Origin of the sequence: Clostridium sp. K04, assembly GCF_019734375.1 — a bacterium.
Lineage (GTDB): Bacteria > Bacillota > Clostridia > Clostridiales > Clostridiaceae > Clostridium > Clostridium saudiense.
Genome location: NZ_JAASHD010000009.1, coordinates 1 through 52,090 on the forward strand (window position 1 = coordinate 1; position 52,090 = coordinate 52,090).

Below are 52,090 nucleotides of genomic sequence, written 5' to 3' on the forward strand. Positions count from 1 at the left end.
ACAGGAAAGTTAAGCTCTACAGCGTCGATGGTACTGCACGGGGGACTGTGTGGAAGAGTAGAACGTTGCCAGGTAATTCAAGGTACTTAGTATAAAACTAAGTACCTTTTTGTTATATTAAATTATAGTTAATATTAAAAAAGATACTTAATTTAAATTAAGTACCTCTTATATAAAAATATAGTTAATCAATTGATTATATTTAGAAATAAGGATTTAATTATTTTTAACATATTAATTTATATATTAAGAATTTTTGCCTTTTATCAATAATACTTAAATTTGGAATATTAATTTCTTGGGATAATATAAAACCAGTATAATTTTCTAAGTAATATATATACTCTTCAGAAGGATAATATAAAATTAAATCTATTTCTCTTGGAAAGCTTTCAACAGATAAAAGAATATTTTTAATTACTTTCATAAATAATTGAACAGAAAATGGGTTGAAAAAGTAAAACTTATTATCACTATTAGATATTTGATATTCTTCTGCAAATGTATTTATAAATTCAATTTTATCTCTAGATTTATTATGATGTTTAAGATAACTTTTTTTATTATTAATACAAATTTCAAAGTAATTATTGTTCATTTCGATACCTGTTACTTTTGAATTATAATAATAATTTATATAAAAAGGTAAGCGGCCTTTACCACAACCAAAATCAACAACAGAATCTTTATCATTAACACAATATTCTTTAAATAATGTTTCTAAGGCTAGATAGGAAGTAGCCTCATATCGATTATAATGATGGGATTCATAAAATCCTTGTTGCTCTCCAGTAGTTTTAATATTAAATAATTTTTCATAGTACAAATCTTCCATAAGGTGTCCTTCCTTTTAATAAAAAATATAGAGCGTTTCCGTAAATATAATAAAGTACAAATATTATAAAATATTTGTAATAAATACGTATAGAAATACTAAATTCAATTAATTATAATAAATATAAAAGAAAAAGTCCAAAAAAAGAGAATAATTTAATATAAGTGTTTATTAATGTTCGTTATTAGTATATACTATTAATGATTGGAATTTTATAAATATTTGATGGAAGACATATCAAATTATGTATATTATTAAATTTGAATCTTTGAAATAAAAATGTAAAGGGGAAAGTTTGATGACAGAATTAAGACATGAATTAGGATTAATTGCACTAGAAAGTTGCAAAGAACTTGGAAAAGCTGTTGATAAATTTATTCAAGAAAAGAGAAATACTAGTGAGTCATTCCTAATACCAATCAATGAGATAAGATTTTCTAACGGAGAAGGAAAAGTAAAGATTTCAGAAAGTGTTAGAGGAAAGGATATATATATATTATGTGATATTGGCAATTACAGTTGTACATATAAAATGTTTGGATTTATTAACCATAAAGGTCCAGATGAACATTTCCAAGACATAAAAAGAACAGTTTCTGCAATAAGAGGTAAGGCTGCAAAGATTACAGTAATAATGCCACTTTTATATGAATCAAGACAACATAGACGCAAGGGAAGAGAGTCTCTAGACTGTGCTTTAGCGCTTCAAGAATTAGAAAGATTAGGAGTACATGAAGTATTAACATTTGATGTACATGATCCTAACGTACAAAATGCAATTCCACTTTTATCTTTTGAAAACTTTTATCCAACATACGATATAGTTAAATCACTTATTAAAAATGAAGAAACTTTAGAACTGAATAAAGACAAGCTTATAGTTATAAGTCCAGATACAGGTGCAATGGATAGAGCAATTTATTATTCAAGTGTTTTAGGTGTAGATGTAGGTTTATTCTATAAGAGAAGAGATCATTCAACAATAGTAAACGGTAAGAATCCTATTGTTCAACATGAGTATATGGGAAGAGATGTTGAAGGAAAAGATGTATTAATAGTAGATGATATGATAGCATCTGGAGAATCTGTTCTTGATATAGCTATGGAATTAAAAGAAAGAAAAGCAAGAAATGTTTATGTAGCTACTACATTTGCTTTCTTTACAGAAGGACTAGAAAAGTTTAATAGATTCTATGAAGATGGAATTATTTCAAGAGTTTATTCAACTAATTTAACATATATTTCTGATGAATTAAAGTCTGCAAAATGGTATAAGCCTGTTGATATGTCAGAATTAGTAGCAAAAATAATTAATAAGTTGAATTATGATAAATCTATTGCTTCTTATATGGACGCAACAAGAGTTATACGTGACTTATTAGAAGAATAAAAGTATAATATATTATAGCACCTGTGAATTTGTAGAAGTTTGCGGTGCTATAATATTTTTTTGAGAGGAGAATATATGGGAAAAAAAAATATTGATGATTTAAAGCCAGAAGATAGGCTTAAAAAAAATACTATCCCAAATAATAATATTAATAATGTTACTTTAATTAATAGAGTGATATTTGGTACTACAAGTAAAATTGATATTTCTTCTAATTTAGTTAGCTCAGGGGTTGGAGGATATGGATTAAATATTATATAAATATTTTTAAAGGTGGAGAGATAATGATAAAGGCATTTCATTCTAATTGGACTACCCCTTTCTTTAAAATGAATCCAAATAAAGAATATTATATAGAAGATTTTGAAATTTTAACTACTATAATATCAGCATTAAAGTGGAGAGAAAAGAATGGTAGTATAAAGATGGTTACAGATGAAATTGGTGCTAATTATTATAGAAGGTTAGGCATTGATAGTATATGGGACTTAGGAATTGATATATCATTAGAAGGAATAAACAATAATATTGATAGCAATTTATTTTGGGCAGCAGGGAAAATATATGCATTAAAAAATCAAGAAGCTCCTTGTGTAATGATTGATACTGATTTTATTGTGTGGAATAAAGTTGAGGACTTACTATTAAAATCGGAGATAAGTGTAATTCATAAGGAAGAAATTAATCCATGTGTTTATCCTAGTAAAGAACACTTTATTATGAAAAAAGGTTATTTATTTGATAAGAAGTGGAGTTGGACTGTATTACCAAGCAATACGGCATTTGTTTATATTGGTGATAATAAATTTAAAGAATATTATACAACTGAATCAATTAAATTTATGGAAAATTTATTGGATAGTGATGATAGAATAGTTAATATGGTCTTTGCAGAACAAAGGTTAATATCTATGTGTGCAGAAAGAAAAAATATAAAAATTAATGAAATAATGGCTTTAGAAAATTTATTTAGTGAAAATCAAAAACTTTTTACACATACATGGGGATATAAAAAAGAAATGAAGAGTGACTTTAATAAACGACGAGACTTCTGTATAAGATGTATTAATAGAATTCTTAGCGACTATCCACAGTATAAGGATATGTTAATGAATATTAAGTCTTTAGAAATTTATTTTAACGAAATCAATAAATAGAAATTAATTGTAATATAATTTGAAAAATTGCATAAAAATATAAATGAGGGATATATTTATGATTTAGAGTATATGCCTTTTTTTTAATATAAAAAGTTTTCAGATAAAAAAGAATAATTAAACTTTTAGGTTATTTAGGATTTTTAGTGGTATTATATTTATATACAGAAGCAATATAAAAGGAGCGTGGGAATAATGAAAACATTAGTAATTAATTGCGGTAGTTCATCTTTAAAATATCAATTAATAGATATGGCGACAGAAGATTGCATGGTTCAAGGATTAGTAGAAAGAATAGGGATTGAAGGATCTATATTAACTCAAAAAGTTGAGGGAAAAGATAAATATGTAATAAATTCAGATATTAAAGATCATAAAGAAGCAATAAGACTAGTTTTAGAAGCTTTAGTTGATCCAGTTCATGGTGTTATTAAATCTATGGATGAAATATCAGCAGTAGGACATAGAGTTGTTCATGGAGGAGAAAAGTATTCTGATTCAGTACTAATTAATGATGAAGTATTACAATCAATAAAGGATTGCATAGTATTAGCACCTTTACATAATCCACCAAATGTAATTGGAATAGAAGCTTGTAAAGAGTTAATGCCAAATACACCAATGGTAGCAGTATTTGATACAGCATTCCATCAAACAATGCCAAAGCATGCATATATTTGTCCTTTACCATATGAATTATATGAAAAGTATGGTGTAAGAAAATATGGATTCCATGGAACATCACATAAATATGTTTCTAATAAGGTTGCAGAAGCAATGGGTAAGGATATTAAGGACTTAAAAATAATTACTTGTCACTTAGGAAATGGATGTTCTTTAGCAGCTGTTAAAAATGGAAAATCTATTGATACATCTATGGGCTTTACACCACTTGCTGGAGTAATGATGGGAACAAGATCAGGAAGTATCGATCCTTCTGTTATCAGTTTCTTAATTGAACAACATGGATATACTATTGAAGAAATTGATGAATTATTAAATAAAAAATCAGGAGTTTTAGGTATTTCAGGAGTATCTTCTGATTTTAGAGATGTTTTAGCAGCAGGGGAAGCTGGAAATGAAAGAGCAAAACTTGCTTTAGAAATATTCTACTATAAAGTTAGAACTCAAATAGCAGCATATGCTGGTGCTATGGGAGGAGTAGATGTAATAGTATTTACAGCAGGTATAGGAGAAAACTCTTCTATTACTAGAAGAGAGATATTAAGAGGATTAGAATTCTTTGGATTTACAATTAATGATGAGAAAAATGAACTTAGGGGTCATATCCAAGAAATATCTAATGAAGATTCTAAAGTTAAGGTATATGTAGTACCAACTAACGAAGAGTTAATGATTGCAAGAGATACAGCAAAACTAGTTAAATAATATATTATGGTGTGCTATAAAAATTATTAAATAATTTTTAGCACACTATTTTTATAATAGAAAATAAAGTTTATTTTTATAATAATAAATATGATATAATAATTTTTATCTAAGAGCTAGTTGGTGTAACACTCTCAAGTTTTTATATGGGAGATAACAGCAGACACGCCACTAGACTAGGTGCCCTTGGGGTATAACAAATATAACCTTAAGATGGAGTTAAAACTTAATCTTAAGTTAAGAATTTAGTTTATTATAGAGATGAAAAGAAAAGGAGTCTATTATGGGAAATAAAATAACATTAACATATGAAAATGGAGAATTTAATGTAGCTTTAAATGAAAATGTTGTATATACAGACAAAGAAATGGAAGGAGCATTACTTAAATTTAATGCAGTAGTAAAAAATAATGCTATTGAACAAAGTAATTCTTGGTGTGATATTGAAGATTCTATTAAAGCTTTCAATATGTCTAATATAGAAGTAAATTCACAATTTAAAACTATATCTTATGGAAAAATGAAATATTTTTATAATACTGATAAAGTTTTTTATATTGAAAACAGCAGTATGATATCTTTAGGTGGAGGTTTTTCATTATTTAATTTTGTAATTGATAAAATTAATTCTGGAGAATTAGAAAATGAAGAAAGCTTTTTAGAATTATGTAAAATAGCAATGGTTAATAAGGGGATTTTTAGTGCACATGAAGATAAAATTATGATATCAAGTCCTAAGTTTAGTTATGGAACTGTTGAGTATAACTTTGCAACTAAGAAAATTAATAAGGGTACTAGTAGTGAAAAAGGAAGCTTTGAAGAATTTAAAGCTTATGTTTTAGATATACTTAAATAATTATAATATTATATAAAGTAAAGGATAAATGCAAATGATGAAAGAATTATTATTAGAAGCAGATAGATGTTTATTATGTAAAAATGCAAGATGTAAGGCAAACTGTCCTATTAATACTGAGATACCTGAAGTAGTTAAGCTATTTAAGGAAGGAAAACTAGATGAAGCTGGAGCGATGTTATTTGAAAATAACCCATTATCAGCAGTATGTGCGGTAGTTTGTCCTCATGAAGATCAATGTAAGGGAAATTGTATTAGAGGAATAAAAGGTGAGCCGGTAAGTTTCTGTGAAATCGAAGAACTAATATCTAATGAATATTTAAAAAAGATAAAATTAGAAAAGACGGCAGAGAGAAATGAGAGAATAGCAATTATAGGTGCTGGTCCAGCTGGGATTACATTATCTATTATTTTAGCTAAAAAAGGCTTTAAGGTTACTTTATTTGATGCTCATGAAAAAATTGGTGGAGTATTGAGATATGGTATTCCAGAATATAGATTACCTAACTCAGTTATGGATAGGTATGAAGAAATTCTTCTAGCATTAGGAGTAAAAATTAGACCTAATACTTTAATAGGTCCTGTAATTACTTTAGATAAATTATTCTTTGATGGATATAAGGCTGTATTTATTGGAACAGGAGTATGGAATCCTAAGACTTTAGACATTAAAGGAGAATCTTTAGGAAATGTTCATTATGCAATAGATTATTTAAAATCACCGGATGTTTACAATTTGGGTAAAAAGGTTGCAGTAATTGGAGCAGGAAATGTTGCTATGGATGCAGCAAGAGTTGCTAAAAGAAGTGGAGCAGAAGAGGTATATATACTTTATAGAAAAGGCTTTGAAAATATGCCTTGTACTAAGGTTGAATTACAAGAAGCTAAAGATGACGATATTAAGTTTGAGTTATTTAAAGCACCAATTGAATTAACTGAAGACGGTGTTAAATACATAGAAACAAAAAATGAAGTCAAAGAAGATGGAAAAGTTGTAACAGTTACTATAGATGGAACTGAAGGAATGTTTGAGTGTGATTCTGTAATAATTGCAGTAAGTCAATCACCTAGAAAAAATATAGTAGCTAATACAACAGGAATTGAAACTAACAAATGGGGATTAGTACTTACTGATGACAAAGGGCATACAACAAGAGAAGGTGTATTTGCATCAGGTGATGTTGTAACAGGTGCTAACACTGTAGTTCATGCAGCTGCTTATGCAAAGGTAGTTGCAGAATCTATTGAAGAGTATTGTAAAAAAGACTAGAGAGGCTAAGAGTTAAGAGTTAGGGATGAAACTCCTTAGGAGTTTCTAAAATATCCTATAAATTCAGTCTAAGCTGAATTTATTCCTTAACTAAAAACTAATAACTCAAAACTCTTAACTAAAAAAAGAGGGGTGTTTAAATGAATAATGCAATGGTAAAAAGTGAGTGTGAAAACATCCCAGAGCAATATTTTTATTTTATAAATTGTTCTGATATGGAAAAAGACTTATGTGATATGGAAATGAAAAGTATTTTTGGTAAAGTTCCCAAAGATAAAATTTTATTTTCAAACAAAGACTTTGATCCATCAAGAAGTCCATTTATAAAATTTAAAATTAATATTAGATATGTGGAAGATTCAGTTGAAGAAATTATTAATAAAATCAGAGATGAAGAAATTAAATATGATGATTTTAAAGTAAATTATATGAAGAGCGAAGATGGCGATGTTAGCTATGAAGAACGTCTTAAAGCAATTAGAGGAATAGGATTTGTTGTAACAGGCTTTCCAGATATGCACAATCCCAAGGTAGAGCTTGCAGTTACAAAATTTAAAGATAAGTGGATATTTGGAGAACTTATAAAAAATGATTTTAAGTGGCAAAAACACAATGATAAACCATATTCATATTCAAATGCGATTCCATTAAGAATGGCAAGAGCATTAGTTAATATTGCTACTTGTGATGATAGAAGTTTAAATATAATAGATCCATGCTGTGGTGTTGGAACTGTTGTCATAGAGGCTTTAGATTTAGGGTTTGATGTAAAAGGATATGAAATTAGTAAATCTATTGCTTGCAATGCGAGGAATAATATCGAGTATTTAGGGTATAATAGAGAAATAATAACTAGTGGAGATATGCATGATATAAAAGAAAAATATGATGTTGCCATAGTTGATATTCCTTATGGATTATATTCACCTATTACTGTACAAGAACAAGTGGATATAATCAATACTTCAAGAAGGATAGCTCGTAGACTAGTTATAATTACTTTTGAAGATATGGATAATATAATAATTTCAGCTGGTTTTAGAATACTTGATAAGTGCTATATGACAAAGGGAAATATGAAAAGAGAAATTAGCATATGTGAATAGAATCTAAATTTTTCTAGAATAACCATTAACAAAAAAATTGACAATGAGTTATTCTAATGATATAATAAATTTCGTCAAGAAGAAACTGCCGTTTCTCGCCTTACGGCATAGCTTAGTAAGGTAATGAGTTTATTGGATTTTCATCTAGAAGTATGTCTAGATTTTCTAAATAATACGAGGGCGGCATTATATGTCGCCCTTTTATTTATATATTTTTCTTGATAGATTTTATCGGAGGTGAATGTTATCAGTAAAAACTTTACTTGTAATGAAAGTATTAGAGAAAAGGAAATTAGAGTAATTGATTCAGAAGGTAATCAATTAGGAGTAATTTCCACAAAAGAAGCTTTACAAATGGCTGAGGAGAAAGATTTAGATTTAGTAATGATATCTCCAACAGCAGTGCCACCAGTATGTAAGATAATGGATTTAGGCAAATACATTTACGAGCAATCTAAAAAGGAAAAAGAAGCTAAGAAAAAGCAAAAGGTAACTGTCATTAAAGAAATCAGATGTAGTTTAACTATTGAAGAAAATGACATAGCTATCAAAGCTAAAAATGCTAGAAAGTTCTTATTAGACGGGGATAAAGTTAAAGTCACTGTTAGATTCAAAGGTAGAGAAGCAACATTAGGTCACCTAGGATTAAAAATCTTAGAAAACTTTGTTTCAAAACTTGAAGATGTTTGTACTGTTGAAAAGGCAGCAAAACAAGAGGGAAGAAACATGACAATGGTATTAGCCCCTAAAAAAGCATAACCAGAGAGGAGAATATAATCATGCCAAAAATGAAAACGCACAGAGGTGCAGCTAAAAGATTTAAGAAGACTGGTACTGGAAAGATAAAAAGAGCAAAAGCTTTCAAGAGCCATATCTTAACAAAGAAGAGCGCTAAGAGAAAGAGAAACTTAAGAAAAGCTGCTTATGTTTCAACTACTCAAGAAAAAGCAATGAAGAAATTATTACCATACCTATAATATAGAGGACTTAGGAGGAATACAAAATGGCAAGAGTTAAGAGAGCGGTAAATTCTCGTAAAAATCATAAAAAAGTATTAAAGCTTGCAAAAGGTTACTACGGTGGGAAGAGCAGATTATTCAAGACTGCTAACGAATCTGTAATAAGAGCTTTAAGAAATGCATACGTTGGAAGAAGATTAAAGAAGAGAGATTTCAGAAGATTATGGATAGCAAGAATTAATGCTGCTACAAGAATGAATGGTCTTTCATATTCAAGATTCATGAACGGAATCAAATTAGCTGGAATCGACATGAACAGAAAGATGTTATCTGAAATAGCTATAAACGATCCAAAAGCATTTGCAAACTTAGTAGAAACTGCAAAAGCTCAATTAAACAAATAATTATAAATATAATTTGTTTACATAAGGCAATCCGAAAGGATTGCCTTTTTTATTTTAGTGTGCATAAAATGAAAAATAACATATAATAAAAAGTAAATAATTATTAGGAAGAAATATGTATACAAAAGGTGATTTTCATATACATTCAACTTGTTCTGATGGAGGCTTAACACCAAGTGAGATAGTTAAACTTGCAAAAAGAAAAGAAGTTGATATTATTTCAATTACAGATCATAATAATACAGATGGAATAGATGAAGCCATAGAAGAAGGTAAAAGCCAGGGAATAAGAGTAATACCAGGCGTAGAATTATCGACTCGATATAATAAGTGTAGAGTTCATGTTTTAGGTTATTTTAAAGATGATAGCTATAATAATGAATTACTTAAAATTGTTCTTTTAAAGGTTAGGCAAGGAAATATAAAAGAGTTAAGAAAAATATTTTATAATAATATAGATTTTTGTGGATACAAGGATAAGCTATGTGTTAAAACTGGAGTTGATATATTAAAATTCTTTGGAGCTACAGTTGTTTTAGCACATCCTGTACTATTATGCAAAAAGGATTTTGAAAATATAATTAATATTGATTTTGATGGAATAGAAGCAAAGTACTATAAAAACACTGAAGAAGATACTAAGTATTTAATTAATATAGCTAAGGAAAGAAATATGATATATACTGCAGGATCAGATTTTCATGATTATATTGAATATTATAGAGTTCATGGAATGATTGGTGATGTATATTTAAATCAAGAAGAAATACGTGAGTTTTTAAATAAGTTATCAATAGATGAATGAGATTAATAAGAACTTTTTTCTTTGAGAAAAGACGTATTGGGATTGAATTGACAAAATAATAGATAAATGGTATATATTATATATAAACGTTTACTGGATATTATTGCGATCGTTACTGAATAGCAGGCGAAACCTTATCTAAGAAACGATATATATCTATATCGTTTTTATTAGAGAGGTTTTTTTTATTGAAAAATTTCTTCTTAAGTAATACTAATAATTTAATGGGGTGGTTAGATGGTAATTAAACAAATATTTAATAACAATGTTGTATTAGCTAAGAATTCATCAAAAGATGAATTAGTAGCAATGGGATGTGGAATAGCATTCAAGAAAAAAGTAGGAGATAAAATAAATGAAAATTCTATAGAAAAAACATTTATTCTTAAACAAAAAGATGCATCAGAAAAATTTAAGCTCTTATTAGAAGATATTCCCGCGGAGCATGTATCAATATGTTATGATATAATTGAATATGCTAAAAATATGTTAGATATAGAGTTAAATGATTATATATATGTTACACTAACCGATCATATAAGTTATGCACTAAAATTAAATAAAGATGGTATAAAGCGTTCTAATGTTTTAATGTGGGAAATTAAAAAGTTTTATCCTAAAGAATTTAAGATAGGATTAAGGTCATTAGATTTAATAGAAGAGGAAACTGGACAAAGGTTAGATGATGATGAGGCTGGAAGTATTGCCTTACATTTAATTAATGCTCAGATAAACAAGAGTAGCACTTGTGCTGGTGATGCAGCAAAATTAACACAAATGGTTCAAGATATTTTAAATATAGTAAAGTACACATATAATATTCAATTAGATGAAGATTCATTGAATTATGAAAGATTTGTTACACACTTAAGGTTTTTCTTTAAGAGACTTAATAATAAAAATGTTCTTGAAGAAGAGGATGATTTTTTATTAGAGCAAGTGAAAGATAAATATAAGAAAGCTTATGAATGTATGTTAAAGGTAGAAAAGTATTTAGGTCAGAAGTTATCGCAATCAGAAAAACTTTATTTAACATTGCATATTCAAAGGGTTACAGCAAGGTAGGAGAATAATTAATAGCAGCAAAAGAATATAGAATACTAATAAATATAGATATTTAAATTCTTTTGTTGTTTTTATAAAAAAAATAATAAAATTTTATTGACAATGTTTACAAGATAGTTTATTATAAATATATAAGTTAAATGTTTACAAGAAAATATGAGATCGTTACTGACTCGATCAGGCGAAACCTTAATTAATGAAGATGAGATATTATTGCTTTATCTATCTTGATTAGTTGAGGTTTTTATATTTTAAAACTAAATTAAGAAAATACTAATTTATAAGATTAAATATAATTTAGTAGGGATTGTTACTGTTAAATCAGGCGAAACCAGAATTTATGGAATAAATATAATTATTTATATTATTTCATAAGTATTGGTTTCGCTTTTTTTTTATAAATATAAATAAAATTTAAATATATAATAAAGGGGAGAATGGTTATGAAGTATGAAAAATTAGCTAAAGATATTATTAAGAACGTTGGCGGTAAAGAAAACGTTAACAGCTTAACTCATTGTGTTACGAGATTACGTTTTAAACTTAAAGATGAAAGTAAGGCAAATACAGAAGTATTGAAGAAGATGGATGGGGTAGTTACTGTAGTTAAAAGTGGTGGACAATATCAAGTAGTTATAGGAAACCATGTTCCAGATGTTTACGCAGATGTAGTAGCAGTAGGAGGATTTTCTGAAGCTTCAGATGGAGATGCAAATGAAAAAGTTGGACCACTGGCTGCATTAATAGACATAATTTCTGGAGTCTTCCAACCTATATTGGCTGTATTGTGTGCAACAGGTATGATAAAAGGGTTAACAGCTATATTATCAGCAGCAAATTTAGTTGATAGTACTGGATCAACATATATGATATTAAATGCAATTGGGGATTGCTTATTCTATTTCTTTCCGATCTTTTTAGGATTTACAGCAGCTAAAAAATTCAAGTTAAGTCAATTTACAGGTATGGCAATTGGAGCAGCTCTAGTTTATCCAGATATAGTAGGGCTAGCAGGACAAACGGTTGGATTTTTTGGAATTCCAGTAGTTATGCCTAGCAGTGGATACACTTCAACAGTTATTCCTATAATACTAGCTGTATTCATAGCATCAAAATTAGAAAAAATATTTAAAAAGATTATACCAGATGTAGTTAAAACTTTCTTAGTTCCATTTTGTACACTATTAATTATAGTTCCTGTAACATTTATGGCAATTGGTCCAGTTGCAACATATGCGGCTAATATTTTAGGTGACGTAACAATGGCAATTTATAATTTCAGTCCAGTAGTAGCAGGTGTATTTATTGGAGGGTTATGGCAAGTATTTGTAATGTTTGGATTACATTGGGGGTTAGTTCCAATAGCATTTAATAGTTTAGCAACGGTTGGATATGATACAGTATTAGCAACTTCAGTAGCTGTATGCTTTGCTCAAACAGGTGTTGTTTTGGCTATATTAGTAAAAACTAAAAATAAAAAATTAAGATCAATTTGTATTCCAGCAGCTATTTCAGGAATGTTTGGTGTGACTGAACCGGCTATTTATGGTGTTACATTACCAAGAAAAAAACCTTTCATTCTAAGCTGTATTGGTGGAGCAGTAACAGGAGGAATTATTGGATTATTTGGTTGTAGAGGTTACATGGTAGGAGGAATGGGTATATTCGCACTTCCTAGTTATATTGGACCAGATGGAATAGATAGTAGATTTTTAGGTATGGTTTTAGCTATGGCTGTAGGTGTTGTAGTAGGTTTCTTATTAATGTTCTTTGCTAAATTACCAGAAGAAGATATGAAAGATGAAACAGTTGTAGAAAAAAACAAAGAAGTTTTAGTTAATAAAGAAGTATTAGTTAGCCCATTAAAAGGTGATATTGTATCTTTATCAGAAGTTAAAGATGCAGCATTTGCGTCAGGTGCTTTAGGAAAGGGAATTGCAATTGTTCCAACAGAAGGAAAAGTTCTTTCTCCAGCTGACGGTACATTAACAACATTATTTCCAACATCTCATGCATTAGGAATTACTACAAATAGTGGAGCTGAAATATTGATACATGTTGGTATGGATACAGTTCAATTAGAAGGAAAGCATTTTATTCCTAAAGTTAAACAAGGTGAGAAAGTTAAAAAGGGTCAAGTATTATTAGAGTTTGATATAAATGCTATAAAGTCTGAAGGATATTCAGTGGTAACTCCAGTAATAGTTACAAATTCAGATAGTTACTTAGATATAGTTGAAACAGATAAGAAAAGAGCAAATTATAGTGAAGATATTTTAACAGTAGTAGTATAAAAAAAGATTTCTATTAGTAGAGAGATGTAAAAACATCTCTCTATTTTTTATAGAATTTATTAAGCCTTAGAAAATTTTAAACTTAAATGTGCAATTAAAATTATGAATATATAAGAATAATTTTACAAAAGATAAACTTATGACAAAAGTGAGGTGGAACTAATGAAAATTAAAATGACTGTTGAAGAATTTGACAATATAATAAGCAACTTTAAAGATAAATATAAAGTTATTGCTCCAGTATCTATACCATACGCAGGTCAATATTCAGATACAGATGTAATTAGATATGAAGAAATCAAAAGTATTAATGAAGTTGAATTTGACCGTAAATCACATTTTACTGCTAAAGAAGTAGTTATGCCAGTTACAGAAACATTATTTTATTACAATGAAGATGAATATAAAATTCCATCAATAGATGAGCGAGAAATGCTAGTTTTTATGCGTTCTTGCGATATTCATGGATTACATCGTATAGATAATGTTTACTTAAACAATGGTAAAGAACCTGATTATTATTATAAGAGGCTTAGGGATAAAGTTAAGATAGTATTAATTGGATGCGCAGAAAGCTTTAGAAATTGCTTTTGTGTAAGTTTTGGTACTAATAAGACTGATGATTATTCACTAGCAATTAAGGTTGATAAGGGTGATGTTTATATAGATGTTAAGGATGATGAGTTTAAAGATATTTTTGTAGGAACAGAAACAGACTTTAATATTGAATTTGTATCCTCTAATGAAGTAAAAGTAACATTGCCAGAAGAATTAAATCCTTTAGAGGTAGCAGAAGCAGAGCTTTGGAGAGAATATGATTATAGATGTATAGCATGTGGGAGGTGTAATCTTTCTTGTCCAACATGTTCCTGCTATACGATGCAAGATGTAGTGAGTCAGGATAATGCAAGATGTGGTGAAAGAAGGAGAGTTGGAGCATCATGTCAAATACCAGGATTTTCTTTAATGGCTGGAGGACATGATGTTAGAGTAAGAAATGGAGATAGAATGAGATATAGAACGATGCATAAAATGTACGATTATGGTGAAAGATTTGGACCACAAATGTGTATAGGATGTGGAAGATGTGATGATGTATGTCCTCAATATATATCAATATCAACTGCTATGAATAAAGTAACTCAATTTGTTAAAAGTAAGCAAAGGGAGGATTAGAAGATGGTAAATGAGTATATTCCTTATAAAGTGAAAATTTTAGATATTATAAAGCATACTCCAAAAGAATGGACCTTTAGAGTAAATAGAAAATGTGATGAAATAAATCCAGGACAATTTTTTGAAATTTCAATGCCTAAATATGGGGAATCACCAATATCAGTATCAGGATTTAGTGATGAATATTTAGATTTTACAATTAGAGAAGTTGGTAAGGTTACAGAAGAGATATTTAAGTTAAATATAGGAGACAGTATACAATTAAGAGGACCATATGGGAATGGTTTTGAAATTAAAAATTATAAGGATAAAGAAATAATAATAGTTTCAGGGGGAAGTGGATTAGCTCCAGTTAGAGGGATTTTGGAATATTTTTATGAAAATATAGATGAATGTAAAAGTGTAACATTAGTTTGTGGATTTAGATCTCCTGAAGATGTTTTATTTAAAGAAGATATACAAAAATGGAAGTCAAAATTTAATGTTATATTAACAGTTGATAAAGCTGAAGAGAATTATGATGGCGATGTAGGCCTTGTAACTAAATATATACCAGAGCTTAAAATAAAGGATAAAGAAAGTGTTTCAGCAGTAATTGTAGGACCTCCAATGATGATGAAATTTACAATAGCAGAATTCCAAAAGATAGGTATAGAGGATTATAATATTTGGGTTTCATATGAAAGAAAAATGTGTTGTGGATTAGGAAAATGTGGCCATTGTAGAATGGATACTACTTATATATGTACAGATGGACCAGTATTTAATTATGCTTTTGGAAAGACATTATATGATTAGGAGGTATAGGCTATGGCACTTATACATGATTTAAATACAAGAAAGACCATGAAAAATGCATTTAGAATAACTAAAAATAAATATATGACAGCAGTAAGAATCAGAATTCCAGGAGGATCAATTCGTACAGATACATTAAAATTAGTTGCTGATTTAGCTGATAAATATGGAGATGGAAGGGTTCATGTTACAACAAGACAGGGATTTGAAGTATTAGGAATTCCAATGGAGCGTATGGATGAAGTAAATGAAGCACTTCAACCTATTATTGATAATATGGGTACTAATCAAAAGCATAAGGGATCAGGATATCCTTCTGCAGGTACAAGAAATATAACTTCTTGTATTGGAAATAATATTTGTCCTAAGGCTCAGTATAATACAACAGAATTAGCAAGAAAAATTGAAGATATGGTTTATCCCGATGACTTACATGTAAAAATTGCAGCAACAGGATGTCCTAATGATTGTATAAAAGCTAGAATGCATGATATAGGAATAATAGGAATGTGTTTGCCAGTTTATGATTCATATAGGTGTATATCTTGTGGGGCCTGTGTAAAGAAATGTAAACAAGTATCAACTACAGCATTAAGTGCAAAGAATTATAAAGTTGTAAGAGATCCAAGTAAGTGTATTGGTTGTGGAGAATGTGTTTTAGCATGTCCTAACAACGCATGGACCAGAAGTCCTAAAAAGTATTATAGAATTGTTATTATGGGTAGAACTGGGAAAACAAATCCAAGAATTGCAGAAGATTTTATAAAATGGGCTGATGAAGATACTGTTTTAAAAGTTATAGATAATACTTATAAATTTGTTAGGGAATATATAAGTCCAGATGCACCTTATGGAAAAGAGCATATTGGGTATATTGTTGACAGAGTTGGATATAAGGAATATAAGAAATGGGCTCTAGATGGAGTTAACTTACCAGAAATAGCTGAAGTTAGTGAAAATGTAAATTGGGCAGGAGTGCATTATATGAGGAAATAAAATAATATCAAAAACAAAATTATTAATTATTGTTTAGTTAATTAATGGCTTAATGATATGTAAATATTTTATTATTTATACTTAAGTAAGGAGTGTTTTAAATGGAAGTAATAAGATCAACTTGTAACTATTGCTCTATAGCATGCAATCTAGATTTTCATGTAGAAGATGATGAAATAAAAAAAGTTGTCCCTACAAAAGATTATCCGGTAAATGAAGGTTTTTGCTGTACAAAGGGGTTAAACTTAGATAAGCAAAATACAAAAGTTCACAATCCTGTATTACCTCTAATGAGAGGTGAAGATGGACTTATGAAACAAATTTCATGGGATGAAGCATTTAAACTTTTTGCAGATAGAGTTTTAGATATTCAAAGTAAATATGGAAAAGAAAGCTTTACATTTATAAGTACAGGACAATTAGCAACAGAAGAAATGGCCCTAATTGGACATATAGGAAGAAACTTTTTAGGTGGAAATGGAGATGGTAATACTAGACTTTGTATGGCAACATCAGTAGTAGCATATAAACAAAGTTTTGGTTTTGATGCACCACCATACACATTAAAAGATTTAGAAGAATCAGATGTAATTATATTAATAGGGTCCAATCCAGTAGTATGTCATCCAATTCTTTGGAGTAGAGTAAGAAAGAATAAACGTAATGCTAAACTTATTGCAGTTGATCCAAGAAGATCAGAAACAGTAACAAATTGTGATATTTGGTATGATATAAAACCTAAGAGTGATTTAACATTTTTATACACTTTAGCAAATATATTAATAGAAAAAGATTGGATTGATAAAGAGTACATAGAAAAGTATACTGAGGATTTTGAAGGCTTTAAAGAACAGGTAAAAGATTTTACTTTAGATAAGGTAGAAGACCAAACAGGAATATCTAGTGCGAGGATGTTAGAGCTTGCAAAAATAATTCATGAAGGTGAAAGAGTATCACTTTGGTGGACTATGGGAATAAATCAAGGATATCAAGCAGTAAGAAATGCTCAAGCAATAATAAATATCGCATTAATGACAGGAAATATAGGTAGAGTAGGAACAGGGGCTAATTCAATTACAGGGCAATGTAATGCAATGGGATCAAGATTATTTAGCAATACAACAGGATTTTATGGCGGTGGAGAGTATAGCGATCCAGCAAGAAGAAAGCGTATAGCAGAAGTGTTAGATATGGATGAAGAAATGCTACCTACAAAGCCAACTTTACCTTATAACGTAATTATAGATAAAATAAATTCGGGAGAAATAAGGGCTTTATGGGTTGTTGCAACTAATCCATTAAGTTCATGGATTAATAATTTAGAGTTTAAAAAAGCTGCTGAAAAGATAGACTTTTTGGTAGTAGAAGATATTTATGCTGATACTGAAACAGCTCATTACTGTGATTTATTATTACCTTCAGCAAATGGATTAAAAAAAGAAGGCGTAATAATAAATACAGAAAGAAGATTATCAAAATTAAACCCAGTACTTAAAAAGAAGGATAATGAATTAACAGATTATGATATTATGCTTGGAGTAGGGAAGGCTTTAGGAATGGGTAAACTTCTAGATAAATGGAAAACTCCTAGAGAGGCTTTTGAGTTAATGAAAGAGTGTTCAAAAGGAATGCCATGTGATATTACTGGTGTAGATTATGATTCTTTAAAGGATTCTAGAGGAGTACAATGGCCTTGTAGAAAAGGTGAAGAAATTAAAGAAGATGAAAGAAGATTATTTGAAGATAATAAATATTTTACACCTAGTAAAAAGGCAAAGTTTATGTATGAAGATGTAGCGCAAGTACCAATAGAACCAAGCGAAGAATATCCTTATTTATTTAATACTGGAAGAGGAACAGTAGGCCAATGGCATACACAAACAAGAACACGTGAAATAAATGATGTAAGTGCAATTGTGCCTCATAGAGGTTACGTAAATATTAATAATGAATTAGCAGAAGAATTAAATATTAAGGAAAATGATATAGTTAGAATATCTTCTCCAAATGGAATAAGTAATGATTTCCTTGTTAAGCTATCAAGAACTGTTAAGAAAAATCAAATTTATGCACCTATGCACTATATAGAAGCCAATTCACTTTTGCCTTCAATATTTGACACATATTCAAAAGAACCTAACTTTAAATATGTACCTGTAAAAATAGAAAAGATTGGCTAGGTGAGAGATATGAAGAGAATAAAAATAGATAGAAAAAAATGTATAGGATGTTTAACATGCACTACTGCTTGTAAAGTTGCACATGGTGGTGATACAAGAGGTAGAATTACTATCAATAGTGAGGGAAGATATGCTCCAATATATTGTAGGCATTGTTCTAAGCCGGAGTGTGTTTATACTTGTATGACTGGTGCAATGAGAAGGGATGATGAAACAGGATTAGTTTTATATGATAAATCAAGATGTGCTAGTTGTTTTATGTGTATAATGGCATGTCCTTATGGAGTATTAAAGATGGATAGTGCAACAGATAAGGAAGTAATGAAATGTGATATGTGTAGGTCAACAGAGGAAAATTATCCACAATGTGTAGCAAGATGTCCAATGGCAGCTTTAACATTAGAGGAGGTAGAAGAGGATTAATGGCATATGTAGTAGTAGGAGCTTCAGCAGCAGGAATTAATGGTGCTAGAACTTTAAGAGAATATAATAAAGATGCAGAAATTATTTTAATTTCAAAAGATGAACATGTTTATTCTAGATGTATTTTACATCATTATTTAGATGGAAGAAGAACCGTAGAAGATTTAGATTTTACTCCAAGAGAATTTTTTGATAAATACAATATAAAATGGATTAAAGGAAAAGAAGTAACTAAAATAAAGCCTGAAGAGCATAGTGTGACTTTAGATGATGGGCAAGAAATTAAGTATGAAAAAATATTATTAGCAACAGGGGCATATTCATTTATACCACCAATAGAAAATTTAAGGGAAGCTAATAATGTTGTAGGACTTAGAGATTTAGAAGATGCTCTTAAAATAAAAGAAGTTGCAAATAAAGTTAAGAATGTTGTTGTTTTAGGTGGAGGATTAGTTGGTATAGATGCTTTAGCTGGAATAATTGATTATGATATAAACTTATCACTTGTTGAAATGGGAGATAGAATACTTCCACTTCAATTAGATAAATATGCAGCAAATAGATATGAAAGACTTCTTGAAGATAGGGGAGTAAATTTAAAATTTGGTGTAAAAGCTGAAAAATTAATAGTAGATGATAATAAAAATCCAGTAGCATTAAGGCTTAATACAGGAGAAGAGATACCATGTGAGCTTGTAATAGCTTGTACTGGTGTTAGATCAAATGTTAAATTTTTAGAGGGAACTTCAGTAACCTGCGATAAGTTTGGAGTAATAATAAATGAAAAGGGAGAAACTGATGCAAAAGATGTATATGCAGCTGGGGATATAAGTGGAAGAAATCCTATTTGGCCAACAGCTGTTAAGGAAGGCATTATAGCTGCAAGTAATATGAGTGGAAAAGTTGCATTTATGAATGATTTCTTTGGAAGTAAAAATACTATGAGTTTTTTAGGACTTCCAACTATGTCCCTTGGAGTTGTAAATAAGCCAGATGATAGTTATGAAGAAGTTATAGATAAAAATGGAGATGATTATAAAAAGATAATTTATAAAGATGGATGTATTTATGGGGCAATAATTCAAGGTGATTTATCATATGCAGGAGTTTTAACTCAATTGATTAAGGAAAATATTAATGTATCAAAGGTTAAAAAACCATTATTTGATATAGATTATTCAGATTTCTTTAATATAAAAGAAAATTTAGAGTTTGTATATTAAAAATAGTGCAAGGAGTAATTAATTACTCCTTGTAATTTTTTGATATCAATGAAGCTGTTTAATTATCAATTGATAATAATTAACAAAGAGAAAATGTGTACACTTATGGATGTAAAACATATAATAATTCTATCAAATGATAATGGAGTGATAACAATGAAGAATAGATATGATGAATCGAATAAGGTAACAATATTATCGATTTTACTTAATATAGGATTAACAATAATGAAGATAGTAGCTGGATTTATTGGAAATTCATCTGCAATAATTGCAGATGGGCTACATTCAGCTTCTGATATTATAACTTCAATTGGTATTCTTATAGGTAACAAAATTTCTAGAAAACCAAGGGATGAAGAACATCAATATGGTCATGAGAAAGCTGAAAGTTTAGTATCATTTATTTTAGCAGCGGTACTTATAATTGTGGCCTTAGAAATAGGATATAATGGAGCTATTGAATTGTTTAATATTAATACAATTGAAGTGCCTAGTGTTTTACCACTTATAGTAGCTTTAATTTCAATAGGTGTTAAGGAGTATCAATATCAAATTACTATAAGAGTAGCAAATAAGATTAACTCTTCTTCGTTAAAGGCTGATGCATGGCATCATAGATCGGATGCATTATCTTCTATAGCTGCGTTTATTGGGATAGGAGGTGCAATGCTAGGGTTTAAGGTATTAGATCCAATTGCATCTATTATAGTTGCTATAGTTGTTGTTAAGGTTGGTATAGATATTTTGAAATCAGCATGTGCAGAATTAATGGATAGTTCGATTAATAAAAGGGATATAGTTAAGATTGAAGATATAATAAGTACTGATGATAAAATCTATGGAATTAAGGATTTTAAATCAAGAAAATATGGGTCAGTTGCTTATATTGATATGAGTATTTTTATTGATAAATCTAAAAGTTTAGAAGAAGCACATGAAATTGCTGATAATTTAGAGAAAAATATAATAGCTAATTTGAGTTATATAAAAGAAATTAATATTCATGCAGAACCTTATAATAGGGAAAAGGCAATGGACAATAGATAATAAGAATAGGTAAAGGCTAAAAAAGATAAAATAGTGTTTTATCTGTATATTTTAACTTTTACCTATTTATTATATTGTGTGGCGAAAGCCACTTTTTTTATAGATATTAGGATAAATAATATTGTGAATGTGTAATTATTATGTATATAAGATTATAGTTACTATCTTTTATTTTACTTGTCATTTTATTTAAGCATAGGTATTATTTATAATAGTGTTATAAGTCGTAAGATAAATTTAGGAAGGATTAGATTAATTAATGAGAATAAATAAACTTTTCAGTAATTTGGGTATTTGCTCTAGAAGAGAAACTAATAGATTAATTGAAGAAAAAAGAGTTGTAGTTAATGGTGTTTTATGTGAGCCTGGGCAATGGGTAGAAGAGGAAGATGAAATATTTTTAGATGGACAAAAAGTTAAGTCTAAGGATAAGGTTTATATAGTATTAAATAAGCCAGTAGGGGTAACTTGTACAGCTGCTGAAGAAGTTAAAGATAATATAATTAGCTATATGAATTATGATCAATATATATTTCCTGTTGGAAGATTGGATAAGGAATCTCAAGGATTAATAATAATGACTAATGATGGTGTACTTGCAAATAAAATATTAGAGTCAGATAATTTACATGAAAAAGAGTATGTAGTTACGGTTGATAAGGATTTTGATAATGATTTTATCAGAAAAATGGCAGATGGAGTTGACATAGGAGATGTAATTACTAGGCCATGTAAAGTTGAAAAAATAAATAATAATACTTTTAAAATAATTTTAACTCAAGGCTTAAATAAGCAAATAAGAAGAATGACTAAAGCTTTTGGATATACGGTAATTAAGCTTGAGAGAATAAGAATAATGAATATTAAATTAGATGATATTGAGTATGGAACATGGAGAAATATAACTGAAGAAGAATTAAAGGTATTAAAAGAGGAATCTGGTTTATAATAAAAATAAAATAGGGATGTATCAAAATATTTTGATACATCCCTAAAATTATATTATTGAACTTCAATTACATCTCCATCATCAACTGTATAAGTAAAAGTATTTGTAGAACCTAATTTTCCACCACCACTAGTACGTTGAGTTACAACGATTGATGAATCAGGTTCTAAGGTAATATTTTGTGCCATTAATGTGTTTTCATCAACAAAAACAGTTTTTGTATATTGCTCATTGATATAAATTTTACTGTATTTATTGAAGTTTTCACCTTTTACTATTAAGTTACCATCTTCTTCATAAACATTAGTTATAGTAATATCATAAGTACCCATCTTTAAATCTGTAGCTATAAATGGATTTTCACCACCGTAAATATATTTTTCACCATATAGCATATCATATTGTAATAATTTTAAATCAGATAGGTAATCTTCTGAATCTTTAAATTGGTTGTGGAATTTAGTTAAAACACCACTATCAATATTTAAGCTGTCTAATACTGAAGCTGTTAATTGGTAAGCTGTTAAATCTTCATCTTCTCTTTCAAGATCAAAGTTACTCCATACAACATATTCAGTTTGGAATATAGAACCATTATCTAAATCTTCATCTTTAAATCCAAGAGTAGGTAAATGATCCCCAAATAATACTAATACAGTATCTTCATCTCTTTGAGAAAGAGCTTCTGTTAATTGACCTATAAATTGGTCTACTTCGTAAAGTTGATTTATATAGTAAGTAAATGCATTAGTAGTTCCTTCATCAGGTAAACCACCAACTGTAATTATTGGATTTTCTAATACTTGCTCTTTAGGATAATCACCATGGGCTTGTACAGAAATTGTATAAACGAAATCTGAACCATCTGTAGAGTCAAGCGATTTTAATATTTCATCAGTTAAATAAAAGTCTTTTGCCCAATCCTTTGCAGTAAATTCTTCAACTTCCATATATTCTAGTGAAGTAAAAGTATCAAATCCTAATTGTGAAAATACAAAATTTCTATTATAGAATGTACCTTTATTATTATGAATAGCATGAGTTGAATAACCTAAATCTTTTAAGTCATAATTTATACTTTCAGCAGTACTTTCTTGAAGAATAGTTTTATAAGGATATTCACCAGGTCCAAAGAACTTTAGGCTCATTCCAGTAAGAACTTCAAATTCAGTATTTGCTGTACCAGCACCAACAGATGGAACTGTTACGTATCCAGATGGATAGTTTTCCATAAGACTTCTAAAGTTAGGAACTGGATCTTGAGAAAATTCTAAAAAATTCACTAGTGTTGGATCAAAGAATGATTCTAATTGCACCATAACTATATTAGGTTTTTTCTCAGTTTCATCTTGATTTAATCCACCTTCAGTACTAGCTAATAAAATATCATCATTATTAGTTTCAGTTGTAGTAGCAACATTAGTTGTATCTTTAGTAGTAATTAAATCCGAAATAGCTGCCATTTTTTCTTCTGAGTAATCATTAGGTTTATCAATACCTGTGTTAAATAAAGTATTTGCAAAACAATAAGGAAAACCATAATCTAAATATGCAAATGCAATATTACCAAAATAAGAAGATATAACATTTGTAGTTATTGCAAGCTTAGTTGATCCAAATAAAATTGTCCATGCTGCAGCAACAATTAAAATATTTCTTTTATAATTAATTTTTTCTTTAAATTTTGGTCCTTTGAAAAATAAAATTACAATTCCTATTACTAATACTATTAAGAAAACACTAATTAAGCTTGTCATGAAAGGAGATAAGTATTTAGAAATAATACCTAGTCCAAATTCTGCAAGAGTTAAGTCAGTTGCTGTAAATGGTGTAACTCTATTACTTAATATAATACCATTTGTCACACCAAAACCAATCCAAATAGTTGTAATTAATGTGAAGAAGAAAGTTCTTCTCTTAAATAATAGTACTATTGATAAAGTTGATAAAATAATTAATGAATTATATAAAAATACTAATGGAGAACCAAAGATATATCCAAAAGTATCTAGTAGGTTTCTTCTACTACAAAGCTCAATAATAAAGTTAATAATTAATGGAGCAAATAAAAATTTCAAAAATGAGCGTTTCGACTGCTCGGTAAAAGAAAGTTTCATATAAAAATCCCCCTATGATTGTTTTAAAGTTAAATATTTGTAAAAAAAAGTTAATTTACTATTAAATCATAGATTATTATACAACTAATATATAAATATTCCAACAACGTGAAATCGATAACATAAAATAATTAAGAAAAAATTTATAATTACAGTTCAAAATAAAATATTCTAAGTATATATGGTAGAAAGTTAACATATTAATATAATAATTATTTAAAAACTCCAATAAAGAGGAGAGTATGTAATGGGGACTAGCATTGTATTAGAGTATTTTTCTAAATATGGACTTATTTTTTTATTTATAGTTATTTTTTTAGAACATCTAAATTGTCCAGGTGTTCCTGCTACAGTAGTTATGCCTACAATAGGAGCTTTTGTAGCAGAAACAAAAAATAGTTTATTTCTAGTAATTTTAATATCTATAGCTGCTGCTGTGTTTGGAAGTATAGCTTTTTATATCATAGGTTATTACATAGGAACTCCGATTCTAGAATGGTTTAATAAAAAAGCACCTAAAACCGAAAAATATACTAAAGAGATATTAAGCTATTCTAAAAAGTATGGTAATAAAGCGGTTTTTATTTGTAGATTAATACCGGTAATAAGAACATTAATATCATTAGTATCAGGAGTTGTTCGAACAGATTTTTGGGGGTTTGTATTATACTCATCACTCGGAATTAGCATATGGAATACCGTTTTGATATCCTTTGGATATTTTGGAGTAAAATTAATAATACACTGATTTAGTTAAGAGTTAATAGTTAATAGTTAATAGTTAAGAGTTAAGGTAGAAACTCCTTATGGAGTTTCTAAAATGTATTTCTCCTAAATTCAGCTCAAGCTAAATTTATTCATTAACTATTAACTTATCACTATTAACTATCTTTAAATTGCTTCTTTTAAAAGAGCATATTGTGATTGATAAAGGTTGTAATAATGTCCTTTTAATGACATTAATTCATCATGAGTACCACATTCAACAATACGTCCGTCATCTATATACATTATTCTTGAAGAATTTTTAATTGTAGATAATCTATGAGCAATTATAAAGGAAGTTCTTCCTTTTAATAATTCATCTAATCCTTTTTGAAGCAGAAGTTCTGTTTGAGTATCTATACTAGAAGTTGCTTCATCTAATATTAGGATTCTAGGATTAGCTAGTAATGCTCTTGCAAATGATATAAGTTGTCTTTGGCCAACAGAAAGCCTTGAACCTCTTTCATTAACTTCAGTGTAATATCCATTTTCAAATTCCATTATAAATTCATGAGCCTGTACTATTTTAGCAGCTTCAATAACTTCTTCATCAGTTGCATCAAGCTTACCATAACGAATATTATCCATTATAGTTCCGGAGAAGATAAATGAATCTTGAAGCATAATACCCATTTGTTGTCTAAGAGATTTTAAAGTTACGTCTTTAATATTAATACCATCAATTAAAATTTCACCTTCATTAATATCATAAAATCTGCTTATTAAGCTTACAATAGTACTTTTACCTGCTCCAGTAGGCCCAACTAGAGCTATAGATTCACCACTATTAATGTTCATATCAATATTTTTTAATATAGGATTATCTTCTTCATACATAAAAGTTACATTTTTAAATTCAACATGACCTTCAATTGAAGGAAGAATTTTTGCATTAGGTTCATCATGTATTAATGGTTTTTCATCCATTGTTTCGAAGATTCTTTCTAAATAAGCCATAGCATTTATTATTGTATTATAAAAGTTACCTATATTAGTTATAGGAGCCCAAAATCTCCACACATATCCGATAAATGCTACTAGTACCCCTACCTTGATTGATGAATCAAATATTAAAATACCAAATAAATAAATTAAAGAAATAGAAGCAACCGAAATAATATCTATAGATGGCCAAACCAAGAAATTTAATTTAACTGAATCAATCCAAGAATCACTATATTGTTTACAAACATCCTCATAAATTTTCATATTTTCTTCTTCACGAGAAAATGATTGTGTTACTTTAATTCCATTTATACTTTCATGTACATAGGCATTCATATTAGATTGTTTAGAACTTAGTTTTTGATTAGCAAGTCTTTGTGCTTTTTTTAGAGACATCATAACAGCAATTAAAACTGGTAAACCAATTAAGCTAACTAATGCAAGTTTATAATCTAAACAAAACATAAATATAATAGTAATTAAAAGAGTTACAGTATCAGCAATTAAATTAACAAATCCATTAGACAATAAATCGCTTAATGAATTAATATAATTCACAACTCTTACTAAAATCTTTCCGTGAGGTCTACTATCGTAATAACTAAATGGAAGAGTTTGCAAATTAACAAATAAATCATTTCTCATATCTACAAGAATATCTTGTCCAACCTCACCCATTGTAAGTATACGTTGCTTCATAAAAGCACTAACTAATATAAGTGATAATGCATAAATGAGTGATAAAATTATTAAATTTATTAGATTACCAGATGGTATAATATCATCTAAAGCTATTTTTATTAAGTAGGGCCCAAGAAGTGAAACAAAGCTTGAAATTAACATTAATACAACTGATATAGTAATTTTATTTTTATATGGTTTCATATACTTTGTAAGTCTCTTAAGATGAGAGAAGTTAAAACCTTCTTGTAACTCTTCATCAATATCATATTTATTTCTAGCCATTTATATTACCTCCTTAGATAAATTAAAGTCTCCAAACTGAGTCTTATATACTTCATAGTAGTATCCTTTATTATTAACTAATGAATCATGTGTGCCACTTTCAATAATTCGACCATTATCAAGAACTAATATTAAATCAGCAGACTTAACGGAAGATATTCTGTGAGCAATTATAAAATTAGTTCTATTTGGATTATTTAAATTAACTTCTTTTTGAATTTTAAATTCTGTTTCCATATCAACAGCAGAGGTTGTATCATCCAAGATTAATATTGAAGGATTAGTTATTAAGGCTCTAGCTAAAGATATTCTTTGTCTTTGTCCACCTGATAAACCTACACCTCTTTCACCAATAATTGTGTCATAACCTTCAGGCATTTCAGAGATAAATCCATGTGCTTCTGAAAGCTTAGCAATATCTTTAACTTTATCTAGAGATACTGATGGGTTACCATAAGCTATATTACCTTCAATGGTATCTGAAAATAAAAATATATCCTGCATTGCCATTCCTATTGAAGATCTCAATTGCTTGATATCTATATTCTTTATTGGTGTATAATCAATTAAAACTTCACCTTCTGTTGCATCATAAAATCTACAAATTAAATTTACTAAAGTAGATTTACCAGCTCCAGTAGGCCCTATTATTCCAATAGTTTGTCCGCACTTAGCTTCAAAAGAAACATTTTTTAGGGCTGCAGTATCTCCATAGTTGAAAGAAACGTTATCAAATAAAATATCACCATGAATTCTTTCTGATTTAACAGGAGCTTTAGAGCTTTTAATATTTGATTCTGTATTTAATAATTCCCTTATTTTAATTGAAGAAGCTATGAATCTTTCTGTATCATTAATTAAATATCCAGCCATTCTCATAGGGTTATTTAATGCCCAAAGTAATCCATTAAATATGACTAAATCACCTAATGTCATAGATTTATTAATTACTAAAATACCTCCAACCAGTATCATTATTATTGATAAAAAGCTTGATAAGTATTCTAATACAGGCATATATTTACCTATAATTTTGGTAGTATCCATATTTTTTTCTTTATAATTCAAATTTTCTTTATTAAATTTTTCTATTTCATAATCTTCTCTACTAAAGGCTTTTACAACTCTATTACCACTTATATTTTCTTGAGTAACAGAATTAAGCCTTGAATAAGCTTCTCTTATATTATAAAAAGTAGGAGAAATTTGAACTCCCATTTTTATAGTTATTATTGCAATTATAGGACAAATAGCAAGCATAAATAGAGTTAAAGGGAGACTTACAATAGCCATTGAAATAATTGCAAATATAAATACGCTTAAATTTGATAAAATATTATATACAACCCATGCTATAAAATGACGAAGTGCATCGGTATCACCAGTCATTCTAGCCATAATATCACCAGTTTTGGTATTATTATAATAGTCAAAATCTAATTTTAATAATTTAGAATATAAATCTTTACGAATATTAAGAAGTATGTCTTGTGATACTCTTTCAAAAATCATTTGATACGTATAAGTAAGTATTCCTTTTATTACAACAACAACTAGCATAATGATTAGAATAGGAATTAATATATTCTTTTCATTTCCATTTAAAACCCTATCAACTATATCTCCAGCTAGGAAAGGATTAATCATACTTAATAGTGAAGTTATTAATACTAAAATTAATGCAATACTGTATTTGGGAATGTGGTATTTTAAATACCCCATTATCCATTTTAAACTTTCCATAACAGTTACCTCCGTTTTTATTCAATATAATTTCCTTATATAGATTATAATTTTAGGTATAAAAATGAAATGTGATATCTTAAACTATTGATGTATATTATTATATAAAGTTATAATTATAATGAAGTTTATGAGACAAGGAGAAAGAAATGTTTGAATGGGGTAGAGGAACAGAGGAATATAATCCAGAAGTATTATTTGCTTTTCAAGCAAGTTTAAATGGAAGTGATAATCATTGGGAATTTAAGTATCACTGTCATGATTTTTTAGAGTTGTCAATAGTAACATCTGGAGTAGCTGACTATTGTATTGATGGTAATAATTATACGATAAAAAAAGGGGAAGTATTAATTTCAAATCCAGGATTATATCATATGGAGACACCTGGTGAGTATTCTAAATATACTCAATTGCACATAGGTGTTCATAATTTTAAATTGAGTGATATAAGAGAGAATTACATAGATAATAAAGGAGTAGGCCCTGTAATAAAATTAAAAAAATATGAAAATGAATTTTTAAAGTGCTGTGATGAAATTATTAAAGAGGAAAAAATGAAAAGGGTGGGATATCCATTATTACTTAAATCTTTAGTAATGAAATTGTTGATTATTTTATGTAGGGAATTTGAAAGCGAAGAAAAGCAGGAAGATGAATATAATTGTTCATTTCAATCATCTGAAAAACAAAATATAGTTAGGGAAATTATTGATTATATGAATGAAAATTATATGTGTGATATTTCATTGGACAAGATATCTAAGAATATGTATTTAAGTCCTGTTTATATTTCAAAGATATTTAAGGAAGAGATTGGAGATTCTCCAATAAATCATTTAATTAAAATAAGATTATCAAAAGCAGAAGATTTACTAAAAGATAAAAGTATTCCTATTAAAGTGGTAGCTCAAAGAGTTGGATATAATGATGCGTATCATTTTAGTAAATTATTTAAAAAGTATTACGGGATATCTCCATCTGCATTTAGATAAAAAATTAAGTTCTATATTAAGGTTGAATATAAGTTAAGCCTTAATATAGGACTTTTTTGTTTTTAGATAAGCATATTTATAAAAATTATAAATATTATTTGAAATCATAAAGAGGGCAATTATTTTTAGAGTAGAGTTTTTTTATAAAAATAAATATTCACGCATAAAAGAGAATATATTTTAATATAAAAAACGAAAAAAAGAGGTGTTGCAATTTGAAGGTTAAAAGAATAAGTTCATTACTAGGATTGAATATTGCAATTGTAATGCTTAATATTATTATTTTTTCACCAGGATTATTTAATATTAAAATAGATTTTATTAATATATTTCAAACATCAATAGGTATAACAATAATCATAATGAGCTTTATTATTTTCATTATTGGAAATTACAAAATATTAATAAAAGAAGATAATGAAATTGATATTTCTAAATTAGATGATAGTGAAGATTACATAGAAGCATTAAAGGAGAATAGCAGTAAAAGAGTTTTTTCAAAGGATATTGATATTTTATTAGAACAAATAGAAAGAATGGACAAAAAGCAAGAAAAAATAGATGATATACTATTGCAAAAATTTACTGTAAATGAAATGAGTTATATAAAATTTAAAAAGACAATAACTGAAGTAAGAGATGTTTTTTATATAAATATAAAGAGTGTTATCAATAAAATAAATATTTTTGATGAACAAGAATATGAAAAAATAAAAAAGGACATTAAAAATGGGAAACTTAATGGAAAAATAGAAGAGCAGAAAAAAGATATGTTTGATGAATATATATTTTTTGTGAAAGATTCTATAGAAGATAATGAGGAGATTTTATTGAAATTAGATAAATTTCTTTTTGAGTTATCAAAATTTAATAGTTTAGAAGATGGAGAGTTAGAAAATATGAGTGCAATTAAGGATGTTGATGAATTAATTAATAAAATAAAATTTTATAAGTAGATAAATAAAAGAAGTAGGGGGTATGGATTAGTGGGTGGTAAGAAAAGTGGAAAACTTGCAGGTATTTTGATAGTTATGGCTATTGTAATTTTTGGATTAGTTTATGGCGGAATAACTTTAACTAAAAATTGGGGAAAAAGTAAAGAAGCTATATCTGAAGAAAATGCAACTGATAAGTTGAATAAGATTTGTAAAGATATTGATATTAATGAAATAGAACCTAGAAAAGCAGCCATAGATTTAGGCGTTGAGGATGTAAAAGATACTATTCCGGATATTGAAAAGTATCCAGCACAAGTTGAGAATACTACTGACACTTATATTGAAATATTTTCTACAGGTGAGAAAACTGGTACTGGAAAGGATAGTTGGTTAATAGATGTAGCTAATGATTTTAATGAGGCAGGAATAGAAGTGAATGGGAAAACTGTTTCAGTTAAGATAAGGCAAGTAGCATCAGGGCTTGGAATGGATTATATAGTTTCAGAGAAATATTTACCAGATGCGTATAATCCATCAAATGAGCTATGGGGAGAAATGATAAAAGCCAATGGCAAGACAATTGAATTATATGATGAAAAAATGGTTGGAAATGTGGCTGGCATTATTATGTCTAAGGAAAAGTATGATGATTTAATAGAAAAGTATGGTTCAATTAACTTGAAGAATGTTACAGAGGCTGTTGCTAATGGAGAAATAAATATGGGATATACAAATCCATTTGCAAGTGCAACAGGATTAAATTTTTTAGTATCAACATTAAGCACATTTGATTCAAGTGATCCATTAAGTGAAAAAGCAATTGAGGGCTTTAATGAATTTCAAACTAATATACCATTAGTAGCATATACAACACTTCAATTAAGAAATTCTGCTGAATCAGGTATTTTAGATGGATTTATTATGGAATATCAAACATATATAAATTCACCAGAATTAAAAGCAGATTATGTATTTACACCATTTGGGTATAGACATGATAGTCCATTATATGCAGTTGGAAATTTATCTGAAGAAAAGAAAGAAATATTAAATAGATTCATTGAATTTTATAAAGGAGAAAAATATCAAGATTTAGCTACAGAATATGGATTCAATAACTTAGAAGATTATAAATGTGAAATTGGAGAGTTAGAAGGAGATGTAATAATACAGGCTCAAAAGCTATGGAAGGAAAACAAAAATAGTAATAAGCCTATAGCTGCAGTTTTTGTGGCAGATGTGTCTGGAAGCATGGAGGGTGAACCATTAAATGAGCTAAAAAAATCATTGTTGAATGGATCACAATATATAGGAGAAGAAAATTCTATAGGGTTAGTAACTTATTCAAATGATGTTAATATTAATCTTCCTATAGGAAAGTTCGATTTAAATCAAAGATCACTATTTACTGGAGCTGTACAAGATATGGATGCTGGAGGAGGAACAGCAACATTTGATGGAATTGCTGTAGCTGTTAAAATGCTTTTAGAAGAAAAGGAAAAGAATCCAGATACTAAGTTAATGCTTTTTGTATTAAGTGATGGTGAAACTAATATTGGACATTCTTTAGAAGATATAAAAGAAATCCTAGAAGCAGTTGAAATACCAGTTCATACTATTGGATATAATGCAAATATTAAGGCATTAGAAAATATTTCTGCAATTAATGAGGCAACAAGTATTAATGCAGATTCTGATGATGTTATTTATAAGTTAGGAAGTTTATTTAATGCAGAGATGTAGAGAAATAGGGGGGAGAACATGGGATTTTCAATGAATGTATGTGATACCGAAGAAATTAAAAATGAGGTTATAGAAGCTGTAAAGCCAGAAAAAGAAGAAGTAAAAAAGTTAAAAGTATTAAGCGATAATAATGTAGAAGCAGTTATGAATTTAGATATGGATTCATTAGAGGATAGAAAGTTGATTTTAAAATCAATTGATGAATTTGGGTTAGATACTATGCAAAAATCATCTCAAAAAAACGCCTTATTAGAAGTAAGTATAAAAAATCTATCTAAAATGGGGGATGAAGGAGGAGAAGTTGCTATTGGGTTAACAGAATTACAAAGGGCAATGAAAGATCTTGATCCAAGTATGATAGACTTCACAAAAAAAGGATTTTTCGGAAGGGTTGCAAATCCAATACGTACTTATTTTGATAAGTATCAAAAAGCTGATAATGTTATTAATGATATCATGGAATCTTTGGAAAAAGGTAAGATAACCTTAAAAAATGATAATACTACTTTGGAAATAGAAGAGTTATCTATGAGGGATTTAACAAAAAAGTTAGCTAAAGAAATAGAAATGGGAATAATGATGGATGAGGAGATTTCAGATGCCTTAAATAAAGCAAAAGTTAATAATGATGATCCGGATAGAATTAGTTTTGTTTCGGAGGAGATATTATTTCCTTTAAGGCAAAGAATTATGGATATGCAGCAAATGATAGTTGTTAATCAGCAAGGGATAATAGCAATTGAAGTTATAAGAAGAAATAATAAAGAGCTTATAAGAGGTGTTGATAGAGCTAAAAATGTAACTATATCTGCTTTGAGAACTGCAACAATAGTTGCTAGTGCACTATATAATCAAAAAATAGTTTTGAAAAAGATAGATTTATTAAATAAAACTACAAATGATTTAATTAGCGGAACATCAAAAATGCTTAAGGAGCAAGGAGCAGAAATTCAAAGGCAATCAATTGAATCTAATATTTCTGTAGATACTTTAAAATCTGCCTTTTCTGATACTTTAGAGGCATTAAATGCAATTAGTTCATATAAACAAGAAGCATTACCAAGGCTTAAAGAAACTATAAGTCAATTTAAGGAGTTAGCTGATTTAGGAGAAAAGCAGATTTCTAAATTAGAAAAAAGTGAATAGTATAGAGTTATAAATTAATTATCTTAAGTTAATGTAATGAAAGAATGAGTAGCAAATTTAGTAATCAAAATATCTAAATCTGCTACTCATTATTTTATAGAAAAATTATATAGTTATTACTAAGTAATTTGATTATGATAAAGAATTTTTTTACAGTATTTATTAAATAATGAGATTGTTATATCACCGTCATTTCTATTTACCCTATGCTTATGCCCGAGAATTATTGATGATAAAAATACTATTAACTTAATATAAATACTGGAATTAGAAGCAAATACTAGTATATCTAAAAATAAAATACTAACTAAAATAACACTAGAGTTTGGTTTAATAGTTAAAATAAATTTAAAAAATATTAATATGAGTGCAAATATTAATGCAACATAACTTATAGGATATAATGCTAAAAATGAACCAAATGTAGATGCAATAGCCTTTCCACCTTGAAATTTTAAAAATGGTGAATAAGCATGCCCTAAAATTGGCGAAATTGCAATAAAAATAATTGCTATGTTACTTGTATAAAAATAATTAATAGAAATAAAAACAGGAATAAAAGCTTTAAATAAATCTAAAATTATACATAGTATTCCTAAAGGTATTCCACAATATTTAATAACATTTCCTGAACCAGGATTCATATCATCTGATATTTTTCTTATATCAATGCCTTTAACTAATTTAGGAATTAAATAAGAATACATAATAGATCCTGATAAAAAAGATAAAATAATTAATAAAATATCTCTAAAAAACAAGGTTATTCCCTCCTATGATTTGCTTGTTTTATTAGAAAGTTAGCAATATCATCAGCCGTATTTAAGTTAATATTTTTCTTTTGTGCTTGAATAATAGAATTGCATAATGAATCGTCAGTTAATAAAGATTTACACAGAGATAAAGTTTCATTTACTGAATTAGAAGCTAGTGCCATCCCATGACTTTTAAAAAAATTACAATTAGCAGATTCTACGCCAGGAATTGGGTTTATCATTATAATAGGCAAATTTTTGGTCATTGCTTCTGTTGTGGTCAATCCACCAGGTTTAGTAATTAAAATATCACTTGCATCCATTAATAAATCAATAGAATCTGTAAAAGATAATATATTAATATTTTTATTTAGTTTTACTTTATTAAATTCTTTAAATAATTCTTCATTATGTCCACAAATAACCGTAACCTGAATGTTAGGTAGTTTATCAGATAAGATTCTGGTACTTTCAAGTATATTGCCTGCACCCATACTGCCACCCATTAATAATATATGTTTCATATTAGGATCAAGGTTTAGTTCTTTTTTTGTAGCAACTTTAGATTTGTGTTGTTTAAATTTGGAATGTACTGGTAATCCAAAGCTCAGAAGTTTATTTTTATCTATTCCCTTACTAATAAATTCATTAATTAAATCTTTGTGAGGAATAAGAAAATAATCTAAATTTGTTTCTTCCCAAAAAGGTGCACAGGTATAATCAGTTATAATAGCAGCAGTAATGGAGTTAAATGGATATTTATTTTTTAAATAAGAAATTGTTTGGGCACAAAATATATGAGTGCAAATAATTATATCTGGATTTTCAGAAGTAATAACATTATATATTTTATTTGCATAAAGAGAATTTAAAATGTAAATTATAGATTTTATCTTAGGGTTACTAATTTTTACGCCAGCTTTATAAAGTGATCCAAAAAATCTAGGACTATGTTTTACTATGCTAACATAAGAATTTTCTACTTTTTTAGATGTGTTTTTTCCTGCAAAGCTTAAGGTATCTATTTCTACAGTCTTAATATTTAAGTTATCAAGTGCATTACAAATTGCTTTTCCAGCAGAAGCATGTCCGGCACCTGTGTTTGTATACAAAATAAGTGCTTTCATAATAGTTTCACCCCATCTTTAAATTAATATAAAAGAAAAAGTATAATAAATATTTTAACATAGAAATTAATTTATAAATATAATAATTGTGCTTTGCTAGAAATTATGGATATAATTATGAAAAAGAGGTGGTTTTATAAATGAATAATAAAATTTTTATTATAGAAGATGAAGAGAAAATAAGGTTAGAGTTAAGTACATTTTTAAATAGATATGGTTATGAAACAAGTTATTCCACAGATTTTGAAAATATAGTTGATATTTCCCTGAAGGAGGAGCCAGATATAATATTGTTAGATATTAATTTACCGTATTATGATGGTTATTATATATGCAGAGAAATAAGAAGGAAATCTAATGTTCCAATAATAGTAGTTACAAGTAGAAATAGTGAAGTAGATGAGCTTATGAGTATGAATTTAGGTGCAGATGATTTTATAACTAAGCCTTATAATACTCAAATTTTACTTGCTAGGATTGCATCAATTATTCGAAGAACATATCAAAATTTAGATAGTGAAGTTTTCGAATTTAAGGGTTTAAAATATAACATGTCTACTAGTGAAATGACATTTGATAATAAAAAGTGTGAGTTAACAAAAAATGAAAGTAAAATTCTTTTTACATTAATGAAAAATAAAGAGAGGATTGTTTCGAGAAATGATTTAATGAAAGCTTTGTGGCAGGATGATGAATTTGTAGATGATAATACTTTGACTGTTAATATTAATAGGTTAAGAAAAAAATTAGAAGAAATAGGTGCTGTTGATTATATTCAAACAAAGAGGGGACAGGGGTATATTTTAATATGAGCTTTATAGAATATTTTAAAGATAAAGTTATATTTATAATAATTAATATAATTGTTTTAGTTATTACATCTTATTTATTGTTTGGATTAAATGTATCTTCCTATGCAATTTTTATAATATGTATTTTGAATTTTTTAGCCAGTATATCTTTTTTTATTTATGATTGTTTAAGAAAAAGTAAGTATTATAGTAGTTTATTAAAGAGATTAGATGAATTGGATAAAAAGTATTTTATTGGTGATGTTGCTACTGAAGAAGATTTTTTAGAGGGTAAAATTTTATTTGAAATTATAAGTCAAGCAACAAAATCAATGAAGGATGATATAAGTGAATCTATTAGAAATAGCAATGATTATAAAGAATATATAGAGCTTTGGGTACATGAAATAAAAACTCCTATAGCAACTTGTAAATTACTTATTGAAAATAATGATAATGAAGTTACTGAAAGTATAGGAGAAGAGGTAACAAAGGTTGAGGATTATATAGAACAGGTTTTATTTTATGCAAGAAGCAATGCAGTAGAAAAAGATTATTTGATTAAAGAAATTAATTTAAAGAAATCTATTAATGCTGTAATTAGAAAAAATGCTAATACTTTAATTGAAAAACGGGTTAAAGTTGATATTAGGAATGTTGATAAAATAGTATCCTGTGATAGTAAATGGATAGAATTTATTTTAGGTCAAATAGTAAGTAATAGTATTAAATATATGGATAAGAAAGAAAGTGTTTTAAAAATATATAGTGAGAATATAGGAAATGACGTTATTTTAAAAATATGTGATAATGGAATTGGAATGGATGAAAGGTCTGTAATTAAAGCTTTTGAAAAAGGGTATACAGGTGAAAATGGTAGAAGATTTGGAAAATCTACTGGCATGGGATTATATTTGTGTAAAAAGCTTTGTGAAAAGTTAGGATTAGGTATAAATATTAAATCAAAGGAAAATGAAGGAACAGAGGTAACTATATTATTTCCTATAAATGATATGATGAAATTTTAGTGCTAAAAGGGAGAGTAAGTTTATGAAGAGTATTGAAACAGAAAGATTAATATTAAGAAAATGGTGTAAAGATGATTATTTAGATATGTATGACTATGGTAGTGATGATAGAGTAGGACCTAATGCAGGGTGGCCTGTACATAAAACTATAGAAGATAGTAAAGAAATAGTTGATATGTTTATAGATGGTGATGAAGAATACGCAGTAGTTTTAAAAAGTGAAAGTAAAGTTATCGGTGGAGTAGGGTTACATTATAAAAAGATTGATAAAAATATGCAAGGTGGAAATGTACGTGAAATAGGATATGTTTTAAATCCTAAATATTGGGGAAATGAATATATTCCTGAAGCTGTTAAAGCATTAATAAAATATGGATTTGAAGAATTAAATTTAGATTTAATTTGGTGTGGTCATTTTGATTATAATTTTAAATCTAAAAGAGTAATTGAAAAATGTGGATTTAATTTTAAGTTTGAAAAGATAAGGGAACTACCGTTATTAGATAATAAAGAAGTTAATGAATTATATTATAATATTTTAAAAGAAGAGTATTTTGATAAAATAAAATTAATGTAGAAAAAATGTTTTTATATCTATGCCTCAGGTAAAATATGTATATTTTACCTGAGGCATATTTTATTAAGGAATTATTAAGAAAATTTAAAATATATAGTAAGATTTTATAGATATAATACAAGGAGTGATGGAAAAAGTGTAGGAGGAAGATACATGAATGTTTTAGAGGTAAATGATTTAAGAAAGTCATTAGGAAAAAGAGAAATTATAAAAGGTGTAAGTTTTAATATAAAGTCTGGAGAAATATTTGGATTTTTAGGACCTAATGGTGCTGGGAAAACTACTACAATAAGAATGTTAGTTGGATTAATTAAACCAACATCAGGAGAAATAAAAATTTGTGGGCATGATTTAAGTAAGGATACAACCAATGCTTTAAGTGAAGTTGGAGCAGTAGTTGAAAATCCAGAGTTATACAAGTATTTATCAGGTAGAGAAAATCTTATGCAAATTGCAAGAATAAGAAAGGTATCTAAAGAAGATGTAGAAGAAACTATAAAACTTGTTGGTCTTGAGGGAAGGATTGATGATAAAGTAAGAAAATATTCTTTAGGAATGAAGCAAAGATTAGGACTAGCAGCGTCCCTTTTATCAAAACCAAAGCTACTAATTTTAGATGAGCCAACGAATGGATTAGATCCATCTGGAATATTAGATTTTAGAGAAGTTGTACAAAAGGCAGCTAAGGAAAGGGGAATGGCTGTATTTGTATCATCTCACATATTATCAGAAGTTCAAAATCTTTGTGATAAAGTTGCATTTATTAATGATGGAGTAATTAAGGCTGTTGAAGAAATAAATTCAGATACAAATTCTATGGATACTGAGAAAGATATAATTTGTCTCGTTTCTAATGATGATAAGAAAATAATTGAAAATGAAGTTAAAAAATTAACTTATGTTTCATCATGTAAAATTAATGATAAGGGATTACAAATAATATTAGAATCTAACTCAACGTCTAAGCTGGTTAAGCATTTAGCATGTAATAATTTTAATATTGAAGAAATCTATAAGGAAAGAAAAGGCTTAGAGCAAAGATATATGGAATTAGTTGAGGGAGGAATAAGATAATGTTATTTACTTTAATAAAAAATGAATTAATAAAACTTATGAAAAAGTCCAAGACATGGATAGTATTTGCACTTTTTGCAGCTTTCATAGCAGTAACTATATTTGCTCAATATAGAAGCGATAAAAATATGAGAGTATGGAGTTCACCAGAGAAACAACTAGAAATGGCTCAAGATAATTTAAACTATTATAATGAAGAACTTGAGCTGAATAAAGACACTGATGTTAATCCAGAATATATAACATATTTACAAGAGGCTATAGAAAATTCAAAGGCTCAAATAGAAAACTATGAAGATATAATAAAAAATGGATTAGATGAAAAGGCATGGAAGCTTCAATTAGATCAAATGATTGAGGATAGTAAGCAAATTATAGAAAGTTATAAAAAGTACGATGATGAGTGGTCAAAAAGATATTTAATGGAAGAGCAAGATAATTTAGAAATGTATAATTATCTTAAGGATAATAATATTGAGCCACTTTATGGATGGGAATATGAAGCTTATAACTATATGACTTCACTTATGCAATTTTTAGGAATGGCACTTTTACTTTGTGGGATAGCTGTATTTATGAGTGATATAGTTTCTGGAGAATGTACGCCAGCTACATTAAAATTCCTACTTGTACAACCAGTAACAAGAGGAAAGGTGCTTTTATCTAAGTTTATATCAGTAACAATAACAGTTGTTGCTATGATTTTAGGGGGAGAACTTATAGGATTTGCTTTTGTAAATTTAACTAGTAAACTAGGTGGAGCTAGCTATCCAGTTAATTTAGGAGCTCAATATAATAAGGTTATAAATTCTGAAGGTGTAGCTGAATTAGTTAAAGTTGTAGGATCAGGGCACATGGGAACTAATGGAGAATTGTTTGTTAAAGCTATGTTATTCCAAGGATTATTTATTATAGCAGCTTGTTCAGTAGTATTTTTAATTTCAACTTTAATAAAAAGTAGTATGATAACTATGGCATTATCAGTAGTTGTTACGGTATTTTTAAGTATAGGAAGTCAAGGAATAGATTCACTTAAAGATGTTGCACATTTAATATTTGTAAACTATGGTGATGGAATTAGTGTATTAACTGGAAGTAGTGCATTAGCGTTTAATAATCCTAATATGACAGTTCAAAATGGAATAATAGTTATGATTGCAACTATTGTAATTTCATATACAATTGCGCATATTAACTTTAAAAGAAAAGATATTTTAATTTAATAAAAATAATTATCTTATATTGTATAAGTTGATTAATAATAAATTGTATCAGGAGAAAATATGTATATTTTCATCTGCGATAATTATAAAATACGCACACCACTTTGGTGTGCGATTTTTGTTATATAACAAAAATGTAAGGTTTCTGTTATATAGTTCTATGGATAGAGTATCATATTAATTGTAAAATTTAATCATAGTCAAGGGAAAGTCTTGAAAATATGAACTCAGTGGAGGAAAGTATGAAAAGGGAAGTTTTAAAGGTAAGTAATATAGAAAAATATTATGGAAATAAGAGTAATATAACTAAAGCAATTAATAATATTAGTTTTACAGTAGAAGAAGGAGAATTTATTGGGGTAATGGGTGCTTCAGGAAGTGGTAAAACTACATTATTAAATTGTATCTCAACAATAGATAAAGTAAGCAGTGGACACATTTTTATAAATAATAATGATATTACAAAGTTAAACACTAAAAAAATAGCAAAATTCAGAAGAGAAGAACTTGGATTTATATTTCAAGATTTTAACTTATTAGATACATTAACTTGTTATGAAAATATAGCATTAGCACTAACTATTTCAAGAGTCAATCATAAAGAAATTGATAGTAGAGTTAAAGAAGTAGCAAGTAAGCTTGGGATTATAGAAATATTAAATAAATATCCTTATGAGGTATCAGGTGGACAAAAACAAAGAGTTGCATGTGCAAGAGCAATAATAACTAATCCATCATTAGTTTTAGCAGATGAACCAACAGGAGCTTTAGATTCAAAATCAGCAAAAATGCTTCTTGAAAGTTTAGAGCATTTAAATACAGAGTTAAATGCAACTATTATGATGGTAACTCATGATGCTTTTACAGCAAGCTATGCAAGTAGAATTTTATTTATTAAAGATGGAAAGATTTTTAATGAGTTAGTTAGAGGAAATGATAGTAGAAAAGATTTCTTTAATAAGATAATTGAAGTTGTTACCTTACTTGGAGGTGACCAAAGAGATGTATTTTAAGCTAGCTACAAGAAATTTAAAAAAGAGTTTAAAAGATTATACTATATATTTTTTAACATTAGTATTTGGAGTTTGTATATTTTATACTTTTAATTCTATTGAATCACAAAAAGTAATGATGGATTTAACTGATATGCAGGCAGCAGCATTTCAACTAATAGATGTAGTTATGGGAGTTGCTTCAGTATTTATTTCTTTTGTTTTAGGATTTTTAATAGTATATGCTAATAACTTTTTAATAAGAAGAAGAAAAAAAGAATTTGGAATTTATATGACATTGGGTATGGAAAATAAACAACTTTCTAGATTGATATTTATAGAGACAATGTTAATTGGAGTTGTTTCGCTAGTAGTAGGGGTAGCTTTAGGAGTTTTACTTTCACAAGGATTATCAATATTTACTGCTAAATTATTTAAAGTTAATTTAGTTAATTTTACTTTTGTATTTTCTAAAATAGCATTTATTAAGACATTAGTTTGTTTTGGATTAATTTATTTAGTTGTTTTAATTTTTAATTCATTTACTATAAGAAAAGTAAAATTAATAGATTTATTAACTTCTGCAAAGAAAAATGAAAGCTTAAAAGTAAAAAACATTTGGATATCTGTAATAACATTTGTAATTAGTATAGTAATGATAGGTTCGGCATATTTTATAGTATTAAAAAATGGAGTTGCAATAGCAAGTCCAACAGCTATAGGAATTCCAGTATTATTAGGATCTATAGGAACACTTTTATTTTTCTTCTCACTATCAGGGTTTTTATTGAAGATTATGCAAAACAATAAAAAATTCTACTTGAAAGATTTAAATATGTTTGTATTAAGACAAATTAACAGTAAAATAAACACTACTTTTATATCAATGACATTTATTTGCTTAATGTTATTTATTGCAATATGTACATTTTCAAGTGGATTTGGAATTAGCAGAGGTCTCAATAAAGATGTTCAAGATTTAACGCAATTTGATAGTAGTATATGGAACTTAAATGGTGATAATATTGAAGACTTATTAGGAAAAAATAATTTAGATGACATTTCTAATTATGCAGAATACACAAATTATAATAGTGAAGTACCTTATAGCAAATTTTTAAGTAAGAATGGTATTGAAAAAGGAAGTAGTTATTATCCTGTATTTGCAGATAGTAATATTAATACAATTACATTATCAGACTTTAATGGGTTATTAATATTGTTAGGAAAAGACACTGTAGAGTTAGGGCAAAATGAGTATTTAGCTTTTGGTGACATAGATGATATGCAAGCTGTGATACAGGAAGCTATAGATAATAATACTAAAATAAATATTAATGGAAAGGAATTAAGTCCTTCAAGTAATAAAGTTTTCAATATTGTAGCTTATGATTCAACTCTTAAAAATAATATTTGTACATTTGTAGTAAATGATGATGTAGTTAATGGATTAACAGCTATTAATACTTATTTAAATGTAAATTATAAAGATGATAAATTAAAGTCAGAAGAAGCTATAAACAAGTTAATAAAAGATAATAATGCTAAGGATGGAACTCAAATATATTATATTAGTAAAGAAAATGTAGAAGCAACTACAGCTGGACTTGGAGCAGTGGTTTCCTATCTAGCAATTTATATGGGGGTTATATTCCTAATAACAAGTGCAGCAGTTTTAGCACTTCAACAATTATGTGAATCAGCAGATAATATCTATAGATATGAATTACTTAAAAAAGTTGGAGTTGATGAAAAAATAATTAATAAATCTTTATTTACACAAATAGGAATATATTTCATAATTCCTTTAGCACTTGCATTAGTTCATTCTATAGCAGGATTAAAATTTGCACAAGGAATAGTTTCTATAGTTGGTGATGGAAGTATGATGAAATATATATTAATTACTTTAGTTGTACTTATAATTATTTATGGTGGATATTTTATTGCAACTTATAATGGCTCAAAGAAAATGATAAAATAAATAAGGTGTACAAGTAAGTACATTAAATATCTTATACGAGGTGAATTTGTATGATAAATTTTGCACATAGAGGGGCAAGTAAGTATTATCCTGAAAACACTATATTATCAATAAAAGAAGGCATAAAAACAGGAGCAACTGGTTTAGAAATTGATGTTCATAAGAGTAAAGACAATAAACTTGTTGTAATACATGATGAAGATATTGAAAGAACATTTATAGGAAAAGGGTTAGTAAAGGATTATACCCTTAAAGAACTTAAGGGTTTTAAGTGTAGAAATAAGAATTTTGAAGATAACTTAGAGTGTAGAATTCCTACTTTAGAAGAGGTTTTAGAGTTAGTTAAAGCTTCTAGGGTAATATTAAATATAGAACTTAAAACTGATGAAATACATTATGAGGGAATTGAAAAAGATGTAATAGATTTAGTTAACAAGTATGAGTTAAAGAATAGAGTAATATTATCTAGCTTTAATCATGAGTCTATAAAAATTTCTAGAGAAATTGATAGTGAGTTTAAAACAGGATTATTATATTATCAGCCTATAAAAGATGTAGTTAATTATGCTAAGGATTTTGGTGCAAATGCAATTCACCCAGATATTAGATTAGTATCAGAAGAGCTTATTAAAGAAGCTAAAGAAAATAATATAGATGTAAATATTTATACTGTGAATAGTCCAATCTTAATGAGAAAATTAATTTCAGCAGGAGTAAGTGGAGTATTTACCGATTATCCAGACTTGTTACAGGAAATAATAAATAATGGATAAATAAAAGATAAAAGTAATAACTCTGATAGAAAACTAAAAGTTTTCTATCAGAGTTATTACTTTTTATTTATTCAATATAAAGTTTGTTGAAGATATTACATTTAATTAGAAGCTGATAAAGTTCCAACTGATGATTTCTTTTCAAGCTCTAATAATATAGGTTTATCATAAATTGTTAATATAAAACAAAGTATACTTGGTATAAATAGTACTAACAGAGCATGTATTTTAGCAACAAGGAAAAGTACTATTAATGTAACAATTATTTTTAATAAAGTTATATAGAATTTCTTTATTGAATAGTAAAAAGATAATGCAACAATATCTCTTAATTTCATATGAAATCTACAATTAATAGGAAATGCATAAAGACCTAATATTAATACAAAAATTCCTAATATTAAAAATATTATATGAAGTCCACTTGAAGACATATTTAAATAAAAATACTGAAAATCTACAAAGAAGATAGTTAATAATAATAATTCTACAAACCATAATTTAAAGTTAGACTTAAATTGAGTTTTATAAGAGTTAAAAAAGTAAGAGGTGAATGAAATATCTTTTTCTCTAACTATTTCAGCCATTGTAGAGTATAAAGCGCCTAAAGCTGGTCCAAATGGAATTAAGCAAATAAATAATAAAGCTATACTAAATAGACTAGCATTATATGATGTTAGTGTATAAAAAAATATAAGTGGTATATTAAGGAGAATAAAATAAAGTCCTCCTAATAAAAGCCAAGTTATATAATTAATAATTGAAAAAAGTGGTTTGTCATAAAATTCTTTTTGTTTACCCATAGTTTAATACCTCATATTTTAATCATTTTTTTCTATTTCTTTAATTGGTGGAATTTTAATAATGACTGTAGTACCATAATTATAAACACTTTTAAATGAAAGGCCATAATTATCACCATATAACAGTTTAATTCTTTTGTTGATATTTTTTAAGCCATAACCACTACCTTTTGAAGAGGTAAGCTTATTATCGATTAGTTCTTTAAGTTTATCTTCAGTCATTCCTATACCATCATCAGAAATTGTTAGAATCACATCTGAGTTAATAGAATATCCTAGTATAGAAATAGTACCAGTTCCCTCACCTTTACCCAGAATTCCATAATTAATAGAATTTTCAATAATAGGTTGTAAAGTAATCTTTGGAATTAAATAATCATTAATAGCTTCATCAACATTAAATTTTAATGAAATTCTATTGTTATATCTCATATTTTGAATGTTTACAAATAATGTTGCATGCTGTAGCTCATCTTTTATAGGAACTAAGTCCTTACCCTTGTTTAAAGAAAGCTTATAAAATTTAGCTAAATTTTTAACTGCATGGCTAATTTCAGAGTTCATTTTTTTATATGACATCCAATTAATCATATCTAGGGTGTTATATAAAAAATGAGGATTAATCTGAGATTGTAAAGCCTTTAATTCAGCATTTTTTACACTCTTACCAAGTTTGTATTGTTCATCAATTAATATAGACATTTTACCAATCATATAATTGTAACTATCAATTAATTCTCCTAATTCATCATTATCATTATGATCAATATAATGACTAAAGTCACCGGATTGAACACAACGCATCCCTTTAACTACTTTATTTAATCTTTTATTTATATATTTTATGAAATAAAAAGCTAAAGCTATGGAAGTTCCACCACAAATAACTACTATAATGAAAAGATAGATTCTTTGAGAATTTATAGCAGCAATAATACTTGATTCTGGTAATAAGGTTACCAAATACCAATCTGTTTTATCTATTAAAGACGATTTAACATAAATTTTTGAATTATTAACTTTAGTAGTGGAAAACTTATTATTTATATTTGCAAAATCTTGAATTTGATTTATATCAGTTATATATTCAATATTTTGATTTTTTTCTTCGGATGAACAAATTATGATTCCTTCAGAATTAATTATATAGCTAACAGTATTAGGTACAGAATTAATTTTATTGATAATATCGCTAATTAGAGATTTTTTAAAGGTAAGCTTTAAATAACCTATATTTTCAGCAAAATTATCAGGGCTTTTTATAGTTTTAAAAAGTGAGAGTGTATCAGATGGTAGTGGATTATAAGTAGTAAAATAAGAACTAGGTCCCCAAATAAATCGGGCATTAGTACTATTTATTGAATTTATAGCTTTAGTACCATCTAATATATTCATACTAAAAATATTTTTATTATCATTCTTGTAAATAAAATTATCATTAACATATAAACTTACATTAGAAACTTCAGATTCATCTTCGTATGATGAAAGAAATAATCTTAAATATGATAAATGACTTATTTGGTCAGATAGTAAATAATTATCAGGATCATTCCTAAGTATTGTTACAATGTTTTCATCAATAGCTAATGTATTAGAAATATCAAAGATTCTATATAGTTTATAAGTTATAAAATCAACAGATTGTTCAAAGGCCTTTTCAGTAGAATTTAATAAATTACTTTCAATGATATTGGACATTTTAGCATAAGAGTATCCAAATAAAGCTGTTAAAGGAACTAATATTAAAATACAATAAGTTAATAGAAATTTTTGTATTAAATTTAGTTTCCTAAAAAAAGTAATTTTATTTATAATATAATCTTTCATTATGTGAATTTACGCCTATATTCAGAGGGGCTATAGCCGACTTCCTTTTTGAAGATCTTAGCAAAATAATTGCCATCTCTATAGCCAACACTTGAAGCAATTTCATTCATTTTTATTGAAGGGTCTTGTAATAAAGTTTTTGCCTTGTCTAATCTATATTCAGTGATATATTTATTTACAGTAGTATTAGTATGATCTTTAAAAATTACGCATATATGTGCTGGTGTTAAAAATATATTTTTACTTATTTCCTCTAGGGAAAGATTAACATCAGCATAGTTTTCATGGATAAATTTTAAAATGTTTAATATAGGTTTATTATTGTTATTTTTTTCTTCTAATAATTTAAAGAAATTATTTATTTTATCTATAAGGTAACTATTAATTTCAAAGATAGTATTCAGTTGCAATATATCTTCAAATAGACTGTTACTATCTATATGAGTTGAGATATCAATTTTTCTATCATTTGAAAAGTTAATAAGTTTTAGCAGTAAATTATAATAGATATCCTTTACATAACTTATAGAGGTGCTTGGATAATTTTTAATTTCATTTGTTAATTCTTTAGTTAATAAAAGTAAACTAGACTTATCTTCATTAACTAAATATTTTTGAAAATCATCATAGATATCATTATTAAGTACATAAATTTTAGGATTAAAATTTTCTAAATAAATTACGGAATTATGATTATAAAAGAATGCAGAGTTAACTATTTTAATAATATCAGTATAAGCATTTTTAATATCATATATATTGTTGAAAATATTTCCTATACAGAAGTTTAAAGGTGTAAAGTTATTTATATATTCACTAACCGAAAATAGCAATGAATTAAATTCAGAATTAGATATTAATGATTTTATAGTATTTTTAAGAAATAAATTAATAATAATTTGTTTTTTATTAATAAACGATATCAAAGATTCCATATTGTAAATAGAAATTAAGTTTTGTAAATTAGAAATAATTAAGTTTTGATCAATATTAATACAATTAATTAAATTCAAACAAACGATTACAGAAGGCTTGTCCAATAATGACAAGTAGTAGTCAGAATTATAATGAGAAGATAAAAGTAAATTTATTTCATCATTAGTAATTGAATTAATTAAATCTAACACTATATTATCTTTAATGTTTTTATATATTATTTTTGATTTTTGAGCTTCTGTGACAGCATTTCTAATTGAAATTTCTAATTCATCTAAATCAATAGGCTTTTCTACATAGCTTATTGCTTTAAGGTGAATAGCTGATTTTAAATATTCTTTATCTGAAAAACCACTCATAAATATAATAGAACAATTAGGATATAATTCTCTAACCTTAAAAGATAATTCTATACCATTTAAACGAGGCATTCTTACATCGGTTAATAAAATATCTGGTTCAAAATCTTTTATAATTTCTAATGCATTTTGACCATCATATGCTTCTCGTACTTCACTGATATTTAAAGCCTTCCATGGAATTGTTTCTAATATACCCTGACGTGTAAAACTTTCATCATCTGCAATTAAAAGTTTGACCATATATATACCCCCTATATCAAATATGTTAAAATTATACCATTATTGTTAGAATTTATTCAACAATAAACATAAAATACAAAAATTATTCAATTTGGTTTTATTTAAGATTATAATAAATGGTAAGTCAAAATAAAAAAGATAATAATATTTTACTAGTATCTAATTATTTTACCAATAAATATTACTTATGTAGATGTTATCATTATATCAGTTGGTGAAAACGATAACTTATAAGGGGGATATATATGGAGAAAGGGTTAGATAGCAAAAAAATTAAAAATGGATTTTTTTCGAAAAACAAAAATAAGGAAAATACTTTGTATGAGGAATCTTCTTTTGTAAGGCAATTTAAAAGAAATAGGATATTATTACTGATGCTTGTACCAGCAGTTACTTATTTCTTACTATTTAGTTATTTGCCTATGACAGGTTCAATTGTTGCATTTAAGAATTATAATTTTAGAGATGGTATTTTTGGAAGTCCATGGGTTGGATTTGACAATTTTAAATATTTCTTTATTTCAGGACAAGCTTGGACTGTAACCAGAAATACTATATTTTATAATGTATTGTTTATTGTTATTAATACAGTTCTTCAAATGGGGCTTGCGATATTAATTTCAGAAATTGGTGGAAAGTTCTTTAAAAAGATTACACAAACAGCAATGTTTTTACCATATTTTATTTCATGGGTTGTTGTTGGAATGATTGCTTACAATTTTTTAAATGTTGAGCATGGAACAATTAATACATTAATTGCAAAGCTTGGAGGAGAGAAAATTAATTTCTATGGAACAACATGGGTTTGGCCATTTATATTAGTATTTTTCTCAGCATGGAAAAATGTTGGATATGGAACAGTGCTATATCTAGCAGCAATAATGGGAATTGATACAGAAATATATGAAGCAGCTCAAATTGATGGAGCAAATATATTCCAAAGAATTTTCAAAGTAACAATTCCTTGTTTGGTACCGACTTTAATAATATTAACATTATTAGCAGTGGGAAATATCTTTAGAGGAGATTTCCAAATGTTTTATCAACTTGTAGGTAATAATGGACCATTATTTAATGCAACAGATGTTATAGATACATTCACATTTAGGTCTCTTATTCAATCAGGAGAAGTTGGAATGTCAGCAGCTGCTGGATTATATCAATCAGTATTTTGCTTTATAACAATAGTATTTACTAATTTCTTAGTTAAGAAATATGATCCAGATTACTCATTATTCTAGGAGGTAAAATATGAAGAAGTCAAAAGATATAAAAGTATTTAATATTTTAAGTTATACACTAATTGCACTAGTAGCAATAATATGTTTAATACCATTTTTAATGGTTGTAGTTGGATCTTTCACTGCAGAAAAAGAAATCATTGCAAATGGTTTCTCTTTCTTCCCAAAGGAATTGTCATTAGAAGCATATAAAACTGCATTAAAGGAACCAATGGCAATACTTAGGGCATATGGAGTAACAGCAAGTTTAACTGTAATTGGTACAGCAATTGGATTATTTATAGTAGCGATGACAGCATATGTATTACAAAGAAAGGACTTTAAGTGGAGAAATAAAGTATCATTTTTCTTCTACTTTACAACATTATTTAGTGGTGGATTAGTTCCATGGTATATTTTAATGGTAAAATATTTAGGTTTAAAGGATAGCTATTTATCTTTATTGTTACCACCATTGTTAAGTGTTTTCAATATAATTATTATGAAAAGCTATATGAGTGGAATTCCACAAGCATTAACAGAATCAGCTAAAATAGATGGGGCAGGAGACTTTACTATATTTATGAAGGTAATATTACCATTAGTCAAACCAGCACTTGCAACTATAGGAATGTTTATTGCATTAGGATATTGGAATGACTGGTATAATTCAATGTTATTTATAAATAATGAAAATTTATATTCATTACAATATTATTTATATAAGATTGTAAACAATATCGAAGCATATAAAACAATACTAGCACAAGCTGGTGGTGGAACTTCATTAGGTTCTACAATAAATATGCCAAGTGAGTCTTTAAAGATGGCATTAACAATTATAGTAACTGGACCAATTATATTAGTTTATCCATTTATTCAAAAATACTTTGTTAGTGGTGTAACTATAGGAGCGGTTAAAGGATAAAGATTAATAAAAAATACAAAAAGGATAAATACCAAAAGGGTTTATTTATAAATGAGTTATGAGGGGGATTTTAAAATGATAAGAAGGTCAATAAAAAAATTAGCAGCTATAGGTTTAAGCGTGCTTATGTTAAGTTCATTTATGGTAGGATGTGGGTCAAAAGGATCCGATGATAAAAGTGTAGCATCAAATTCTTCAGAATTAAAAGAAGTTAAATTGAAAATGTACTTAATAGGAGATAAACCAGCAGATTTTGATGAGGTTTATGCAAAGGTTAACGAAAAGATGAAGGAAGAAATAAATGCAACTTTAGAAGTGAATTTTATTCCTTGGTCAGATATGACAACTAAGTATCAACTATTATTCCAATCAGGTGAAGATTTTGATTTAATATTCACAGCTGCAGGGTGGGGATATTATAGCCAAGTTGCAACTAAAAATGGATTCTTAGAGTTAACAGATGACTTATTAAAGGAATATGCTCCACAAATTTATGCTAATGAACCAGCAGATGCATGGAATCAAGCAAAAATTGATGGGAAAGTATATATGGTTCCAAATGATAGAAATGAATATGGTACAAACGTATTTGCTTATAGAGGAGATTTAGCAAGCAAATATGGATTTGAATCAATTACAAGTTATGATGAACTTGAAGCATTTATGGATGCTGTAGCACAAGGTGAATCAGGAAATGGAATTAAGGTTATGGCTAATGGTGGGGGACAAAATTTACAATGGCCATATATGATTGAAAGATATGGATTCTCAACTGTTAGTGGAGCTCCAACACCATCGATTGGATATGATGTTAATGATACATCAGGAGAAGTATTTGCCTTTGTTGATACTCCAGAATATATGGAATATGTAACGAAAATGAAGGAATTTGCTGATAAGGGTTATTGGGCAGCAGATTCAATTTCAAGCCAAGCTACTAGAGATGAAGATTTCGTAGCAGGAAAAACTGCAATAATGACTTGGAATCTTAGTACTGTAGCAAATAGAACTGTTGAAATGAATGCAGCTAATCCAGATTGGAATGCAACATTACTTGATTTAAGTGAAGGAGTTAACAGAGTTGTTCAACCTTATACAAACAATGGTATTGCAATAAATGCTAATTCAAAAAATCCTGAAAGAGCTTTAATGGCAATTGAATTATTAAGATATGACGAAGAAATTAATAACCTAACTTGGTATGGTATTGAAGGTGAGCATTGGGAAAATTCAGCTGAAGGTGAATATACTTCTTTAGAAGGAAGTGATGCATTCCCAGCAGGTGAAGTTTGTCCGTGGGGATGGTATACTACTAAATTTGCTCGTACTTCATCTACTGAACCAGAAATAGTTCAAGAAACTATCACTAAGTGGAGTGACAATTATACAGTTTCTAATCCTTTAGCTGCATTTTCATTTGATGATTCTAATGTTAAAAATGAAATGGCAGCAGTAGGTAATGTTATTACTCAATATGGAGTACCTCTAGATTTAGGAATGGTTGATGATGTAGAAGCTGGTGTTAAAGAGTTTAGAGAAAAATTAACACAAGCTGGATTTGATAAGATATTAGAAGAATGTCAAAAACAAGCCACAGAATTTGTTAAATCATATAACTAAGATTCTAAATCTTTGATTTAGTTAATCGAAGTTACACCTACGAACAACGTGAGTAGTGTGTTTCATATAAAGATTCTAAATCTTTGATTTAGTTAATCGAAGTTACACCTACGAACAACGTGAGTAGTGTGTTTCATATAAAGATTC

The 52,090-nt window shown here is 27.7% G+C and carries 46 protein-coding genes and 1 other annotated feature; of the genes, 37 read left to right on the forward strand and 9 right to left on the reverse strand.

Features of this window, described 5'->3' with window-relative positions:
- Positions 1-226: 226 nt before the first annotated feature.
- Complete coding sequence (locus HCG70_RS05245) at positions 227-835, reverse strand: methyltransferase (protein ID WP_055277920.1); 609 nt, start codon at positions 833-835, stop codon at positions 227-229.
- Between the two features lie 298 nt (positions 836-1,133).
- On the opposite strand from HCG70_RS05245, the gene HCG70_RS05250 reads away from it, so the two are divergent.
- The 21 genes from HCG70_RS05250 to HCG70_RS05350 all read left to right on the forward strand — a co-directional run bounded on the left by HCG70_RS05250 (position 1,134) and on the right by HCG70_RS05350 (position 22,325).
- A complete protein-coding gene (locus HCG70_RS05250) occupies positions 1,134-2,225 on the forward strand; it encodes a ribose-phosphate pyrophosphokinase (protein ID WP_042397948.1) in 1,092 nt (363 codons plus the stop codon).
- A 75-nt stretch (positions 2,226-2,300) separates the two neighbouring features.
- Entirely contained in the window at positions 2,301-2,486 is a 186-nt protein-coding gene (locus HCG70_RS05255; protein ID WP_221697539.1) for a hypothetical protein, read from the forward strand.
- 23 nt (positions 2,487-2,509) lie between these two features.
- Positions 2,510-3,382 (forward strand): DUF6734 family protein, encoded by an 873-nt coding sequence (locus tag HCG70_RS05260; RefSeq protein WP_055277921.1) that lies wholly within the window; start codon positions 2,510-2,512, stop codon positions 3,380-3,382.
- A gap of 195 nt (positions 3,383-3,577) precedes the next feature.
- Positions 3,578-4,771 (forward strand): acetate/propionate family kinase, encoded by a 1,194-nt coding sequence (locus HCG70_RS05265; protein WP_042397959.1) that lies wholly within the window; start codon positions 3,578-3,580, stop codon positions 4,769-4,771.
- A gap of 283 nt (positions 4,772-5,054) precedes the next feature.
- Entirely contained in the window at positions 5,055-5,627 is a 573-nt protein-coding gene (locus HCG70_RS05270) for a hypothetical protein (protein ID WP_055277923.1), read from the forward strand.
- 28 nt (positions 5,628-5,655) lie between these two features.
- Positions 5,656-6,897 (forward strand): NAD(P)-dependent oxidoreductase, encoded by a 1,242-nt coding sequence (locus HCG70_RS05275; protein ID WP_042397965.1) that lies wholly within the window; start codon positions 5,656-5,658, stop codon positions 6,895-6,897.
- A gap of 140 nt (positions 6,898-7,037) precedes the next feature.
- The gene (locus HCG70_RS05280) at positions 7,038-8,003 is read left to right on the forward strand and encodes a DNA methyltransferase (protein ID WP_055291647.1); all 966 of its coding nucleotides are present in this window, start codon (positions 7,038-7,040) and stop codon (positions 8,001-8,003) included.
- 70 nt (positions 8,004-8,073) lie between these two features.
- Positions 8,074-8,214 (forward strand) — a sequence feature (ribosomal protein L20 leader region).
- 26 nt (positions 8,215-8,240) lie between these two features.
- The gene (gene infC, locus HCG70_RS05285) at positions 8,241-8,762 is read left to right on the forward strand and encodes a translation initiation factor IF-3 (RefSeq protein WP_042397970.1); all 522 of its coding nucleotides are present in this window, start codon (positions 8,241-8,243) and stop codon (positions 8,760-8,762) included.
- 20 nt (positions 8,763-8,782) lie between these two features.
- On the forward strand, positions 8,783-8,980 hold the full coding sequence (gene rpmI, locus HCG70_RS05290; RefSeq protein WP_042397974.1) for a 50S ribosomal protein L35: 198 nt from the start codon (positions 8,783-8,785) through the stop codon (positions 8,978-8,980).
- Positions 8,981-9,006: 26 nt separating this feature from the next.
- Entirely contained in the window at positions 9,007-9,366 is a 360-nt protein-coding gene (gene rplT, locus HCG70_RS05295) for a 50S ribosomal protein L20 (RefSeq protein ID WP_042397977.1), read from the forward strand.
- A gap of 115 nt (positions 9,367-9,481) precedes the next feature.
- Complete coding sequence (locus tag HCG70_RS05300) at positions 9,482-10,171, forward strand: PHP domain-containing protein (protein WP_055277926.1); 690 nt, start codon at positions 9,482-9,484, stop codon at positions 10,169-10,171.
- A 237-nt stretch (positions 10,172-10,408) separates the two neighbouring features.
- A complete protein-coding gene (gene licT, locus HCG70_RS05305; protein WP_195953717.1) occupies positions 10,409-11,236 on the forward strand; it encodes a BglG family transcription antiterminator LicT in 828 nt (275 codons plus the stop codon).
- A gap of 443 nt (positions 11,237-11,679) precedes the next feature.
- A complete protein-coding gene (locus tag HCG70_RS05310) occupies positions 11,680-13,530 on the forward strand; it encodes a beta-glucoside-specific PTS transporter subunit IIABC (protein ID WP_154821177.1) in 1,851 nt (616 codons plus the stop codon).
- Positions 13,531-13,692: 162 nt separating this feature from the next.
- Positions 13,693-14,706, forward strand: a complete 1,014-nt coding sequence (asrA, locus tag HCG70_RS05315; protein ID WP_042397986.1) for an anaerobic sulfite reductase subunit AsrA — start codon at positions 13,693-13,695, stop codon at positions 14,704-14,706.
- Between the two features lie 3 nt (positions 14,707-14,709).
- The gene (gene asrB, locus HCG70_RS05320) at positions 14,710-15,504 is read left to right on the forward strand and encodes an anaerobic sulfite reductase subunit AsrB (RefSeq protein ID WP_042397989.1); all 795 of its coding nucleotides are present in this window, start codon (positions 14,710-14,712) and stop codon (positions 15,502-15,504) included.
- Between the two features lie 12 nt (positions 15,505-15,516).
- On the forward strand, positions 15,517-16,500 hold the full coding sequence (asrC, locus tag HCG70_RS05325; protein WP_042397991.1) for a sulfite reductase subunit C: 984 nt from the start codon (positions 15,517-15,519) through the stop codon (positions 16,498-16,500).
- A gap of 101 nt (positions 16,501-16,601) precedes the next feature.
- The gene (locus HCG70_RS05330; protein ID WP_221697540.1) at positions 16,602-18,680 is read left to right on the forward strand and encodes a molybdopterin oxidoreductase family protein; all 2,079 of its coding nucleotides are present in this window, start codon (positions 16,602-16,604) and stop codon (positions 18,678-18,680) included.
- A gap of 9 nt (positions 18,681-18,689) precedes the next feature.
- Entirely contained in the window at positions 18,690-19,103 is a 414-nt protein-coding gene (locus HCG70_RS05335) for a 4Fe-4S dicluster domain-containing protein (protein WP_042397998.1), read from the forward strand.
- On the forward strand, positions 19,103-20,326 hold the full coding sequence (locus HCG70_RS05340; RefSeq protein WP_042398001.1) for an NAD(P)/FAD-dependent oxidoreductase: 1,224 nt from the start codon (positions 19,103-19,105) through the stop codon (positions 20,324-20,326). Before HCG70_RS05335 ends, HCG70_RS05340 begins: the two co-directional genes overlap by 1 nt.
- Positions 20,327-20,482: 156 nt before the next feature.
- Entirely contained in the window at positions 20,483-21,376 is an 894-nt protein-coding gene (locus HCG70_RS05345; protein WP_055291645.1) for a cation diffusion facilitator family transporter, read from the forward strand.
- A gap of 259 nt (positions 21,377-21,635) precedes the next feature.
- Positions 21,636-22,325, forward strand: coding sequence for a pseudouridine synthase (locus HCG70_RS05350; RefSeq protein WP_042398005.1), 690 nt, complete (start codon positions 21,636-21,638; stop codon positions 22,323-22,325).
- 53 nt (positions 22,326-22,378) lie between these two features.
- Here HCG70_RS05350 and HCG70_RS05355 read toward each other — a convergent pair whose 3' ends face one another.
- The gene (locus HCG70_RS05355; protein WP_055291644.1) at positions 22,379-24,442 is read right to left on the reverse strand and encodes an alkaline phosphatase family protein; all 2,064 of its coding nucleotides are present in this window, start codon (positions 24,440-24,442) and stop codon (positions 22,379-22,381) included.
- Positions 24,443-24,689: 247 nt separating this feature from the next.
- On the opposite strand from HCG70_RS05355, the gene HCG70_RS05360 reads away from it, so the two are divergent.
- Positions 24,690-25,190: a DedA family protein gene (locus HCG70_RS05360; protein ID WP_042398009.1), complete on the forward strand. Its 501-nt coding sequence runs from the start codon at positions 24,690-24,692 to the stop codon at positions 25,188-25,190.
- A gap of 143 nt (positions 25,191-25,333) precedes the next feature.
- Here HCG70_RS05360 and HCG70_RS05365 read toward each other — a convergent pair whose 3' ends face one another.
- Together HCG70_RS05365 and HCG70_RS05370 are read right to left on the reverse strand one after the other, a co-directional pair.
- Positions 25,334-27,118 (reverse strand): ABC transporter ATP-binding protein, encoded by a 1,785-nt coding sequence (locus HCG70_RS05365; RefSeq protein WP_195953720.1) that lies wholly within the window; start codon positions 27,116-27,118, stop codon positions 25,334-25,336.
- Positions 27,119-28,861: an ABC transporter ATP-binding protein gene (locus HCG70_RS05370; RefSeq protein WP_221697541.1), complete on the reverse strand. Its 1,743-nt coding sequence runs from the start codon at positions 28,859-28,861 to the stop codon at positions 27,119-27,121.
- 149 nt (positions 28,862-29,010) lie between these two features.
- Here HCG70_RS05370 and HCG70_RS05375 point away from each other — a divergent pair, with 149 nt between their 5' ends.
- The 4 genes from HCG70_RS05375 (at position 29,011) to HCG70_RS05390 (ending at position 33,680) form a co-directional block, all read left to right on the forward strand.
- Entirely contained in the window at positions 29,011-29,853 is an 843-nt protein-coding gene (locus HCG70_RS05375; protein ID WP_221697542.1) for an AraC family transcriptional regulator, read from the forward strand.
- Positions 29,854-30,068: 215 nt separating this feature from the next.
- Entirely contained in the window at positions 30,069-30,809 is a 741-nt protein-coding gene (locus tag HCG70_RS05380) for a hypothetical protein (RefSeq protein WP_042398019.1), read from the forward strand.
- A 30-nt stretch (positions 30,810-30,839) separates the two neighbouring features.
- Complete coding sequence (locus HCG70_RS05385) at positions 30,840-32,534, forward strand: VWA domain-containing protein (protein WP_302538029.1); 1,695 nt, start codon at positions 30,840-30,842, stop codon at positions 32,532-32,534.
- 18 nt (positions 32,535-32,552) lie between these two features.
- Positions 32,553-33,680: a toxic anion resistance protein gene (locus tag HCG70_RS05390; RefSeq protein WP_042398022.1), complete on the forward strand. Its 1,128-nt coding sequence runs from the start codon at positions 32,553-32,555 to the stop codon at positions 33,678-33,680.
- 119 nt (positions 33,681-33,799) lie between these two features.
- Here HCG70_RS05390 and HCG70_RS05395 read toward each other — a convergent pair whose 3' ends face one another.
- Positions 33,800-34,441 (reverse strand): glycerol-3-phosphate acyltransferase, encoded by a 642-nt coding sequence (locus tag HCG70_RS05395; protein ID WP_154820800.1) that lies wholly within the window; start codon positions 34,439-34,441, stop codon positions 33,800-33,802.
- Positions 34,442-34,443: 2 nt separating this feature from the next.
- On the reverse strand, positions 34,444-35,562 hold the full coding sequence (locus tag HCG70_RS05400; RefSeq protein ID WP_042398025.1) for an MGDG synthase family glycosyltransferase: 1,119 nt from the start codon (positions 35,560-35,562) through the stop codon (positions 34,444-34,446).
- Positions 35,563-35,702: 140 nt separating this feature from the next.
- On the opposite strand from HCG70_RS05400, the gene HCG70_RS05405 reads away from it, so the two are divergent.
- From HCG70_RS05405 to HCG70_RS05440, 8 genes are all read left to right on the forward strand, one after another.
- Positions 35,703-36,374 carry a response regulator transcription factor gene (locus HCG70_RS05405; RefSeq protein ID WP_055275514.1) on the forward strand — a complete coding sequence of 224 codons (672 nt, stop codon included), beginning with the start codon at positions 35,703-35,705 and terminating at the stop codon, positions 36,372-36,374.
- Positions 36,371-37,381, forward strand: a complete 1,011-nt coding sequence (locus HCG70_RS05410; RefSeq protein ID WP_221697543.1) for a HAMP domain-containing sensor histidine kinase — start codon at positions 36,371-36,373, stop codon at positions 37,379-37,381. Before HCG70_RS05405 ends, HCG70_RS05410 begins: the two co-directional genes overlap by 4 nt.
- A gap of 22 nt (positions 37,382-37,403) precedes the next feature.
- On the forward strand, positions 37,404-37,958 hold the full coding sequence (locus HCG70_RS05415) for a GNAT family N-acetyltransferase (RefSeq protein ID WP_042398031.1): 555 nt from the start codon (positions 37,404-37,406) through the stop codon (positions 37,956-37,958).
- Positions 37,959-38,111: 153 nt separating this feature from the next.
- Positions 38,112-39,032, forward strand: a complete 921-nt coding sequence (locus HCG70_RS05420) for an ABC transporter ATP-binding protein (protein WP_042398033.1) — start codon at positions 38,112-38,114, stop codon at positions 39,030-39,032.
- On the forward strand, positions 39,032-40,255 hold the full coding sequence (locus HCG70_RS05425) for an ABC transporter permease subunit (RefSeq protein WP_042398035.1): 1,224 nt from the start codon (positions 39,032-39,034) through the stop codon (positions 40,253-40,255). The genes HCG70_RS05420 and HCG70_RS05425 overlap by 1 nt, the downstream gene beginning before the upstream one ends.
- Positions 40,256-40,497: 242 nt before the next feature.
- Complete coding sequence (locus tag HCG70_RS05430; protein ID WP_195951158.1) at positions 40,498-41,268, forward strand: ABC transporter ATP-binding protein; 771 nt, start codon at positions 40,498-40,500, stop codon at positions 41,266-41,268.
- The gene (locus tag HCG70_RS05435; protein ID WP_042398038.1) at positions 41,258-43,231 is read left to right on the forward strand and encodes an ABC transporter permease; all 1,974 of its coding nucleotides are present in this window, start codon (positions 41,258-41,260) and stop codon (positions 43,229-43,231) included. Before HCG70_RS05430 ends, HCG70_RS05435 begins: the two co-directional genes overlap by 11 nt.
- A 50-nt stretch (positions 43,232-43,281) precedes the next feature.
- Positions 43,282-44,004 carry a glycerophosphodiester phosphodiesterase gene (locus tag HCG70_RS05440; protein ID WP_042398040.1) on the forward strand — a complete coding sequence of 241 codons (723 nt, stop codon included), beginning with the start codon at positions 43,282-43,284 and terminating at the stop codon, positions 44,002-44,004.
- A gap of 101 nt (positions 44,005-44,105) precedes the next feature.
- On the opposite strand, the gene HCG70_RS05445 is transcribed toward HCG70_RS05440, so the two are convergent.
- The 3 genes from HCG70_RS05445 to HCG70_RS05455 all read right to left on the reverse strand — a co-directional run bounded on the left by HCG70_RS05445 (position 44,106) and on the right by HCG70_RS05455 (position 48,175).
- Entirely contained in the window at positions 44,106-44,807 is a 702-nt protein-coding gene (locus HCG70_RS05445; protein WP_195953728.1) for a YesL family protein, read from the reverse strand.
- Between the two features lie 18 nt (positions 44,808-44,825).
- Positions 44,826-46,508 (reverse strand): sensor histidine kinase, encoded by a 1,683-nt coding sequence (locus tag HCG70_RS05450; RefSeq protein WP_196048658.1) that lies wholly within the window; start codon positions 46,506-46,508, stop codon positions 44,826-44,828.
- A gap of 128 nt (positions 46,509-46,636) precedes the next feature.
- Positions 46,637-48,175 (reverse strand): response regulator, encoded by a 1,539-nt coding sequence (locus tag HCG70_RS05455; protein WP_042398046.1) that lies wholly within the window; start codon positions 48,173-48,175, stop codon positions 46,637-46,639.
- A gap of 245 nt (positions 48,176-48,420) precedes the next feature.
- Between HCG70_RS05455 and HCG70_RS05460 the strand changes: the two genes are divergently transcribed.
- The 3 genes from HCG70_RS05460 (at position 48,421) to HCG70_RS05470 (ending at position 51,943) form a co-directional block, all read left to right on the forward strand.
- Positions 48,421-49,416, forward strand: a complete 996-nt coding sequence (locus tag HCG70_RS05460; protein WP_082423903.1) for a sugar ABC transporter permease — start codon at positions 48,421-48,423, stop codon at positions 49,414-49,416.
- A 10-nt stretch (positions 49,417-49,426) separates the two neighbouring features.
- Positions 49,427-50,323 carry a carbohydrate ABC transporter permease gene (locus HCG70_RS05465; RefSeq protein ID WP_042398048.1) on the forward strand — a complete coding sequence of 299 codons (897 nt, stop codon included), beginning with the start codon at positions 49,427-49,429 and terminating at the stop codon, positions 50,321-50,323.
- Between the two features lie 75 nt (positions 50,324-50,398).
- Entirely contained in the window at positions 50,399-51,943 is a 1,545-nt protein-coding gene (locus tag HCG70_RS05470; RefSeq protein ID WP_042398050.1) for an ABC transporter substrate-binding protein, read from the forward strand.
- The last annotated feature ends 147 nt before the right edge of the window (positions 51,944-52,090 follow it).

Excerpts from the sequence above, each read along its gene's own strand:
- HCG70_RS05245 (WP_055277920.1), bottom strand. The coding sequence starts at position 835 with ATGGAAGATTTGTACTATGAAAAATTATTTAATATTAAAACTACTGGA.
- HCG70_RS05250 (WP_042397948.1), top strand. The coding sequence starts at position 1,134 with ATGACAGAATTAAGACATGAATTAGGATTAATTGCACTAGAAAGTTGC.
- HCG70_RS05255 (WP_221697539.1), top strand. The coding sequence starts at position 2,301 with ATGGGAAAAAAAAATATTGATGATTTAAAGCCAGAAGATAGGCTTAAA.
- HCG70_RS05260 (WP_055277921.1), top strand. The coding sequence starts at position 2,510 with ATGATAAAGGCATTTCATTCTAATTGGACTACCCCTTTCTTTAAAATG.
- HCG70_RS05265 (WP_042397959.1), top strand. The coding sequence starts at position 3,578 with ATGAAAACATTAGTAATTAATTGCGGTAGTTCATCTTTAAAATATCAA.
- HCG70_RS05270 (WP_055277923.1), top strand. The coding sequence starts at position 5,055 with ATGGGAAATAAAATAACATTAACATATGAAAATGGAGAATTTAATGTA.
- HCG70_RS05275 (WP_042397965.1), top strand. The coding sequence starts at position 5,656 with ATGCAAATGATGAAAGAATTATTATTAGAAGCAGATAGATGTTTATTA.
- HCG70_RS05280 (WP_055291647.1), top strand. The coding sequence starts at position 7,038 with ATGAATAATGCAATGGTAAAAAGTGAGTGTGAAAACATCCCAGAGCAA.
- rpmI (WP_042397974.1), top strand. The coding sequence starts at position 8,783 with ATGCCAAAAATGAAAACGCACAGAGGTGCAGCTAAAAGATTTAAGAAG.
- rplT (WP_042397977.1), top strand. The coding sequence starts at position 9,007 with ATGGCAAGAGTTAAGAGAGCGGTAAATTCTCGTAAAAATCATAAAAAA.
- HCG70_RS05300 (WP_055277926.1), top strand. The coding sequence starts at position 9,482 with ATGTATACAAAAGGTGATTTTCATATACATTCAACTTGTTCTGATGGA.
- licT (WP_195953717.1), top strand. The coding sequence starts at position 10,409 with ATGGTAATTAAACAAATATTTAATAACAATGTTGTATTAGCTAAGAAT.
- HCG70_RS05310 (WP_154821177.1), top strand. The coding sequence starts at position 11,680 with ATGAAGTATGAAAAATTAGCTAAAGATATTATTAAGAACGTTGGCGGT.
- asrA (WP_042397986.1), top strand. The coding sequence starts at position 13,693 with ATGAAAATTAAAATGACTGTTGAAGAATTTGACAATATAATAAGCAAC.
- asrB (WP_042397989.1), top strand. The coding sequence starts at position 14,710 with ATGGTAAATGAGTATATTCCTTATAAAGTGAAAATTTTAGATATTATA.
- asrC (WP_042397991.1), top strand. The coding sequence starts at position 15,517 with ATGGCACTTATACATGATTTAAATACAAGAAAGACCATGAAAAATGCA.
- HCG70_RS05330 (WP_221697540.1), top strand. The coding sequence starts at position 16,602 with ATGGAAGTAATAAGATCAACTTGTAACTATTGCTCTATAGCATGCAAT.
- HCG70_RS05335 (WP_042397998.1), top strand. The coding sequence starts at position 18,690 with ATGAAGAGAATAAAAATAGATAGAAAAAAATGTATAGGATGTTTAACA.
- HCG70_RS05340 (WP_042398001.1), top strand. The coding sequence starts at position 19,103 with ATGGCATATGTAGTAGTAGGAGCTTCAGCAGCAGGAATTAATGGTGCT.
- HCG70_RS05345 (WP_055291645.1), top strand. The coding sequence starts at position 20,483 with ATGAAGAATAGATATGATGAATCGAATAAGGTAACAATATTATCGATT.
- HCG70_RS05350 (WP_042398005.1), top strand. The coding sequence starts at position 21,636 with ATGAGAATAAATAAACTTTTCAGTAATTTGGGTATTTGCTCTAGAAGA.
- HCG70_RS05355 (WP_055291644.1), bottom strand. The coding sequence starts at position 24,442 with ATGAAACTTTCTTTTACCGAGCAGTCGAAACGCTCATTTTTGAAATTT.
- HCG70_RS05360 (WP_042398009.1), top strand. The coding sequence starts at position 24,690 with ATGGGGACTAGCATTGTATTAGAGTATTTTTCTAAATATGGACTTATT.
- HCG70_RS05365 (WP_195953720.1), bottom strand. The coding sequence starts at position 27,118 with ATGGCTAGAAATAAATATGATATTGATGAAGAGTTACAAGAAGGTTTT.
- HCG70_RS05370 (WP_221697541.1), bottom strand. The coding sequence starts at position 28,861 with ATGGAAAGTTTAAAATGGATAATGGGGTATTTAAAATACCACATTCCC.
- HCG70_RS05375 (WP_221697542.1), top strand. The coding sequence starts at position 29,011 with ATGTTTGAATGGGGTAGAGGAACAGAGGAATATAATCCAGAAGTATTA.
- HCG70_RS05390 (WP_042398022.1), top strand. The coding sequence starts at position 32,553 with ATGGGATTTTCAATGAATGTATGTGATACCGAAGAAATTAAAAATGAG.
- HCG70_RS05400 (WP_042398025.1), bottom strand. The coding sequence starts at position 35,562 with ATGAAAGCACTTATTTTGTATACAAACACAGGTGCCGGACATGCTTCT.
- HCG70_RS05405 (WP_055275514.1), top strand. The coding sequence starts at position 35,703 with ATGAATAATAAAATTTTTATTATAGAAGATGAAGAGAAAATAAGGTTA.
- HCG70_RS05410 (WP_221697543.1), top strand. The coding sequence starts at position 36,371 with ATGAGCTTTATAGAATATTTTAAAGATAAAGTTATATTTATAATAATT.
- HCG70_RS05415 (WP_042398031.1), top strand. The coding sequence starts at position 37,404 with ATGAAGAGTATTGAAACAGAAAGATTAATATTAAGAAAATGGTGTAAA.
- HCG70_RS05420 (WP_042398033.1), top strand. The coding sequence starts at position 38,112 with ATGAATGTTTTAGAGGTAAATGATTTAAGAAAGTCATTAGGAAAAAGA.
- HCG70_RS05425 (WP_042398035.1), top strand. The coding sequence starts at position 39,032 with ATGTTATTTACTTTAATAAAAAATGAATTAATAAAACTTATGAAAAAG.
- HCG70_RS05430 (WP_195951158.1), top strand. The coding sequence starts at position 40,498 with ATGAAAAGGGAAGTTTTAAAGGTAAGTAATATAGAAAAATATTATGGA.
- HCG70_RS05435 (WP_042398038.1), top strand. The coding sequence starts at position 41,258 with ATGTATTTTAAGCTAGCTACAAGAAATTTAAAAAAGAGTTTAAAAGAT.
- HCG70_RS05440 (WP_042398040.1), top strand. The coding sequence starts at position 43,282 with ATGATAAATTTTGCACATAGAGGGGCAAGTAAGTATTATCCTGAAAAC.
- HCG70_RS05445 (WP_195953728.1), bottom strand. The coding sequence starts at position 44,807 with ATGGGTAAACAAAAAGAATTTTATGACAAACCACTTTTTTCAATTATT.
- HCG70_RS05450 (WP_196048658.1), bottom strand. The coding sequence starts at position 46,508 with ATGTCCAATATCATTGAAAGTAATTTATTAAATTCTACTGAAAAGGCC.
- HCG70_RS05455 (WP_042398046.1), bottom strand. The coding sequence starts at position 48,175 with ATGGTCAAACTTTTAATTGCAGATGATGAAAGTTTTACACGTCAGGGT.
- HCG70_RS05460 (WP_082423903.1), top strand. The coding sequence starts at position 48,421 with ATGGAGAAAGGGTTAGATAGCAAAAAAATTAAAAATGGATTTTTTTCG.
- HCG70_RS05465 (WP_042398048.1), top strand. The coding sequence starts at position 49,427 with ATGAAGAAGTCAAAAGATATAAAAGTATTTAATATTTTAAGTTATACA.
- HCG70_RS05470 (WP_042398050.1), top strand. The coding sequence starts at position 50,399 with ATGATAAGAAGGTCAATAAAAAAATTAGCAGCTATAGGTTTAAGCGTG.